The organism is Mesobacterium hydrothermale, from assembly GCF_035818635.1.
Lineage (GTDB): Bacteria > Pseudomonadota > Alphaproteobacteria > Rhodobacterales > Rhodobacteraceae > Mesobacterium_A > Mesobacterium_A hydrothermale.
This window is the reverse complement of sequence record NZ_JAYLLH010000021.1, coordinates 1-41977: the sequence shown is the minus strand read 5'-3', so window position 1 is coordinate 41977 and position 41977 is coordinate 1. Positions and strand designations below refer to the sequence as shown.

Here is a 41977-nt window from a genome sequence, read left to right as displayed (position 1 = left end):
CAGTCGTCGCCTTCGCCGCCCAGCATCAGGTCATTGCCGGCTTCGCCATCCATGGTGTCGTCGTCCAGGCCGCCTTCAAGCGTGTCATTGCCTTCGCCGCCCAGCAGAAGATCCTTGCCGTCCTCACCCTTCATCCAGTCGTCGTCGAGGCCGCCTTCGATGGTGTCATTTCCGGCTTCACCATCCATGGTGTCCTTGCCGTCTTCACCTTTCATCCAGTCGTCGCCTTCGCCGCCCAGCATCAGGTCATTGCCGGCTTCGCCATCCATGGTGTCGTCGTCCAGGCCGCCTTCGAGCGTGTCATCGCCTTCGCCGCCCAGCAGAAGGTCACGGCCTTCTTCGCCTTTGATCCAGTCGTCGCCCAAGTCACCGCTGACGGTGTCATCACCCGCCTGGCCATCCAGGGTGTCGTTGCCCTCCAGCCCGTTGACCACGTCGTTGCCTTCCAACGCTTCGATCACATCACCCACAGGCGTGCCGACCAGCGTGTCGTTTCCAAGTGTCGCAGCCATTAAAATTACTCCAGCGCGTTGCAAAACCCATCGGGCCCGATGACCCGCATACGAAACCGTTAACACAACTTGGCGAAACTTGACGAAAATGCGGCAAGTCGGGCTGAAATAAGGCAAAATCTGGCGTTTCGGGGGTTTGATTGTCTTCAAAAGGTTAACGACGCCTCGCGCGGAGGGCCATTGTTCCTGTCGTGCCCAGTGGGCGTTGTATTGTGGGTGCGGCGTTCCCGCAGCGCTGATGGCCGATTCTCAGGAGCCGCGAACTGCACAGGCTTTCACCTTATGCTGTGCGAAACGGTCGGAACGGGCGTCGGAACCTTGCCCTTGCCGGTTTGCCGGAACACAATGGACGCGGGGATGATAAACACCAGCCACCATAACCGTAGCCCGAACCGGCCCCGGGCAACCCTGACAGACGGGGCTGCCGAATGACCATTGTGGTGTTTACCGATCTCGATGGAACATTGCTGGACCACGACACGTACTCTTATGCTGCTGCTGCACCGGCGTTGAACGCCCTGCGGGTGCAGCGCATTCCGCTGATCCTGACAACCAGCAAGACAGCGGCAGAGGTCGCGCCGTTGCACACGGAACTGGGCCTTGGCGCGACCCCGGCAATCGTCGAAAACGGCGCAGGCGTTTTTCGTCCCGGCGCAAAGGATGGCGACAGCGATGCCGCATATCGCCGGATCAGGGCCGTTCTGAACAGCATACCGCGCAGTGTGTCCGAGCCATTTCGCGGCTTCGGCGACATGGACGCATCAGAGCTCTCGCAGATCACCGGCCTTCCGGCGCGGGCGGCAACGCTTGCCCGCCAGCGTTGCCATTCCGAACCGGGCCTTTGGACCGGCACCGACGATCAGGAACGCGCGTTCGTCGCGGCCCTTGCTGCGCACGGGATTGCCGCCCGGTGGGGCGGGCGGTTCCTGACACTCTCGTTTGGACGGACCAAGGCAGATGCGATGCAAGACATCGCCACGGAACTGGCGGCAACGGTGACCATCGCGCTGGGCGACGCGCCCAATGATCGGGAAATGCTGGAGAGCGCCGATCTTGGGATCATCGTTCGCAACGACCATGCCCCGCCACTGCCCCCGCTGAGTGGCGAGGCAGATGGGCGGATTTTGCGCACCGACGCCCCCGGCCCCGAAGGCTGGAATATCGCGGTTCTGGATGCTGTATCCAGGGTCGCGGCCCCGGAATGAACAAAAGGACAGGCACGCATGACCGACTTTCATCAGAACGGCAATATCGCCCAGTTTCACAACTTGCGCTGTCGTCCGCTGGAAGAGCTGGAATACGAACTTGAAAGCTATGCCCAGACGCGAAAGATCAGCCTGCTCTTGCCCGCGCTCTATTCCGAGCTGGAAGGTCCGGCGCTGCGGAACATATTGAAAGAACTGTCGAAGGTCCGCTATCTGCACCGTATCATCATCGGGTTGGACCGTGCGAGCGAAGACCAGTTTCGCATGGCGCAGGATTTCTTTTCGGTTCTGCCGCAGGATCACGTCGTCATCTGGAACGACTCCCCGCGGATGCAGGCCCTGGATGCCAAGCTGGAGGCACTGGGCCTTGGACCGCATGAACTGGGCAAGGGCAAGAACGTCTGGACCGCGATCGGTTATCTGATCGCGTGCGCCGACACCTCGGTCATGGCGCTGCACGATTGCGATATCCTGACCTATGATCGCGAAATGCTGGCGCGGCTGTTGTATCCGGTGGCCAACCCCAGCTTTTCCTACCAACTGTCCAAGGGCTTCTATGCCCGCATCGGCGAAGGAAAACTGAACGGGCGGGTGTCGCGTCTGCTGGTCAGCCCGCTGTTGATCGCGTTGAAGAAAGTGGTGGGGGACCACGACTATCTCGATTACCTGCGCAGCTTCCGTTACCCATTGTCGGGCGAGGTGGCGCTGCGCACCACCATGCTGCCGGATCTGCGCATGCCGTCGGATTGGGGTCTGGAAATCGGAGTCTTGTCAGAGGCATGGCGCAACCTTGGCCGGCACCAAGTGTGCCAGGTCGAAGTCGCGGACGTCTATGACCACAAACACCAGCAAGTCAGCCAAGAGGATGCCAGGACCGGGCTCAACCGGATGTCGACCGATATCTGCAAGGCGCTCTTCCGCAAGATGGCGGCCGAGGGAACGGTGTTCACGCCGAACACCTTCCGCACGCTCAAGGCAACCTACTATCGCCGGGCGCTGGACCTGTTGGAGGTTTATGCCAACGACGCAACAATGAATGGCCTGATTCTGGATCGCCATGCCGAAGAGCGCACGATCGAGATGTTTGCCGAGAACATCATGAACGCGGGTCAGACCTTTCTGGAAAACCCGCACGAAAGCCCGTTCATCCCGAACTGGAACCGTGTTCACGCCGCCGATCCGACTGTCTTTTCAGACCTCCGTTCGGCCGTATCGCAGGACGCGGCCGAATTCGCCGCGAAACCCTTTGTCAGCTAGGCTTCGTGGGGCAGATTCGTCACCCAGCGGCACTGATACGGGTGCATCTGGATCGTGCCTGCGCTGGCGATGATGTCGCCGCTCAACAGGTCCGTCCAGTTTTCGTCAGCGATCAGGTTCAGGGTCTCGCAAGGAACCTCGACGCTGTCGGGGCTGACATTGTGCAGGGCAAAGATGGATTGCCGCCTGTCATGTGATTGCCGCCAGATGCCGAAGACACGTTCCTCAAGCGGCAGTGTGAACTGCGTAGCGTTGGGGTGGAACGCGGGTTGTTTCGCACGCACCCGCAACCGGTCCGACAGCGCGCCCAGCACCCGGGCGTGCTGGGTTGAAGGATCGTCCAGCAGCCTGGTCAGATCGGAATAGTCCCAACGGTGCCGGTTGATCGCCCGGTTCATGCCGCGCCGTTCGACGCCGTCGTGATCGTTGGGCGTGGCCAGCATCGAATGGATGTAGAACGCTGGCACACCTTCCAGGGACATCACGATTGTTTGCGATGCGATGAACCGTTCGACATGCAGGTCGGTTTCTCCACCAAAGGTGCGGGCCATAGCCGGAAAGAACCCGCAATTCAGTTCATAGACAGACTGGCCGCCATCGGGCAGCGATCGCATCGACACCAAGCCGCCCTGCGATTGCACGGTGTTGATCATCCGCACGATTTCGCTATCGGGCAGCAGGCCTTCGGCCGGGCGCATCCCGATACCGTCATGGCTGGCTGAAAAATTCAGATAGGCGCAGCCCGGCGGTGCGGGTGGCATCGCAGCCTGCCAGGTCCGCAAATAGCGCGACGACCCCGACAGCATCGCATGCAGGATCAGCGGCGGCAGCGGGAAATTATAGATAGAATGCGCTTCGTTCGACTGGCCGAAGTAGCTGAGGTTTTCGGCCTTGGGCACGTTGGTTTCGGTCAGCAATATTACCGTTTCGTGCGCGAAATCCGCCAGCAGGCGCATCAACTGGATGATGGCATGGGTCTGCGGCATGTGGATCGACGGCGTGCCGACCTCTTTCCACAGGAAAGCCACCGCATCCAGACGGATGATCCGAACACCCTTGTCGACGTGCAGGCGCACGATGCGCAGCATTTCCAGAAGTACGTCAGGGTTCGAGTAGTCCAGGTCGATCTGGTCATGGCTGAAGGTGCACCAGACATGGCGCTTGCCCATGCTGGTCTCGACCTCTTGCAGCAGCGGTGTGGTGCGCGGACGCACCACGGCGGACAGGTCATCGTCGGGCGAGGCTTCGAAAAAGAACTTGTCGTACGGTTCCTGCCCTTGTCTGTATGCGTTGAACCACGTGCCCTGGCTGGACACGTGGTTCAGGACGAGATCGGACATCAGGTGAAAATCGTTGCCGATCCGTTCGATATCGGGCCAGTCCCCCAACGCGGGATCGACCTTGCGGAAATCGGTGACGGCAAACCCATCGTCAGAGGTGTAGGGAAAGAATGGCAGGATATGGACGCCGTTGACCACGCCCTTCAGCCGTCGCAGCAGGAAATCGTGCAGCAGGTCCAGCGGCTTGTGCACCCCGTCCAGCAGCGAATTGCCATAGGTGATCAGCACCGCGTCACGCTGGGACCACAGGTTGTTGCTGGGTTGGCGCTGACGTTTGCGCGGGGCGGTTCCCCAGGGCCAGAATGCGTCGATCACCGCGTCTGTCAGGGCATCGCAGTCCAGACTGGGATAGACCCGGTACAGGATCGCTCGGACCTGATCTTTCAGTTTCTTGGTCATTTTTCGCGTGACCCTTTTAGCCGGCTTTCCCCCAATTGGTATTCCAAAACCGGTTTCGGATCTACGCATCACACAGAAATGGCTTGTTTATTGTGGGGTTACGCCGAAAAAAACCGCAGAGGGGAAGATTCTCAGACACCCGCTTTGCGGGGGTCGGGGATCAGCAGATAGGTCAGCACTGCCGCGCACAGGCAGGCCAACATCGCGGCAAAGGACCACCAGCCACCAAATACCTGCGTCGCCCAGGCGAAAGCAAAGGGCGCAGAGGCATTGACCGCCATCGACACGAAGGCGATCCAGCCCAGACGCGTGCCATAGCCTTTGGCCCCGAACAGGGCCAGCGGCAGTGTGCCGCGTGCGATCGTCTTGATCCCGTCGCCCATGCCATAAAGCGCCGCAGCGGTCACCATGCCTGCAAAGCTGAACCCAAAGGTCAGGATGACCACCAGCCCCGAACCCATCAGCCCAAGGCTGAGAACATAGGTCACCATCGGGTACATGTTGCGGCTGACCAGCATCTCGAAAAATCGGCCGACGGTCTTGAAAGGCCCGATCACCGCCCCGGCAAAGGCTGCCGCGGCGGCGGTGTGGCCCAGGTCCTGAACGTTGGTCACCCACAGCGCCATGATGGCGCCGGGGACATAGCCGGACCAGATAAACGATACCATCATCCAAAGCATGCCCTGTCGTCGGGCTTTGCCGGTCAGCTCGGGCCAGTCATTGCTTTTTCCGGTGCGCCCCACTCCGATGTCCTGGGCCGGGCCGCGCAGAACCAGAAAATGGATCGGCACGCAGATCAGCAGCACCATCGCGCCCAGCACCAGCCAACTGTCGCGCCAGCCCAGCCAGCCGTCCAGCGTCAGTGTCAGCGGCCAGAAGATCGTCGATGCGACGCCACCGAAGAGCGTGACAATGGAAATCGCGCGCGGGGCGGGCACGTCGCTGTCCAACCGCGTCAGGGACGCGAACGCGACGTTGTAAAGTACGAACATCCCTGCGCCTTCGGCAAACAGGATCGCTGCGAACAGCCCCTTTGGCCCGGTGACCTGCGATAGCAGCATCAGCGCGGCCGCTGCCGCGACAGACCCCAGCGTCATCACCCAGCGCCCGCTATAGCGGTCGACCAATGTGCCCGATATCGGCGACAGCAGCCCGCCGAAAAACAGGCCCAGAGACAGGATGCCAAACACCGTCGAAAGCGACATCGACAGATCGTCCGCCATGTGCGGAAGCAGCACTGCATAGGCATACATCAACGCGCCATATCCGACGATCTGTGTGATCCCCAGACCGATCGCGGGGACATATGGCACAAGCCGGGCGGTCATCGGTGCGACGCGCGTGTGGCAGGAAAGGCTTGGGTGTGCGGCACGTGACGCTCTCTGACCGTGGGGGCGTTGATGCGACAGGCGCACGACAGTCACGGTGCGTCAAGCGTGAACGGTTGCAAACGGGGTGAGGGCCGGGTGCATGATTCCCGGGCATTCACCTATTGGGGTGTTTGGAGAATTAACAGCACGCATAAGTTGAAAGCCACCAGCCGCTGCTTGTTCGCTGCCCAACTCTTACCGCGGTTGCTTTGGAAAACCCGCAAATATCCACAGCGCCTTATTCTGGGGTATCAATGATGCCGAGTTTCGCATACCATTTCCACATTTCTACCCACGCCTTTCACGTTTCTGGAGTTTACGTCTTGCCGAATGACATCCCGAGAAAGAGACAATTCCGCTTTCTGATTCTGCCCGTTCCGTTCCTGCCGACCGAACTTTCTGCTTTTCCGACCAAGTTCGTTGCAGTCGAAGACCCGGAAGACGAGATGGCAGTTCTGCCATCGGAAGACGAAGAAACCGGCGAAGGCAGCGCAGAGCAGGCGGACGCTGCCAAAGCGCAAACCGATCAGGGTGAGCAAGGCGATCAAGCCGAAACCAAATCCGAAACCGAATCCGAAACCGAAGATGCGGCGGCAGACCCGGCACCTGCCAAGCCATCGGTTCCGCAGACAGTGGCGGTTCAGAAAGACGTGGATACCGTCGATGATGGTCAGGCGGACATGGCGCAGCCCTTGCGCGCCGCAGCCAACGCCACATCGCTGCAGCAGGTCCAGGATACGCACCAATCCGGCGATGCCGTGGCGGCCCTTTCCGCGCAGGTCACGACACACGCGGCCGCCTACGCCCAGGCTGACAGCCCGGAAGTCTGGCACATCAGCTTTTCCGAAACCGCATCGGCAGCGGTTCTGGAAGAACAACAGGTGGCCAGCGCGCAGGCATTGATGGCCGCAGTGGGCGATTCCGCCGAGTCACAGCCGCTGGACGAAATTGCCGGCTGTTGCTGCTATTACTGCTATTCGGGCGCTTCCGACGGCGGTTCGGACATCTACGGAGACTCTGCCACACAGGCCAACCCGTCGCCGGGAAATACCCTGATTGCTGGCATCGTGGGCCCGAACAAGTGGGATGAATCCTCGACACCCAGTCTGACCTGGGCAATGTCTGATGGCAGCGCCGCTGAATGGACCCACTTCACCGCGAATGGCGTGTCGTTTACGAACAAGGGATCTTCTGCAACACACCAGAACCTTGAAAGCGGCACCGGTGACGGCAACAACCTCGTCGAACTGCGCGCTGACATCCGCTATGCGTTCAACCTGTACGAAGACATCTCTGGTCTGCTTTTCTCGGAATCGTCCGGGTTCACCGATAATGCGACCGACATCAAGCTGATGGCGTTCAGCGACTACGACGCTTTCGGCCGAGGCGAATTTCCCGGCAACAACCCCAAGGCAACCCAGACCGCGAGCGAGATCTTCGAAACCTTCGTGCATCTGGGTACGCTGGAAAATTCCAATGGCACGAGCGGCAATGAACTTGCCATGTCGACGGATCCCGAAGTGGGCGGTGGCTCGAACCGGTTGCACACCACGATGCACGAGATCATGCACGCGCTTGGCTTTGGCCATCCGCATGATGGCGGCAACGGTACCGGGACCTGGACAACGGACAACAACACAGGTGCAGGGGAAAACGTTCTGGACAATGATCGTTACACGATCATGTCCTATGAACGCGCGGGCCTGGAGATCAACAACAACAGCAGCGCCTTTGGCCTTGCCGTCACACCGATGGTGCTGGATTTTGCCGGGTTCTTCTATCTTTACGGATCGTCGGGGCACAATTCCACCAACACCACCTACACCCTGACCGATCCGGGGGCCACAGCACTGGACCGTGACGGCAGCAATGGTACGGTGTCGATCGGTCGGGCGTTCTATGCCATCCATGACACCGGCGGCACGGACGAGATCAAGTATTCCGGCAGCAAGCATGCCCTGATCAACCTGAACAACGCTACGCTGAATCAGAGCAGCGATCCCGCGCATGTGACGTCGATCATCAACACTTTGAACAGCTCGACCTATTTCAACACGCTGTTGCCTTTGGCCACGGCCAGCGAGTTGCGCAACGATCTGTTGCTGGATGACTGGCACGCCGGCGGGTTCGGCAGCCGCGTATTCAACAACTTCGGCGTCGCCGATATTGGCGGATATTACATCGTTGCGGATCTGTATGCCACTGCGGCGCACCAAACCAATATCGAGGTCGGCACCGGCAGCAGCCTTGGCGACATCCTGATCGGGAACGAAAACAACAACACTCTGAACGGCAATGCCGGGGATGACCTGTTGATCGGGTCGGACGGCGGCGACCGTTTGAACGCCGGAACCGGCGACGACGAGCTTTACGGCGGGACCGGCGGCGACACGCTGGAAGGTGACGAAGGTCGGGATACGTTGCGTGGCGAGGCCGGGAATGACTGGCTGCAAATCTACAATTCCGGCAGCAACGACGTCGTATCCGGAGAGATTTATGACGGCGGCGCCAACTATGACGTGTTGCAGATTTTCCCGAGTGGCAGCGGCACGTTCAATTTCCGCAACACAACGGTCAGCGGGCTGGAGCGGCTGTATTATGACACGCAGTACACCGGCACCGCGGTTGTGTCGGCCCAGTTTACCGGTTCTCAGTGGGCGTTCGACAACGTCACCGCCGAAACCCACACCGGTGCGTTCATCACCGAGATCTTCCTGAGTTCGGGTCAGGATATCGACCTGTCCGGGCTGACGATCAGCGGCTTGAGCGGGATCAACGATGGGTTCCGCATCTACGGTTCAGGCGGCTACGAAGAGATCATCGGTTCCAGCGTCCGCGACACCATCGAGGGCGGCTTGTCCACCGACACGATCAACGGCGGCGGCGGCGCTGACCGGATCTATGGCAACACACAAGCCGACCCGAGCGGATCGACCTATGCCGACATCCTGTCCGGTGGATCGGGCAATGACACGATCCTTGGTGCCAACGGCAACGACACGATCGAAGGCGGTACAGGGTCGGATTCGCTGAATGGCGGCGGCGGCACCCATGATGTTCTGAGCTATGAAAACTCAATTGCCGGCGTGGTTGTCAATCTTGAAAACAACACCGCCGGCGGCGGTGATGCGACCGGCGACTCGATCAGCAATTTTGAAGACTTCCTTGGCTCTAGCAACAACGACACCGTCTATGGTGGCGACCTCGACAGCTCCATCGACGGGGCGAATGGCAACGACAGCCTTGTCGGGGACGGCGGGCAGGACACGCTGCGCGGCGGCATCGGCAACGACACGCTGCGCCCCGGCAACTCCTCAGATCACATCGTTGCAGGTGAAATCTATGACGGCGGATCGGGCGTCGATACCCTGTGGGTGAACGGCTCTGCGCCTCACACCAAGGATTTCCGGAACGTCACCCTGACGTCTTTGGAACAGATCGTGTTCCGGGAGAACGGAACGCCCGCGTCTGGTGACCTGATCGCGCAGATGAACGTCAACCAGTGGACGGGGTCTGGCTTTAGCGAGATCTTTGGCTATGGCCACACCACGCTGGACTATATCCTGCAGCTCTATATGGACACTGCGACGACGGTGGACCTGAGTGGCGTTGCGATTTCTGGCTTCGATACTTCGGGCAGCGACGACTACATTTATATCATCGGGGACGGAAGCGCCGAAACCTTTACCGGCTCTTCGATCCAGGATTCGATCGAGGGCAACGACGGCAACGACACGTTTGTCGTGGCCGGGTCTGGTTCCGCCTTTGATACGTTGCGTGGCGGCGCAGGTGACGACAAGATCCTTGTTTCGAATACCACGGATATGAGCTCGACCCGCGTGCAGCTGGGATCGATCGAAGAGATCGAGTTCGACTACTATTCCGGGCTGGCCGCTGGGTCTGTCTTGAAACTGAGCCTGAGCGTCCAGGAAACCGACTCTTCAACTGAGTTGTCATCGACATTGTTGATCGACGGGGCGAACGGGGCCGGGCGCACGCAGGACGTGCTGGAAATCGTGATGGATAATGCCGTCTCCTCGCTTGATATGTCGGGCTATGGCTTCAATGACTGGGGATTGGAGAACGACTACGTCTCTGTCATCGGGGGTACCATTTTCGAAACGATCATCGGTTCTGTCGACCGCGACAGCATCCTGGGCAATGGCGGGAATGATCTCATCGAAGGCGGTTTGGGCGACGACACCCTTGACGGTGGCACGGACGGCCAAGACACCGTCAGTTATGTGAACGCCAGCGGTGCGGTGACTGTCAACCTTCAGTCCGGTGTGGCGACGGGTGCAGACGGGACCGATTCGATTTCGGACTTCGAAGTGGTTCTTGGCAGTGATCACGACGATACGTTCACCAGCGAAACCGGTTCCACGATCCACGCAGGTATCGGTGCCGACACGATGTTTGCCATCGGGTTGGCGGGTCAAACCCTGTCGGAGGGCGGCTCGGGCAACGATACGATTCTTGCGGTCAACGGTTACTTCGTCGGCGACGTTGACGGGGGCGACAACCACGACCTGTTCGATGCCCGCGCGCAGACAGCCTATGGTATGCGACTTGACCTTGCTGGTGGCGAGCACGAAGTGCTGGGCGCTGGCGGGCCACAGGTGTCGTCGCTGCTGAACTTCGAAGATGTCGCCGGTACACAGCTTGGCGATTCCATCACCGGCAATGGCTTGGCCAACGTCATCGATGGAGATGGAGGCAACGACACCATCTCGGGCGGCGGCGGCGCTGATGCGATCTTTGGTGGTTCCGGCGAGGACCTGATCATCTGGAATGATGGTGACGGCGACGACGCGATCAATGGCGGCCTGAACGACGACACTTTGCGGGTAAACCTGAACAACGGCGGTGACGACGTTGTGTCGCTTCAATCCAACGGGTCCGGCATGGATGTGGAGCGGTTCAACGGTAGCTTGTTCACCCTTCAGACGACCCAGATTGAATTCTTCCAGCTGTATGGTCTTGGCGGCAACGACCAGCTGACCGGCAGCAGCCTTGACGATTATATTGACGGCGGGGCCGACGATGACCTGATCGAAGGTGGTCTTGGCGACGACACGTTGATTGGCGGGTTTGGCTTAAACACGCTGAGCTATGCCAACGCGATCGGTCCCGTGAACGTCGACCTTTGGGACGGCACCGTCTCAGGCGCTGACGGCTCGGATTCCATTAATGGTTTCAATGTGGTTTGGGGCAGCAGCAATTCCGACACCTTCCTGCACGGCAATTTTCCAGCGACGGTGTCGGCGGGGCTTGGTGATGACCTGATCCAACTCATGAGCGTCGCAGGCGGCGTGGGGACGCGCTCTGCAGGTGACGAAGGCAATGACACGATTGCCGTTTTCGGTGGTAGCGACGCAATCGGAGAGGTCGATGGCGGCGCCGAAACCGATACGTTCGACGCAAGTGGTTTCGCTTACTTCGGTATGGCGATCGACTTTGCTTCTGGGCAAGTTCGCAATTTGCTCGGGGGGTACTTGATCGGTTCCATAAACGAAATCGAAAACGTGATCGGCACGACGCTTGCCGATTCGATCACCGGCGACGGCGAAGACAACCTTCTGGAAGGTCGGGGGGGTGACGATACGATCACTGGTGGCCTTGGCATCGACACGATGCGTGGCGAGGGCGGCAACGATCTGCTGATCTGGAGCGATGGCGACGGCACGGAAACCATCGACGGTGGGGCAGACACCGATACCTTTCGTGCGAATCTTGCGGACGGGTCTGGCGACAACGTTTCAGTCAGCGAAACCGTTGGAAAGGTGATTGAGCGCAGCAATCTTGCTCCGCTCCAGCTGACTCTGCTTGGCGTGGAAAACATCGAACTCAATGGGCTTGGCGGTGATGATACGCTTCGGGGTCATTCGCTGCGGGATCGAATTGATGGAGGTGCAGATCACGACTCTCTGATGGGTTTTGGTGGCAACGATACCCTGATTGGCGGCGCAGGTAACGACACGCTGATTGGCGGCAGGGGCGTTGACAGCCTGGTTGGCGACGCGGGTGACGACCTTGCCATCTGGACCAATGGCGACGGATCGGATTCGTTCGACGGTGGCACTCAGGAAGATACGTTGCGTGCGACCCTGACCGACGGGTTCGGGGATGACGTTTCGTTCGATGAAACCTCGGGCCTGATTTTCCAGCGCAACAACAGCGGCACGTTCCAGATTGCGCTGACCGATGTAGAGGTGGTCGAGATCAATGCTCTTGGCGGGAATGACACAGTCATTGGCCATTCCGGTCGCGACAGCATTGATGGCGGCATTGGAAGCGACTCGATCAGTGGTGGGGGTGGCCACGACACCCTGCTTGGCGGATCTTCCAGCGATACGATTCTTGGTGGTGCTGGGAACGATCTAGCGATCTGGAACAACGGTGATGGTTGGGACACGTTTGTCGGCGGCGACAACAACGATACCCTGCGCGCCAACCTTGATGCGGTGAACGGCGACAATGTCGGTTTCGATGAAACCGGCGGCCTGACCCTGCGACGGTTCAACCTGGGCAATTTCAGGATCGAACTGTCCGAAGTCGAAATCGTCGAACTGAATGGCCTGGGCGGGGATGATACGCTGTTCGGTCATGCCGGGATCGACGTGATCGATGGCGGTGACAACAATGACCTGATCCGGGGCAACGGCGGCGCAGACTCCTTGAACGGTGGCGATGGCGATGACACCATCTTTGGCGGCTTTGGTGGGGCAAATATCGACGGTGGGAGCGGCTTGCGCGATGTTGTCGACTTTTCCGACGCGGCAGACAGCATCGATCTCAATAGCCTATACTCTCTTACCGCCCGCATCGGCAGTAGCGGCAGCAATTGGGATACCATCCGAAACATCGAGGACATTATCGGTTCGGATCACAACGACACGCTGCGAGGCGATTGGCGCAGCAACTCGATCGAAGGCGGTCAGGGCGACGATCTCCTCAGTGGCGATATTCTCAGCGACTCCTTGGCCGGTACCGGTGTGGATACGGTTCGCGGCGGTGCTGGCAACGATACGATCGATGTCGGACCCACGACCAGCGTGCTGAACGCCGGTGACGTTTTTGATGGCGGGGCGGATGTCGATACACTGCTGCTGGCCGACGGATACTTTTACAGAGGCGTGCCGCGCGATTTCCGACCTGTCAGCCTGACCGACTTCGAGTTGTTCGAACTGCAACAGTCTTCGACAGTCAGTGCCTATACTGATCGGCTGATCGCACAGTTCAATGTCAACCAGTTCTTCAACGCCGGTTTCACAGAAATCGTCGGTGGGGCACGACTGAATATCAAATACGCGGTCGAACTTTTTGCCGATGCGCTGGCCACGGTCGATCTTGGTGCGCTTACCGTGACCGGGTTCACGGATCCGGCCGACGAAATCAGCCTGATCGGCGACGGCGACGACGAACATCTGACCGGCACCGACTTCAACGATACGATCCGCGGTAACGGCGGTAATGACACGCTGATCGGCGGGCTGGGTGACGACTGGCTGGACGGTGGTGCCGGGGCAGGTGAGGTGAACGTGGTTGACTACTCGGGCTCTACCGGCCCGATCACTGTCACGCTCGATGAATACTCCGTGCCGGGGGATGGGGAGGTGGAGGGCCCAGACGGGACCGATACAATTGAAAACATTGATGTTCTTATTGCGACGGACTTTGACGATGACATCAGAAAGATATCTTCTGATGTCGAAACCGTGCGCGGGGGGGAAGGTGACGATCACATCGCCGCAGTTGGCGTTTCCACAGTATACCTGACTGCGGGCGATGCAGGGAATGACACCATCTATGCGGTTGACGGTTTTTACATTGGCGATGTCGATGGCGGCGCAGATGTCGATACTTTCGACGTCAGCCGGGCGGAAGCCGCAATGCGGATCGACATGGCCGCACAAGAACATCAATTGTATCAGGATATCGCTCAGTTGCTAAATTTCGAGCACATCATCGGCACCGAGTATTCCGATACAATTGTTGGTGACGCGGGTGACAACGACCTGGAAGGCCGCGGCGGTGACGATACGTTCACCGGCGGCAGCGGCGCGGATCGGTTTGTCTATAACCTGAGCAGCGGCGGCGATGATGTGATCACCGATTTCGAAGTCGGTCGCGACAAGATTCACATCGACTATTTCGGTGCCATGCCGTCTGTTGGAGAACGCAATGGGAATGCGCTGATTTCACTTGGCGGTACCATGATCGAGCTGCAGGGCATCAACCGTGACCAGGTGAGTGAAGATTTCTTCAGCTACGATATTGCGCAATCCGGCTCGGTTCAGGTGTCGCATCTGGAGACTCTCGTATCGCTTGACCGGACATTCATGGACCCGGTCGTTTTTGCCAAGACGACGAGCACCTCAGGTGCTGCACCGGTTATCGTCCGGATCAGCGATATCCAGAACAACCAGTTCTCGATCGCGCTGCAGGAACCCAATTCTGACAATGGTATTCACGCTTTCGAAGAGGTGTCTTGGCTCGCCATCGAAGCCGGTCAATGGGAACTGGAGGACGGCACCCGGATCGAGGTCGGCAATTATGACAGTGACCTGATGAGCACGGCTGGTTTTGAAGACGTGCTTTTTACCGAGGGCATGTTTAACCAGACCCCGGCCGTGCTGAGCCAGGTGCAGACCGACAACGATAGCGATTGGGTGATAACCCGCCAGCGCGATGCCAATGATGATGGTGTGCAGATCACCATGCAGGAAGAGCAGGCGCTGATCGCCGGGTCTCATGGTGTGGAAAGCATTGGCTGGATGGCGATGGAACGCGCCAGCGGCACCTGGAACGGTCGTCAATACCAAAGTGGTGCAACCGGTGATACCGTGAACCACGTTGGCGTAACGAGCAGTTTTGCTGATCCGTTTGCCGAGGCGCCTGAGCTTCTCACCTCGCTGTCGCGCTATGACGGGGCCGACCCAACCTATGCACGGGCGGACAATGTTACCGGGACTGGTTTTGACGTGTTTGCGCAAGAGGAAACCTCGGCCGATGCTGAGATTAACCACACACCAGAAGATGTTGATTTCCTCGCACTTGCCGGAAGTGGGCTGCTGTCGGCACGCAAGTCACAACCGGTTATTGCCGAATATGGCACGGTTTCCGCAAGACACCTGACCACGATCGTCAATCTGGAAAATGATTTCCTCAACCCGGTGGTTCTGGCAAGTGTGATGACGGAAAACGAGGCTGAACCTGTCGCCGTCCGCATCTCTGCCGTCGAGGGGGACTACTTTGAACTGCGCTTGCAGGAGCCGTCGAATACGCCCTCGTCGCATACCCCTGAAACGGTGTCGTGGATGGTGGTCGAGGCCGGGCGCTGGCAGTTGTCGGATGGCACCGTGTTCGAAGCCGGTATGCTGGAAAGCAGCAAGCTCAGCCCGCAGGGCGTTGAGCAGGTCAGCTTTGGCCGCGGTCAGTTCGACACGACTCCGGCGATCCTTAGCCAGGTTCAGACACTAAACGGCACAGATTGGGTGACCACGCGCCAGACCAACGCCAGCACCACTGGCTTTGAACTGACGATGCAGGAAGAAGAAAACCTGCTGGCAACGCCACACGCGTCGGAACGGATTGGCTGGCTAGCCTGGGAATCGGGTGACAGCGCCGTTCAGGATGAGCTGTTCGATGTCGGAAACACCGGACGGGTTGTCAGCAACGCCAACCATACGGAAACGTTCAGCCAAAGCTTCGCCAGTGCGCCAACGGTTCTGACACAGTTGTCCACGCTTTTCGGCCAAGATCCGACCAGCGCGCGTACCAAGAGCGTCACCGCAACCGACTTTACCGTCGCGGCGGAAGAAGAAACCTCGTTCGATCCAGAGCTTTCGCACACGACCGAAATCGTTGACTTCATTGCGCTGACAGGCGACGGCAGGATCGAGGGCAGCGCCTTTGCCCCGGTGATTGCCGCAATCGGTCAGGCCACGCTGAACGACGCTTCGGGCACGATCAGCCTTGGGCATGACTTCATCAACCCGGTGATCTTTGCGTTGCCTGCGTCTCAGGTCGGTTCGCAACCCGCGATCGTGCGGATTACTGACGTCACATCGAACGCCTTCACCGCCTACATCCAGGAACCCAACAACGAAGACGGCACGCACATCGCCGAAACCTTCTCATGGATGGCAATCGAAGCCGGGACCTGGATGCTGGAAGACGGCACCCGCCTGGCCGCGGGCGAAATGGACACCGCCCTCCTGACCAGCGCAGGCTTTGAAAGTCTGACCTTCGGCGCGGCTTTCGATAGCGCTCCGGTGGTGATGAGCCAGGTCCAGACGAACAACGGCGCGGACTATGTCGTGACGCGTCAGGACAACATCACTGGGACCGGCATGAACATCGCGCTTCAGGAGGAAGAGGCCCTGAACGGTGGTGGACATGCGGTTGAAACCGTTGGCTGGTTCGCCATCGAAGGCGGAAATGGCAGCTGGAACGGCAACCCGTTCGAGGCTCGGATGCTAGACGATGCCGTGGACGAGGATTTCGACACGTTCCAGTTCACGCAGAGCTTCGGCAGCGCGCCGAATATGCTGGCAGGCCTGGCATCCTACAACGGGGAAGATCCGGCGTCGCTGCGGTATCAGAACCTGACCAACACGGGCGTCGACCTTCGCGTCATGGAAGATACGTCCTTGGATGCCGAAACCCTCCACATCTATGAGGACGCGGCGCTGTTCGCATTGGAAGGCTCTGGTTTGTTGACTGGCTTCGAATGGGCAATCTGACGGGGTCATAGCGGCATCTGCAGAACTGGAATCACAAGGCGCGCACAGGGGCTTTGATCCCTGTGCGCGGCGATTTTTCCATGACGGCGGTGCGGCGGTTTCCCCCGGATCAAAAAAGTCCGAGAAACGACTTGGGCGGAAGCAGAATCATCGCAAACCCATACCGACGAATTGGCTGCCTGGCGTGCTCGAAGACGGTGTTGAGGTGCCGGTGTCGCGGGGTGCGTACAAACGTCAGGGTTTGCAATTGAAAATGTCACGCACAGCGCGACAGTTCATGGCCAAAACCTACAGGTTTTCAAAAAACCTATAAAAATCAAAATTTTGTTTGGGGGGTTTTTGGTGCCCAGGAGAGGACTCGAACCTCCACTTCCGTACAGAAACTAGCACCTGAAGCTAGCGCGTCTACCAATTCCGCCACCTGGGCACAGGTGATGGAGCGCGATGTAAACTTGGGCGCTGGGACTGTCAACGGGCATTTCGCAGAAAGTTCACAGAAATCTTGCGCGGCAATCCATGCCTTGTTCCGGAGCCCCGGCATGGCTATTCATCCATTGTATACAGATGGAGACAATCGGATGTCCAAGCTTGTCACGATCTTCGGTGGATCGGGTTTTGTTGGCCGCTACATTGCCCGCCGGATGGCCCGCGAAGGGTGGCGCGTACGCGTTGCCGTGCGCCGTCCGAACGAGGCGCTGTTTGTGCGCCCCTATGGCGTTGTCGGGCAGGTAGAGCCCGTTCAGTGCAACATTCGCGATGACGCCAGCGTGCGCGCCGCGCTGCGCGGGGCGGACGCGGTGGTGAACTGTGTCGGCATTCTGAACGCCGTGGGCAAGAACAGCTTTGACGCCGTCCAGGCCGAAGGCGCGGGGCGCGTCGCTCGGATTGCGGCGGAACAGGGCGTTGGCCGACTGGTTCACATCTCTGCCATTGGCGCCGATGCAAAGGCTGCCAGCGACTATGCCCGCAGCAAGGCAGCGGGCGAAGCTGCGGTGTTGGGCGCGTTCCCCGGTGCCGTGATCCTGCGTCCGTCGGTGGTTTTCGGGCCTGAAGACGAGTTCTTCAATCGCTTCGCATCGATGTCCCGCTTTGGTCTGGTGCTGCCTGTGGTGGGCGCGGGAACAAAGTTCCAGCCGGTTTATGTGGATGATGTGGCGCAGGCTGCGGTGGCTGGTGCCTTGGGCAAGGCCAACGCGGGTGTCTATGAACTTGGCGGGCCAGAGGTTGCCACGTTCCGCGACCTGATGGCCGACATGCTGCACGTCATCCGGCGCCGGCGCCTTGTGTTGAACCTGCCGTTCTGGGTCGCCCGGATCATGGCCTTTGGCTTTGACATGGTGCAGGGTATCACGCTTGGCTTGATCGAAAACAAGATGCTGACCCGCGACCAGGTGAAGAACCTGAAACTGGACAATGTGGTCTCCGATGGCGCCCACGGCTTTGCCGAGCTGGGTATTCAGCCGGTGTCGATGGACGCGGTGCTGCCGGAATATCTGTGGCGCTTCCGCCCGTCGGGTCAGTACGAGTCACTGAAAGAATCGGCGCGCAACCTGGGTACGCGTTAAGCTTTCCCCGGACTGAAGCGGGTTCTGCCGCGTCGATACGAACCGCGGGACGCTGTCGCAGATGCTGTGTCTGTCGGGCGATCAGCGGCAGCGACTGGCGCAGTTCTGCCTTGGTACCGTGTTGCACCCCGAAGCGTACGATTCCACGGTCCAACCGTCCAAAATCGAACGGTCCCCGCGCGCTGCGCGGGGGCACCGCCGTGCGAATGACGCAGGGCCACGGCTTGCAGTGCTGGGTGTGGTTCAGGACGGGGACGCGACAGCCGAACACCGGGTTCCGCGATGCGATGGGTGTCTGCCCGGGTGAATCGCGGACTCCCAAGGCCGTGCGTGGGGCAAAGGAAAAGGCCGGGCGCTGGCCCGGCCTTTGTCATTGTCACTTGCTGTCAGGCACCAGCGCCGACAGTCCGCGCAGGATATCGATGGCATAGGCCAACTGGTAATCCTCTTCGCGCAGCTTGGCGGCCTCTTCGGCTTTGGCGCGGTCGGCTTCGATCTGGCGAATCTCGTCTTCGCTGAGCGAGTCATTCCGCAGCGATCCACGCAGATCCGCCTCGGACCGCAGCTTGGGCGTGGTATCTTCCTCGCCGGTGTCGGGCGCGCGGCGCGGCTGTTGCACGACGATGTCGGGCGACACGCCCAGGTTCTGGATCGACCGGCCCGACGGGGTGTAGTAGCGCGCGGTGGTCAGGCGCATTGCACCATCGCCCCGCAGCGGCATCACCGTCTGCACAGACCCTTTGCCAAAGCTCTTTGTACCGACGACAATCGCGCGGCGGTGATCCTGCAAGGCACCGGCAACGATCTCCGAGGCCGAGGCCGAGCCACCGTTGATCAGTACCACCAGCGGCTTACCTTCGGCCAGGTCGCCCGGTTCGGCGTTGTAACGATCACCGTCTTCGGGGTTGCGGCCACGGGTCGAAACGATCTCGCCCTTTTCAAGGAAGGCATCGGACACCTTGATCGCCTGGCTCAGCAACCCGCCAGGGTTGTTGCGAAGGTCCAGCACGATGCCGTTGACATTGTCCATTCCGCCGGCTTCTTCGATCTGTTTGGCCAGGCCTTCGGCCATTTGCGGATAGGTCTGGTCATTGAACGTGGTCAGGCGCAGCACAACAGTGTCATTTTCCAGCCGCGACCGGGCTGCGGTCAGCTTGATCTTGTCGCGGATGATCGACACGTCGAACGGCTCTTCTTCGCCTTCGCGGACCACGGTGATCAGGATTTCCGACCCGACCGGGCCGCGCATCAGGTCAACCGCTTCGTCCAACGTCAGGCCCAGCAGGGATTCGCCGTTCACATGGGTGATGAAATCGCCCGACTCGATCCCGGCCTCGTAGGCCGGGGTGCCATCCATCGGCGACACGACCTTGACGAAACCGTCTTCCTGCGTGACTTCGATCCCCAGCCCGCCGAATTCGCCACGGGTTTGTACCCGCATCGCGGCGGCATCGTCCGGCGAAAGATAGCTGGAATGCGGATCGAGCGATGTCAGCATCCCGTCGATCGCCGCTTCGACAAGGTCCTTGGGGTCGACTTCCTCGACATATTGCGCACGGATGCGCTCAAAGATGTCGCCGAACAGGTCAAGCTGTTCATAGACGCTGCTGCTGCGTTCGTTTTCCTGTGCCAGCAACGGGCCCACGAACTGCGTGGTGGCCACAACACCGGCCAGTGTGCCGCCAAGCGCGGCCATCACGAACTTCTTCATACTGTTATCCCTTGTCGGTGGTGAACCAATCCATCGGATCAACGGGCCCATCGCCCTGTCTGACCTCTATATAGAGCGTTTCCGGGCGCGCAGTTCCAGCCCTTTCACCAGACTGTGACACCGCCGCTTGCAAGTTGGGGGGCTCCCCCCCCATCAGACCGACGGGGCTGCCTTCCGGCAGGACCTCGCCGATCTCGCCGAATACGGTGTCGAGCCCGGCCAAAACGATCAACATGTCGGGCTGCGGTTCCAGAATCGCGACCAGCCCGTAGTCAAGCAGCGGACCCCGATACCGGATCGTCGCTGCCGTGGGCGTAGTCACAAGCGCCTGCGGTCGCGTGGCCACGACGATGCCGGGGCGTTCCACGCCCGCAGCGTCCGCTTCGCCCGCGCGGCGCAGGATCTGACCTTGGACCGGCAGCGTCAGACGGCCCTTGCGCGATTCGATTGACGCATCGTTGGGGCTGATCGGCGTATCGGACAGCTCGCTCAGTCCGCTTGCGAATCCTTCCAGCGTTTCGGTGGCCGCGATCAACAGCGCCGTGCGCACCGGATCGGCGGTAAAGCGGCGCGGCAGGTCGGTGCGGTCGGCCATCGCCTGGCTGAGTTCGGTGCGCGCCTGCTGCACCCCTTGCAGGCCCTTGGCCAATCTGTCCACCGCGTCCTGCTGCAAGTGGCGCAGCGTGCTGACCTCGGTCAGGTCCGCCTTCAGCGCCTCGGTCCTGGCTGTCAGCGCCGGGGTCAGGGACGCAACCAGCATCCCCGCCCGTGCGCTGGCCAAAGCGCCCGCAGGGTGGATCAGCGTTTCGGTGTCCGCGCTGGTGCCGATGGATTGCAGCGCGCCCAGCAATTGCGCCACCTCGGCCTCCTGGGCGTGCAGCTTGCGGCTCAGTTCCAGTTCCCGGATCGTGACATTGCGCAGCCCGTCGCGCATCGCCGCCAACCCGGATTCGAAGGCCTGCACCGTCTGGGTCAGCGCTGCCACGCGGTCGCGCGCATCTTCTGCCGCGTCCAGCTGAATCGCCGCGGCCTCCAGGTCGGCCGCCGCCGCGCGCGCTGTGGCCCCGGCATCCTGCGCAGCCGCAGACCCCGCAAGACAAAGCGAAAGCAGCGCTGCCCGGATCATCGGACGATCAGGCTTTCGCCGGTCATTTCATCGGGTTTGGGCAGGTCCATCAATTCCAGCACAGTGGGCGCCAGATCGGCCAGTCGCCCGTCGCGCAGGCTGACGCCTTCGGGCCCGCCGAACAGGATCACCGGCACAAGGTTGGTGGTGTGCGCGGTATGCGGCCCGCCGGTTTCCGGGTCGACCATGGTTTCGCAATTGCCGTGATCGGCTGTTACAATCATCGCGCCGCCCACCTTTTCCAGCGCCTCGACGACCTGTCCCAGACCATGATCCACGGCCTCGCAAGCCTTGATCGCTGCACTCAGGTCACCGGTGTGGCCGACCATATCGGGGTTGGCAAAGTTGGTGACGATCAGGTCATACCCCTTGGCAATGGCCTCAAGGAATTTTTCGGTCACTTCGACCGAGGACATTTCCGGTTGCAAGTCATAGGTCGCGACCTTGGGCGATTTCGGCATGAACCGGTCTTCGTGCGCTTCTGGCACCTCTTGCCCGCCGTTCAGGAAAAAGGTGACGTGCGGGTATTTCTCGGTCTCGGCCAGCCGAAACTGGCTTTTGCCATGAATCGCCACCCAATGGCCCAGCGTGTTCACGATCTCTCGCTTTGGATAGGCGGTGGTCATGTAGGAGTTATGGGCATCGGAATATTCCACCATTCCCAGCATTGCCGACAGCGCGACCTTGTCACGGGCGAACCCGTCGAAGTCAGGCGCGCCGATGGCGGCCAGGAGTTCGCGCGCGCGATCCGCCCGGAAGTTCATGAAAAATAGCCCGTCACCCGCCCGCATCCCGTCATAGCCGGTGACGACATAGGGGTCGATGAATTCATCGGTCTGGTTCAGGTCATAGCAGGTGGCGATGGTTTCGACCGGGTCGTCGAACGCCTCGGCCTTGGCTTCGACCATGGCGCGATAGGCCTTTTCCACCCGTTCCCAGCGATTGTCGCGGTCCATCGCGAAATACCGCCCGCAGACCGACACGATCCGCGCCCCTTCGGGCAGCGCAAGACCAAAGGCAGTGACCTGCTGAAACGCCGATGTGGGCGGCACGTCGCGCCCGTCGGTGATGACATGCACAAGAACCTCAAGCCCCTGGTCGGTCAGCATCTTTGCCGCCGCCAGAATGTGATCGGAATGCGCATGCACCCCGCCGTCGGAGGTCAGCCCCATCAGGTGTGCCCGCCCGCCCGCAGCCTTCACCGTGGCGGCAAAGTCCAGAATCGCGGCGTTGTCAAAGAAACTGCCATCCTCGATCGCAAGGTCGATTTGGCCCAGGTCCATCGCCACCACGCGACCTGCACCGATATTCGTATGCCCGACCTCGGAATTGCCCATCTGCCCGGTGGGCAGGCCGACGTCCGGCCCGAAGGTGATCAGCGTCGCATGGGGACAGGTCGCCATCAGCCGGTCCATCGTCGGCGTCTTCGCCAGGTAGGGCGCGTTGGCCGTGGTGTCGTCGGAAAGGCCCCAACCGTCTAGAATGGTCAGGACAACGGGCTTTGGGGTGGTCATGGTACTGCGCCTCTCAGACGGGATTTGAGAGGGGGTTTAGCAGAGGGGGCAGGGGATGTGGAGTAACAAACCTGACGATGCTTCAACACAAAGCCAGCCGTGCTGCCAGACGCCGCACTCGGGCCCGTCTGGTACGAAAAGGGAGCGCGCGCAGGTTCGAACGCTCCCTGTCCGGAACTTACGCCTGCAACGATTTCACCACCAGTTCACCTTCTTCCCGGGCCTTGATGGCCAATGCCGCGGCGTGGGCGCCGGCCGCGGTGGTGAAGTAGGGGATCTTGTCATAAAGCGCGACAGACCGGATTTCGCGGGAATCCTCTACCGCGGCGGCGCCTTCGGTGGTGTTCAGAACCAGTTGCACGCCCCCGTCCTTCATCAGGTCGACCACATTGGGGCGGCCTTCGTAGACCTTCTTGACCACATCGCAGGGGATGCCATTTGCTTCCAGGAAGGCGGCGGTTCCGCCGGTGGCGACGATCTTGAAGCCGATGCCGGACAGAACGCTGGCGGCCTCGACCATCATCGCGGTCTTGTCCGCATCCTTGATCGAGATGAACACCGCGCCGTCATGCGGCAGGTGGGTCCCCGCGCCCAGCTGCGCCTTGAGGAAGGCGCGCGGGAAGCTGCGGTCCCAGCCCATGACTTCACCGGTCGAGCGCATTTCCGGGCCAAGGATCGTGTCCACGCCGGGGAAACGGGCAAAGGGCAAAACCGCTTCCTTCACCGAGAACCACGGCATGTTCGGATCGGCCAGCGTCATCGGATCGGCCAGCGGCAAAACCGTGTCGTAGTCGGCATCGGCAGGGTAGGGCGCGCGCATCGGGAAGGCCGAAAGCTTTTCGCCCGCCATGACCCGCGCCGCGATCGACGCGATGGCGCTGTCGGTGGCCTTTGCGACAAAGGGCACGGTGCGGGACGCGCGCGGGTTGACCTCGATCAGGTAGATCTCGCCATCCTTGATCGCGAACTGCACGTTCATCAGGCCGACGACGTTCAGCGCCAGCGCAAGTGCCACGGTCTGGTCCTTGATCTGCGCGATGATTTCGTCAGACAGCGAATAGGGCGGCAGCGAACAGGCGCTGTCGCCCGAATGCACGCCCGCCTCTTCGATATGCTGCATGATACCGGCGACGTGCACGGCCTCGCCATCGCACAGCGCGTCTACGTCAAGCTCGGTCGCGCCGGAAAGATAGCTGTCGAGCAGTACGGGGCTGTCCCCCGACACCACGACCGCGTCGCGGATGTAGCGGCGCAGCTGATCCATGTCGCGCACGATTTCCATCGCACGGCCGCCCAGAACGTAAGACGGTCGGATCACCAGCGGAAAGCCGATTTCCTCGGCGATTTCGAGCGCCTGTGCGTCGGTTGCGGCAATGCCGTTCTTGGGCTGCTTCAGGCCATGCTGGTTGACCAGCGCCTGGAACCGCTCGCGGTCCTCGGCAAGGTCGATGGCATCCGGCGTGGTGCCAAGAATCGGAATGCCTTCCTCTTCCAAGTCATTGGCAAGCTTCAGCGGGGTCTGGCCCCCGAACTGCACGATCACGCCGTGCAGCGTACCGTTCTGCTGCTCGACCCGCAGGATTTCCATCACGTGTTCGAAGGTCAGCGGTTCGAAATACAGCCGGTCCGACGTGTCATAATCGGTCGACACGGTTTCCGGGTTGCAGTTGACCATGATGGTTTCATAGCCGACGTCGCTCAGCGCAAAACAGGCGTGGCAGCAGCAATAGTCGAACTCGATCCCCTGGCCGATCCGGTTCGGACCGCCGCCCAGGATCACCACCTTTTTCTTGCCCGATGGCCGCGCCTCGCATTCCACCTCGCCCATCATCGGCTCTTCGTAGGTGGAATACATGTAGGGGGTCTGCGCCTCGAACTCGGCGGCGCAGGTGTCGATCCGTTTGAACACGGCTGTGACGCCAAGGTTGTGGCGGGCGCGGCGCACGTTGGCTTCGTCCCGGCCCGACAGCTTGGCCAGGCGGGCATCGGTAAAGCCCAGCATCTTCAGCTTGCGCAGGCCCTGTTCGGTCATCGGCAGGCCGGTCTTGCGAACCTCTTCCTCGGCCTCGACAATTTCGCGGATGCGGGCCAGGAACCACGGGTCAAACGCGGTCACGCCGATGATTTCATCGTTGGTCAGGCCATGGCGCATCGCTTGCGCGATGGTACGCAGACGGTCAGGGGTGGCCACCGACAGCGCCTTGATGATCGCAGACTTCTCGGGTGCGCCGGGGATCTCGACCTCGTCGAACCCGGTCAGGCCGGATTCCATCGACGCCAATGCCTTTTGCATCGATTCATGGATCGTGCGGCCAATCGACATCGCCTCGCCCACCGATTTCATCGCGGTGGTAAGATAAGGTTCCGCGCCCGGGAATTTCTCGAACGCGAATTTCGGGATCTTGGTGACGACATAGTCGATGGTGGGCTCGAACGATGCCGGGGTCACCTTGGTGATGTCGTTGTCCAGCTCGTCCAGCGTATAGCCCACGGCCAGTTTCGCCGCGATCTTGGCAATCGGGAAACCGGTGGCCTTGGACGCCAGCGCCGACGACCGCGACACCCGCGGGTTCATCTCGATCACGACCATGCGGCCGGTTTCCGGGTTGACCGCCCATTGCACATTGGACCCGCCGGTTTCCACCCCGATCTCGCGCAGCACGGCGATGCTGCCGTTCCGCATGATCTGGTATTCCTTGTCGGTCAGGGTCAGCGCCGGGGCCACGGTGATGGAATCGCCGGTGTGCACGCCCATCGGGTCGACGTTTTCGATGGAACAGACGATGATCGCATTGTCCGCCTTGTCGCGGACGACCTCCATCTCGTATTCCTTCCAGCCCAGCAGGCTTTCATCCACAAGGATCTGACCCACCGGCGACGCATCCATGCCCGAGCGGCAGAAATGGATATAGTCCTCGCGGTTATAGGCCACGCCGCCGCCGGTGCCGCCCAGGGTAAAGGCAGGGCGGATGATCGCGGGCAGGCCAATCTCTTCAAGCGCGTCCAACGCGATCTGCACCCCGGCTTCCAGGTCGAACTTGCCCTTGGCGGTCTTCGGAGCGGTAACGATTGTTGCCTTTGGGTTTTCCAGACCGATGCGGTCCATCGCTTCGCGGAACAGCTTGCGGTCTTCGGCCATCTCGATGGCGTCGCGCTTGGCGCCGATCATCTCGACCCCGAATTTTTCCAGCACGCCCATCTCTTCCAGTGCCAGCGATGTGTTCAGGCCAGTCTGTCCGCCCATCGTCGGCAACAGCGCGTCGGGGCGTTCCTGCTCGATGATCTTGGCGACGACTTCGGGGGTTATCGGCTCGATATATGTGGCGTCGGCCAGTTCCGGATCGGTCATGATCGTCGCCGGGTTAGAGTTGACCAGGATCACCCGGTAGCCTTCTTCGCGCAGCGCCTTGCAGGCCTGTGCCCCGGAATAGTCGAACTCGCAAGCCTGCCCGATGACGATGGGCCCGGCGCCGATGATCATGATGGACTTGATATCGGTTCTCTTGGGCATGGCAGACCTCTTGTCAAACGGGTGGAGTCGTCGCGGGCGGCAAATTGTCGTGCGTTATAGACATCCGCCGGACCCGCGCAACCCCCAAGCAGGGGCAGAGCCACGCGCACGGCAACGCAGCCCGCGACATAGTCGCCGCGCGCGCCCTGAGTTTTGCCTATTCGCTGCGATTTTTGGGCGCTTCCCTTGACTTCTGCCTGCATCAAAGGTGTATCGGCGCCTGACTTCCCCGCACATCGAAGGGACCACGGAAATGCACGCATATCGTAGCCAGACCTGCGCCGAACTGAACAAGGCCCATGTGGGCGAAACCGTCCGCCTGTCGGGTTGGGTCCACCGCATCCGCGATCACGGCGGCGTGCTGTTCATCGACCTGCGCGACCATTTCGGTGTGACGCAGGTTCTGTGCGACCCCGACAGCCCGGTCTTCAACGAGGTCGAAAAGGTGCGCAGCGAATGGTGCATCCGTATCGACGGTACGGTCAAGGCGCGCGACGCGTCGCTGATCAACCCGAAATTGCCGACCGGTGAGATCGAGGTGTTCATCCGCGACATGGAAGTGCTGGGCGCGGCCGATGAATTGCCCCTGATGGTGTTCGGCGATCAGGAATACCCGGAAGAAACCCGCCTGCGCTATCGCTACCTGGACCTGCGCCGGGAGGCGATGCAGCGCAACATGTCGTTGCGGTCCGACGTGGTGTCGTCGATCCGTCGCCGGATGTGGGACAAGGGGTTCCGCGAATACCAGACCCCGATCATCACCGCCTCGTCGCCCGAAGGCGCACGCGATTTCCTGGTGCCCTCGCGCCTGCATCCGGGCAAGTTCTATGCCCTTCCGCAGGCACCGCAGCAGTTCAAGCAGCTGATCATGGTCTCGGGCTTCGACAAGTATTTCCAGATCGCGCCCTGCTTCCGCGACGAAGACCCGCGCGCCGACCGGTCGCCCACCGATTTCTACCAGCTCGACATGGAAATGTCCTTCGTCGAACAGCAGGACATTTTTGACACCATCCAGCCGGTGATCGAAGGTGTGTTCGAGGAATTCGGCGGTGGCAAGGTGGTCGACAAGCACTGGCCGCAGATTTCCTATGCCGATGCCGCGCTGCACTACGGCACCGACAAGCCCGACCTGCGCAACCCGATCAAGATGCAGGACGTGTCTGAACATTTCCGTGGCTCCGGCTTTGCCATCTTCGCCAAGCTGCTGGAACAGGACGGAACGCAGGTCCGCGCCATTCCCGCGCCCACCGGCGGCAGCCGCAAGTTCTGCGACCGCATGAACGTCTTTGCCCAGAAAGAGGGCCTGCCGGGCATGGGCTATATCTTCTGGCGCGACGGTGAAAACGGCATGGAAGCCGCCGGCCCCCTGGCAAAGAACATCGGCCCGGAACGGACCGAGGCGATTCGCCAGCAGCTGGGCCTGGGTAAGGGCGATGCCGCCTTCTTCCTGGGTGGCAAACCTGCCGCCTTTGAACGTGTCGCCGGCAAGGCCCGCAACGTCATTGGCGAAGAACTGGGCCTGACCGATCAGAACCGCTTTGCCTTTGCCTGGATCGTCGATTTCCCGATGTACGAGGCCGACGAGGAAACCGGCAAGATCGACTTCAGCCACAACCCGTTCTCGATGCCGCAGGGTGGTCTGGACGCGCTGAACGGCGATCCTCTCAGCGTCAATGGCTTCCAGTACGATCTGGCCTGCAACGGCTATGAACTGGTGTCGGGCGCGATCCGTAACCACAAGCCGGAAATCATGTTCAAGGCGTTCGAACTGGCCGGCTATGGCGAAGACGAGGTGCGCAAGCGGTTCGGCGGCATGGTCAACGCCTTCAAGTTCGGTGCCCCGCCGCACGGGGGTTGTGCCGCCGGGATCGACCGGATCGTGATGCTGCTGGCGGGCACATCGAACATCCGCGAAGTCATCATGTTCCCGATGAACCAGCGCGCCGAAGATCTGATGATGAACGCCCCGTCGGATCCGACCAGCGATCAGCTGATGGAACTGCGCCTGCGCGTAATCCCGGAAGACAACTGATCCGCGCGGTGCCGAAAGGCGACAGCGCTCAATTCGAAAGCCCCGGCAGTTCGTCGGGGCTTTCTGTTGTGTAGTCGGTCACATTGCCCGGCAGGATCCCGAAGACCAGCACCGGGCAGCCACCGCTGCGCCCCGCCGCGATCCGGCTGATAAGCTTGTGCGTCCCCGTGGTGCTGGCGCCGAATTTCGCCGCCACCGTGTTGCCAGTTTCGCGCCCGTGCTTGTCCAGGCAATAGCCCAGCGACAGGAAGAAGTCATTCGACAGCGCCCGCGTCACGATTACGCCGACGTCGATCACCCCCGCTTCGAAGAAACTGCGAAACGCGTACAGATCGCGATCGTAGGTCTGGTCCTTGCTGTTCCATTCATAGTCGAACGCCACCCGCCCGCGCCAGAAATCGACAAGGTGATTGTGGATGTAATCCTCGCGCAGGATGCGGTCGACCTCGCGCGCGTGCTCGCCCTTGCCCGCGCGCAGCCTGACGGTCAGGTCGGCTTCGATCCGCACCTCTTGGTGAAAGCCTTCGGCCGCCGTCAGATCGGCAAAGCGGGTGGTCGCCGACATGCGGTTGCCGCCGGGTGACCGGATTTCGGACGCAGAAATGGTGAACCGGTCAAGGATCCGCAAGATCGCCGCCAGTTCTTCCGGCGCGCGCTGCGCCAGAACCGCCGCCGCGCTGCGATAGCTGGTTACGGAATATCGTCCCTCAAGCGTCCAGCCCAGCTGCGCCTTGACGCTATCGACGTTGTCAAAGACCGCATCGGCGATGCTGCGCGCCATGTTATTCAGCCGCGACACCGGAGTTGTAGGAATAGGTTTTCCAGCTGGGTTTGTAGTCGGCGTCTGCCTGGTTGCCCCAGACGGTCCAGCCGTCCCGCACCCCGCGCCCGAACAGTTCCAGATAAGGCCCCCAGGAACAGCTTTCGATCAGTTCGTACTGTTCATCAGGCTTGCGCGAATGTTCGCGCTTGCGGGTCTGCAACATGTTCACCTGCCGCCGCCCCGGTGCAAGCGTGCGCGCGTTTTTTCCCCGGGTCCCGAACAACAGGATTTCGGTCACGTTGCGGAAATAGAACCCCACGCCGCGGCCGTCTGACCCGCCGTCCTTGCGGATCTTGTGCCAGATGATGTTCGATTTGTATTCGAAGCCCCAAGCATTCAGCACCTGCAACCCTTCGGGCAAAAGCGCGTTGGGCACCCACATGTAGCAATGCGCCCGGTCCTCGAGGTGATCGGCCACCGGCAGCGCACAGATGTCATCCAGCGTCATCGTCGGGTAGCGTGCCAACCGCTTGTGCTCCGGCGCAACCTTGCCGGTGCGATTGGTAAACCGCCATGGCGGGTCCGCCATCACGCAGGCAAAGCGGTCTTCGCCCAGGAATTTGGCAAGGTCTTGTGCGGCGGTTTGTGTCATATCCAACATAGTGCTGAAACGGCGCTGTCTTGTCATGCGAACATTTTGGCAACATTGCCGCAAAAGCCGGCTTGGCGCAATCCCGCGCAAGGCCTTCCCCGGGTCCTTGCCAAATTTGTGCCCTGAATGTGCTATAGGAACATGTGAAACGTCCCTTTTCGCAAAAGGTCCTGCCACGTGACTTTTCAGCCAGAGCTTGCCGCGATCCGGTTCGGTTGCGGGTTGTCACCCGTTATTGCGCCGCCGTCTTCGCCCCAGGTCATCCTGCGCAGCCTTGATCTGCCGGACGACATCGCCACCCGTTTTCCTGTCGAACCGTTCGAGCTCTACCTGAAGCGGCTCCAATACCAAAACCGGCTGCGCGAGCTGCAACGCAAGGCCAAAAGCGATGCAGATCGCAAGGAGGCCCGCGAAGCGCTGCAAAAGCTTCGGCGCACTACCAGAGATGAGTCCACGCTTTGGTTTGTCAGTACACTGGGTCGACGGGCATGGACACAGGTGCCGTTTCGGGAACGCCTGACCCAGTTCTGGGCGGATCATTTCACCGCGACCGGGAAGGGCGGTGTGATGATGACGGCGATGGCTTCTTACATCGAAAGCGCGATCCGGCCGAACGTTTCGGGGCGATTCGAAAACTTGCTGGCGGCGGCGGTCAGTCACCCGGTCATGCTGCACTACCTTGATCAGGACAATTCTGCCGGGCCGAACAGCGCGCGCGCCAAGAAAAGCAATGGCAAGGTCGGGCTGAACGAAAACCTCGCGCGCGAGGTGATCGAACTTCACACGCTGGGCGTGAGCGCGAACTATTCCCAGACCGACGTGCGCGAACTGGCACGGCTGTTCGCGGGCATGTCGTTCGAGCCAGCCAGAGGGTTTGTGTTCCGCGAAAACCTTGCCGAACCCGGGACCAAGACGGTTCTGGGCAAGACCTATGGCAAAGGGCCGGCGGAAACAGGTGATATTTCTGCCGTCCTGCGCGATCTGGCGCGGCATCCGTCGACCGCACGGCATCTCTCGACAAAACTGGCGCGCCATTTCATTTCCGACACGCCAGATCCCGGGCTGGTTGCCGACATGACCGACCGTTATCTTGAAACCAAGGGTGATCTGGCGGCTGTGTACGAGGTCATGCTGACCCATCCCACCGCCTGGTCTGAAGAAGCGCCAAACGTAAAACAGCCGCTTGACTGGATGGGGTCGGCCCTGCGTGCGCTGGCGGTTCCGCCGGCGCAGCTCAAGGCGATAAAACCCGGCAAGGTGCGCCAGATGTTCCTGCAACCGCTGGCGCTGATGGGGCACAATTGGGGGCGCCCCGACGGGCCCAACGGCCTGCCCGAAGACGACAGCGCCTGGGTCAGCCCGCAGGGACTGGCTGCGCGGCTGCAATGGGCGGTCAGCGTGCCCACGCTGCTGATGCCTGACCTGCCGGACCCGCGCGATTTTGTCACCACCGCGCTGGGCAGCCGCGCGACCGATAACACCCGCTTTGCCGCCAAAGCCGCCGAAACACGCTGGGAAGGGGTCGGGCTGGTGCTGGCCTCGCCCGCGTTCCAGTGCCTGTAGGGGACTTGCAGATGACCCAACCTGACCTGACCCGCCGTGGTTTCCTTGCTCGCTCTGCCCTGATCGGGTGCAGCCTTGCCGCCAGCCCGCTGCTGACCCCGGTCAGCTTTGCCGCAACGCCGTGGGACAACCGGCTTGTGGTGATTATCCTGCGCGGTGGCATGGATGGTCTGGACGTGATCCAGCCCGTTGGCGATCCGGCCTTTGCCGCACTGTCGCAGTCCGGTCGAGCGCGCAAGCCTCTGCCGCTGGACGGCTATTTCGCGCTGCACCCGGCGCTGGCGCCGCTTGTGCCGCTCTGGACCGCGGGTGAGCTTCAGGCCGTGCACGCGGTGTCCACCCCCTATCGCAACAAGCGCAGCCACTTCGACGGGCAAGACCTGCTCGAAGCCGGAACGGTCGACCTTGCGGCGGGGACGGGGCGGGATGGCTGGTTGAACCGGCTGCTTCAGACTGTTCCGGGGGCCGAGGCGGAAACAGCCTATGCCATCGGCACTGACAATGGCATGATCCTCAGCGGCGATGCCCCGGTGTCGCGCTGGACCCCCGAAAGCGACCTGACCCTTTCGCCGCAGGCGGTGCGTCTGGCGCGGCGGGTGATGCAGGATGATCCGCGCTTTGCCGCGGCGCTGGATCAGGCGTTCTTGCTGGCCGATTCCGACGGCGACCCTCTGGCCGTGACCGGCGGTCAACGCGAAATGATGAGCGAGATGATGCAGGACATGAAGGCCGCCCGCACCGGCAGTGCGGCACAGCGGGTGGCGGACTTCACCGCTGGTCGGTTGCGCGCTGACAGCCGGATCGCGGCCTTTTCGATCACCGGGTGGGACACCCATGACAATCAGCAGGCCGGCATTGGCCGTGCCTTGGCAGAGCTGTCGCGCACCATTCTTGCGCTGCGCGACGGGCTGGGCCCGGTCTGGGCCAAGACCACGGTGCTGACGATGACCGAATTCGGCCGCACCGCGCGGGTGAACGGTACCGGTGGCACCGATCATGGCACCGGCGGCGCGATGTTGCTGGCGGGCGGGGCGCTGAACCGCGCCCGTGTGGTATCGCGTTGGCCCGGCGTGGACGAGGCGGCGCTGTTTGATCGTCGCGACCTGATGCCGACGCGCGACATCCGTGCCCACGCCGGATGGGTGATGCGCGGACTGTTCGGGTTGGAGCGTTCGGTTCTTGAAAACAGCATTTTCCCTGGCCTTGAACTGGGCGACGACCCGGGTCATCTGGCCTGATCGCGATTGACAATGCGCAAGGGCTCCGCCCTTCTGTCGGCATGAAAACGCCGCCTGTTTCAGATCGTCCGCTGGGCCCGCGTGTGCCGGGCTGGTCGCCACCTGTCACGCCACACGGGATCCGCCTGATCGAAGGCCGTTATGCCGTGCTGGAGCCGCTCAGCGCCGACCGCCATGCCGCGTCGCTGTTTACCGCCTATTCCGGGCATGACCATATCTGGGATTACATGCCTTACGGCCCCTTCCATTCCTCGGCGCAGTATCATCGCTGGGTCAAGGACATCGTGGCCGACGCGTCGCATGTGTTCTTGGCCCTGCGCGACCGGCAGGCCCGCGCCTATATCGGTGCGGCGGCGTTCCTGCGGATCAAACCGCAGGCAGGCAGCATCGAACTGGGCCACATCTGCCTTGCGCCGTCGGGCCAGCGCAGCCGCGCCGCGACCGAGGCGTTTTTCCTGATGATGACATGGGCGTTCGAGGCGGGCTATCGCCGGTTCGAATGGAAATGCGACGCGTTGAACCTGCCATCCCGCCGGGCTGCGCAGCGCCTGGGCCTCAGCTACGAAGGCGTTTTTCGGCAAGCGACCGTGGTCAAGGGCCGCAACCGCGATACCGCATGGTTCGCGGCCATCGACACCGAATGGCCCGCGCTGAAAGCCGCCTTTGACAGCTGGCTGTCGCCTGCGAATTTCGATGCCAAGGGGCGGCAGATCGAACGCTTGAGCGATCTGACCCGGCTTGTGCGCGCTGCGTCGGACCCCGCGCTTTAGATCGCGACCCGCTGGGACAGCCGCGCCTGCACCAGCGCCGAAAGTCGGGTCATCGCGCTGTTGACAGAGGCGCCCGATTGCCGCGCATCGGCGAGTGCATCCGCCGCCAGCGCCAGGGCCGCATCCCCTGCGCTGTGCGCCACGCTGGACAGGAATTGCGCCAGATAGTCCTGGGTATCCCCGCCACTGTTCGGCGCGATCAATTCCGCCGCGTGTGCCATGTCGTCGAAATAGGCTGTCTGGTCAGGGTGCACCGTGTCGCCACTGACCGCCCGCAGCCCCGAAGGACGCATCGCGTCGGGCAAGTGGTTGAGGATGACGCGCTGGAAAGCCGCCACGCTTTGAACCGGTTTCATCAGGAAGCCGTCGGCACCGGCGGCAATGGCTACGCCTTCGGCAAAGTCGTCGCCGCTGGTTCCAATGATCACGGGTACACGCGGGCTGGCTTGCGACAGGTCTGCGATCAGGCTCGCCCCGCTGCCATCGGGCAGACCCTGGTCGACGATCACCACCGACGGGCGGTAAACCTGCAAATGCCGATGCGCCGACTTCAGGCTGTCGGCCCGGCGGATCCGCGCGCCGCTGCGAATGCAAAGCAGGCGCAGCGCCTCGCACGCGAAACGGCTGTCTTCGACCACCAGTACGGTCAGCCCCAGCAAGGGCCGCCCCATGGTTGGCCGGTTGATAACGGATACGTTGTGTTGGTCGTTCATGGTGCCCTCCTGTGCCCGAGTCACCTGTGATGATTGCGTGGCTTACCTAACGGGCGGTTAATGGCCGCAACCCTCTTGCGCGGGGGCCCCCGCCCCGGTCATAAGCGCGCCAAGCAAACCGCAGGAGACAGACCATGATCGGACGCCTCAACCACGTTGCCATCGCCGTGCCAGACCTTGACGCCGCCGCCGCGCAATACCGCACCGCGCTGGGCGCCACGGTCGGCGCGCCGCAGGACGAACCCGATCATGGCGTGACCGTGATCTTCATCGAACTGCCGAACACCAAGATCGAACTGTTGTACCCGCTGGGCGAAAACAGCCCGATCCAGGGCTTCCTGGACAAGAACCCCTCGGGTGGGATTCATCACGTCTGCTACGAGGTCGATGACATCATCGCCGCGCGTGACCACCTGAAATCCACCGGCGCCCGCGTGCTGGGAACCGGGGAACCCAAGATCGGCGCCCATGGCAAGCCTGTGCTGTTCCTGCATCCCAAGGATTTCAACGGCACGCTGATCGAACTGGAACAGGTGTGATCGCACCCCATATCAAGCGGTAACCCGACAGGAGAGACCCATGTCCATCACCTCTGCCCTCGTTCTGTTCGCCGTGATCTGGTTCATGGTGTTCTTCATCGCGATCCCGATCCGCCTGGAAACCCAGGGCGATGTCGGCAGCGTGGTCGAAGGCACCCACGCCAGTGCTCCGGAAAACCACCACCTGAAGAAAAAGGCGATCATCACCACGATCGTGGCATTGGTGCTGTGGGTGATCATCGCGGGCATCATCATTTCCGGCCTGATCACGGTTCGGGACCTGGACTGGTTCAACCGGATGGCGCCGCGGCCGGAATAACCGGGGATCCGTGGCCTTGCAGGCGCGCCCGCCTAGCGGCGCGCCTGTACCATGTGAAAGATGTGGGTGAATGTTGCCGCCCCAAGGATCGGAATCACCAGGTTCAGCAACGGCACCGACAGCGGCATCGCCATCAGAACGCCCGCGGCCCAGATCGTCCCGATATGGCGTTTGCGCAGCGCCTTGGCTCCGTCGCGGCCAACCCGGCGCATCGCGGCCAGGGTGAAATATTCCCGACCAAGCAAGAACCCGTTCAGCCCCCAGAAGATGAACAGCGCCGCCGGCGCGAACAACGCATATAGGACCAGCGCCAGGACGTTCGCCCCGATCAGCACCCCGAGAAAGTTGATCGTGTCGCGCACCGCATCGCCAAACGGCACCTTGGTCGCGGGTGGCAGGCCGGGGTAGTGCCGGTCCTCCACTGCCTGCGCGACCTCTTCGAGGAACATAGAGGTGATGGCCGACGCAACCGGGATCATCAGGAAGGTCGACAGGACCAGCAAAAGCACCAGCGACGACCAGCCCAGCAGATCGTCGATCCACGTCACCTCTCCGATGATCGGCAGCGTGGTGGCGTCGGGCGTCCCAACCTGCAACAGCCACAGGAAAGCCGCATAGAACGCCACCAACAGCGCCAACGTCAGGCCGATGCCGATGAACAACACGCGCCGGAATCGCGGGTCGCCAATCTGCCCCAGCGCCTTGAAAAATGCGGTCAGGATCATGCGTCCACCCATCTCACGATCTTGTCCAGGTCCGGGCGCGGGCGTTCCGGCGGGGCCGAGGTCTCGGTTCCGATGTGAATGAACCCGGCGATCCGTTCATGCGGTTCCAGCCCCAACGCCGAGCCGCACAGCTTGCTGTCATGCGACGCCCAGCCGCTCAGCCAGTTCGCCCCCCAACCCGACGCCAGCGCCGCGTTCAGCAGCGCCAGGCACACCGCGCCGGCGGAATAGGTCTGTTCGACCGCGGGAATCTTTTCCGACGGTTTCGGCGATTCCACCACCGCCACGCAAAGCGGGCTGTTCGCGAACTGGCTGCGCGCCTTTTCGATCTTGTCCGCGTCCATGCCCAGCGATGACCCGAATTCGACGACGGTTGCCGCCAGCCGGTCCAGCGCGCCTCGTTCCAGCACGATAAAGCGCCACGGCTCCAGCTTGCCATGATCGGGGGTGCGCGCGGCGGCGGTCAGCAATGGCATCAGTGCGTCGCGGTCCGGCCCGGGTGCGGTCAACGTCTTGGCCGGGCGTGACCGGCGGGTCAGCAGAAACTCTATCGCGTGCGGGTTTGGTGCGGGCATCGGGTCATCCTCTCTCGGTCCGGGCCTTATGTCAGCGTCCGCGCCCCCGGTTTCAAGCGGAAAACGCCGTGGCCCCTGCACCGCCGCTGTGTTAGGCCCGCTTCATGGCCGATCCCGATCTGTCCCGTCTTGCCCAGCCCGGCAGCGAAATCGCCCTGCGCGTGACGCCCAGGGCCTCGCGCAACCGCGTGACGGTCGAAGACGGGCAAGTCCGCGTCTATGTCACCGTGGTGCCCGAGGACGGCAAGGCGAATGCCGCCGTACAGAAACTGCTGGCCAAGCAGCTCGGCGTGGCCAAGTCCCGGCTGACGCTGCTGCGTGGGGCGACATCGCGGGATAAGGTTTTTCGCATCGACTGAAACCCCTACACAAAGCGCTTTGATCGCGGTATCCGACGGTATGCGAACGCTGCCAGAGATCTATGCCGAAAAGATTGCCGCGGGCGATCTGCACGCCGACCCGGCGCAAGAATCCGTACTGCCAGAGTTCGAACGCATCCGCGCGGAACTCGCCCAACCGGTGAAACGCGGCCTATTCCGCAAAGCGCCGGAACCGCCCAAGGGGCTCTACCTTTGGGGCGGGGTCGGGCGCGGCAAATCCATGCTGATGGATCTGTTCACCGACAGCGTGACCGTGCCCAAACGCCGGGTGCATTTCCACGCGTTCATGCAGGAAATCCACGCCGGCCTGCACGAAGCGCGCAAGACCAATGCCGCCGATGCGCTGGCCCCGGTCGCGAAACGCGTCAGCGACAGCGTGCGCCTGCTGGCCTTTGACGAAATGCAGATCAGCGACATCACCGACGCGATGATCGTGGGCCGCCTGTTCCAGGCCTTGTTCCAGGCCGGTGTCGTGGTGGTCACCACCTCGAACCGGGTGCCCGACGACCTCTACAAGAACGGCCTGAACCGCCAGATCTTCCTGCCCTTCATCGACCTGATCAAGGATCGGCTGGTGGTGCGCGAACTGACCTCGCCCACCGATTACCGACAGGGCCGGCTGGAAGGCGAACAGGTCTATTTCACCCCTGTCGGCCCCGCCTCCCATGCACAGATCGACAGCATCTGGCAAAACCTGACCGGTGGCCGCGAAGAACCTCTGGTCCTGCATGTCCAGGGCCGCCGGGTGGAATTGCCGCGCTACTGGAACGGCGTCGCGCGCGCCTCGTTCTATGACCTGTGCGGCCGCATGCTGGGCCCGGCCGACTACCTGCGCCTTGCCGACAGTATCCGCGTCCTCGTGCTCGACGACATCCCGCGCCTCAGTCGCCAGAATTTCAACGAGGCCCGCCGCTTCGTCACCCTGATCGACGCGTTGTACGAGGCCCGTGTTCGGTTGATCTGCTCTGCCGCCGCCGCGCCGGAAATGCTCTACGTCGAAGGCGAAGGCATCTTCGAATTCGAACGCACCGCCAGCCGCCTGCGCGAAATGCAGGCCGCCGACTGGGGCCGGGACATGGCCTGATCAAAGGGCCCGAACACCCCCATCATCTTGCCGAAAATATCCCGGGGGGTGCGGGGGGCAGCGCCCCCCGCCCGGATCGGATCGGCGCAGCCGGTCCGAAACCCCTCACACCCGGCGCAACCCGCCCTTCACGAACTCGGTCGCCAGCGCCGCATAGGCGCCGCGATCCAGCCCCTTGCCGGGCCGGTGCCACATGTAGAACCAGTTGAGGATCCCGAAGACGGTCATCACCAGCGCGCGCAGCCGGTCGCCTTCCAGCCCGGGCCGTTCGGCCCGCAGCGCGTCGGCCATCACCTGCACCAGCCGCCTTTGTGCCGCGATCAGCGGGGCCTGCATCTCGGGCGGGAGTGCCGCCAGCGCTTCCAGTTGCAGCTTGTGCTCGGCATCCGCGTCTTCATAGGCGGCCAGGATCGCGCCGATCAGCCCCCCAAGACCCTGGTCCGCCGCCGCCTCGACCACCGTCACCAGATGTGACAGATGCGCCTCCAGGATGTCGAACAGCAGGGCCTCCTTGCTGTCGTGATAATGATAGATCAGCGCCTTCGAGATCCCGCAATGCCGCGCCGCGCCGGTCATCGACGCGCGGTCAAAGCCATGGCGGGCGAAATACTCCGCCGCGCCCTTGCGCAGGGCGGTGCGTTTCTCGGCATGGTCGCGTGCGATCCCCCGGGGCATCGGCCGCGCGTCACTCTTTCGGGCGGTTGTCGACGATCCGCACCGCCTTGCCCTGGCTGCGGGCGACGCCGCCGGGGCCGGACACGTCGACCTTGACCGTCACGCCCACCGCCTGCTTGACCCGGCTGGCCAGCGCGCGGCCCGCTTCGTCGCCCAGTTCGACCGTGTCGGGCAGGGTTTCGACCTTGACCCGCATTTCGTCCTTGTGGCCGACCCGGTTCAGTTCCAGCTGGAAATGCGGCGCAAGGGCCGAGATCTCCATCAACTGTTCCTCGATCTGGGTCGGGAAAACGTTGACGCCGCGCAGAATGATCATGTCGTCGCTGCGCCCGGTCACCTTTTCCATCCGCCGCATAGACCGCGCGGTGCCCGGCAGCAGCCGGGTCAGGTCACGGGTGCGGTAGCGGATGATGGGGAAGGCCTCTTTGGTCAGAGAGGTGAAGACAAGCTCCCCCAAGGCGCCATCGGGCAGGACCTGCCCGGTGTCCGGGTCGATGATCTCGGGATAGAAATGATCCTCCCAGATGTGCAGCCCGTCCTTGGCTTCCACGCATTCGTTGGCGACGCCGGGGCCGACGACCTCGGACAGGCCATAGATGTCGACCGCGTGCATGTCGAAGGCGTCCTCGATCTCGCGCCGCATGGCGTTGGTCCAGGGTTCGGCGCCAAAGATGCCCACCTGCAACGGCGACTTGCGCGGGTCCAGCCCCTGCGCTGCGTATTCATCCAGGATCGACAGCGCATAGGACGGCGTCACCGTGATCCCCTTGGCGCCGAAATCCTCGATCAGGCGCACCTGTCGCTGGGTCATCCCGCCGGAAATCGGTACCGTCGTCAGCCCCAGCTTGTCGGCGCCCAGGTGAATGCCAAGACCCCCGGTGAACAGCCCGTAGCCATAGGCGTTGTGCAGCAGGTCGCCCGGCCGCAGGCCAGACGCCCGCAGCGACCGCGCCACCACCGTGCCCCACATGTCCAGATCGTTCTTCGTATAGCCCACCACCGTCGGCTGCCCCGTGGTCCCCGAAGACGCGTGGACCCGCGCCACCTGGTCGCGCGGCACGGCAAACATCCCAAACGGATAGTTCGCGCGCAAGTCCTGCTTGGTGGTGAAGGGGAATTTCGCCAGGTCGTCCAGGCTGGTCAGATCGTCGGGATGCACCCCCGCCGCGTCAAAGCTGGCCTTGTAATGCGCGACGTTGTCGTAGGCATGGCGCAGCGACGCTTTCATCCGCTGCAACTGCAACGCCGAAATCTCATCGCGTGAGGCGATCTCGATCGGATCGAGGTCCTCCTTGCGTGGTGTCAGATCCTGCATGTCCGTCCTCCCTCAGACCCGTTCCATGACAAGGGCGATGCCCTGCCCAACCCCGATGCACATGGTGCAAAGCGCATAGCGCCCGCCGATATCGCCCAGCGTTATGCCCGCCGTCAGTGCCAGCCGCGCCCCAGACATGCCCAGCGGATGTCCCAGCGCGATGGCTCCGCCATGCGGGTTCACATGGCCGGCATCTTCGGGCAGGCCCAGGTCGCGCGTCACCGCCAGTGCCTGCGCGGCAAAGGCTTCGTTCAGCTCGATCACGTCCATGTCGCCGATGCCCAGCCCCAGCCGGTCCAGCAGCTTGCGCGTCGCGGGCGCGGGGCCAAAGCCCATGATCCGGGGGGCCACTCCCGCCGTCGCCGCGCCCAGGATACGGGCGCGGGGCGTCAGCCCGTATTTTTCCACCGCGTCGGCGGATGCCACGATCAGGGCACAGGCCCCGTCATTCACGCCGCTTGCATTGCCCGCTGTCACGCTGCCCCCAGGCCGAAACGGCGCTTTCAGTGCCGCCAGCTTGTCCAGCGACGTCAGGCGCGGATGTTCATCGGTGTCCACGACCACCGGGTCACCTTTGCGCTGCGGGATCGTCACCGGGGTGATTTCCCGCGCCAGCCGCCCGCTGGCAATCGCCGCCGCCGCCCGTTCCTGCGACCTGTACGCAAACGCGTCCTGATCCGTACGGGAGACGCTGAAGTCCTCTGCCACGTTCTCGGCGGTCTCTGGCATGGAGTCGATGCCGAACTGAGCCTTCATCTTCGGATTGACGAACCGCCAGCCGATGGTTGTGTCGAATACCTCGGCTTGCCGCGAAAAGGCGCTGTCGGCCTTGCCCATCACGAATGGCGCGCGCGACATGGATTCGACACCGCCCGCAACGATCACCTCGGCCTCGCCGCACTTGATCTGACGCGCCGCCATCGCCAGCGCATCCAGGCCGGAACCGCACAGCCGGTTCACCGTCGTCCCCGGCACGCCGTCGCCCAGACCAGCCAGCAGCGCCGACATGCGCGCCACGTTGCGGTTGTCTTCGCCCGCCTGGTTGGCGCACCCGGCGATGACCTCTTCCACCGGCAGGCCCTTGGGCACGACCGACGCGATCACATGCGCCAGAAGATCATCGGGGCGCACCCCGGACAGGGCGCCGCCATAGCGGCCGATGGGGGTGCGGGTGCCCTCGCAAAGATACGCGTCACGCATTGTGATCCTCCGGGAAAAGCTGGCCATTGATCGTGCGCGACAGGCCACGGAACAGCGCCACCTGCCGCCCGTCCGCGCCGGTCACGGTGATGTCGTAGACGCCAGACCGGCCGGTGCGCGATGCCTCGACCGCCGTCGCGGTCAGCCGTTCGTCCGGTTTGCCGGGGGTCAGATAGGTGATCTGGTTCTGCTGCGCGACCGTCACCGCGTTATAGCTGTTGCAGGCAAAGGCAAAGGCGGTATCGGCCAGCGTGAAGATGTACCCGCCATGACAGATGCCATGCCCGTTCAGGTGATGCGGCTTGACCTGCAACGCCATCACGGCCCGGCCCGGCGCGATCTGTTCCAGCGTGATTCCCAGCCATCTCGACGCGGCATCGTTTTCCCACATCGCCGCGGCCGAGCGCTCGGCCCGTTCCTGAGGTGTCATTGCGCCTCTCCTCCCTGATCGCTGTGACGATGCACAAAGCCGACCATTCGGTCAAGAGTGTTGATTTCCGCGCCAAGCCGCGCCACTCTGGGCGCGGGAGGAACGTTCATGCTGTCACCGTCAAGCTTTGCCTGCGGCCAATGGGTCGCGCCCGGCGCCGATGCCACCACCATCCTCAGCCCGGTCACCGGCGCGCAGGTCGCCCGTGCGGGCGGTGCCGCGCTGGATGTCGCGGGCATGGCCGACTACGCGCGCAAAGTGGGCGGCCCCGCCCTGCGCGCCATGGGGTTCCACGACCGCGCCCGCATGCTCAAGGCCCTGGGTCAACATATCGACGCCCGCAAGGAAGAGCTCTACGCGCTCAACCCGTTGACCGGCGCCACGCGCAAGGACGGCTGGATCGACATCGACGGCGGCATCGTCACGCTGCTGTGCATCGCGTCGAAGGGGCGGCGCGAAATGCCCGACGGGCAGGTCTATGTCGACGGCGGAGTCGAGCGGCTGTCGCGCAAGGGCACCTTCCTGGGTCAGCACATCGCCGTGCCGCTGCGCGGTGTCGCGGTGCATATCAACGCGTTCAACTTCCCGGTCTGGGGCATGCTGGAAAAGCTGGCACCGGCCCTGCTGGCCGGGGTGCCCGCCATCGTCAAGCCGGCCACCCAGACCAGTTTCCTAGTGGATTGATCGCGACAAACGAGTCCGAATTGGGATTCCCATTTGGTGCTGGCCGTGCGAGTCATGCTGAT

General features: G+C 62.1%; 28 protein-coding genes, 1 tRNA gene and 1 pseudogene. 13 read left to right on the top strand and 17 right to left on the bottom strand.

Annotation, left to right across the window (positions count from 1 at the left end):
- Positions 1-512 (bottom strand): calcium-binding protein (locus VK792_RS14155; RefSeq protein ID WP_326298221.1); only part of this gene is annotated, 512 nt, incomplete at its 3' end.
- 428 nt (positions 513-940) lie between these two features.
- Between VK792_RS14155 and VK792_RS14150 the strand changes: the two genes are divergently transcribed.
- Both VK792_RS14150 and VK792_RS14145 read left to right on the top strand, forming a co-directional pair.
- Complete coding sequence (locus VK792_RS14150) at positions 941-1717, top strand: HAD-IIB family hydrolase (RefSeq protein WP_326298219.1); 777 nt, start codon at positions 941-943, stop codon at positions 1715-1717.
- An 18-nt stretch (positions 1718-1735) separates the two neighbouring features.
- Positions 1736-2974 carry a glycosyltransferase family protein gene (locus VK792_RS14145; RefSeq protein WP_326298218.1) on the top strand — a complete coding sequence of 413 codons (1239 nt, stop codon included), beginning with the start codon at positions 1736-1738 and terminating at the stop codon, positions 2972-2974.
- Here the strand turns inward: VK792_RS14145 and VK792_RS14140 are convergent.
- Both VK792_RS14140 and VK792_RS14135 read right to left on the bottom strand, forming a co-directional pair.
- Positions 2971-4713 (bottom strand): sugar phosphorylase, encoded by a 1743-nt coding sequence (locus tag VK792_RS14140; RefSeq protein WP_326298216.1) that lies wholly within the window; start codon positions 4711-4713, stop codon positions 2971-2973. The two genes, VK792_RS14145 and VK792_RS14140, sit on opposite strands and share 4 nt — an antisense overlap.
- A gap of 131 nt (positions 4714-4844) precedes the next feature.
- Positions 4845-6041, bottom strand: coding sequence for an MFS transporter (locus tag VK792_RS14135; RefSeq protein WP_326298215.1), 1197 nt, complete (start codon positions 6039-6041; stop codon positions 4845-4847).
- Between the two features lie 488 nt (positions 6042-6529).
- On the opposite strand from VK792_RS14135, the gene VK792_RS14130 reads away from it, so the two are divergent.
- Positions 6530-16831, top strand: coding sequence for a hypothetical protein (locus VK792_RS14130; protein ID WP_326298213.1), 10302 nt, complete (start codon positions 6530-6532; stop codon positions 16829-16831).
- A gap of 340 nt (positions 16832-17171) precedes the next feature.
- Here the strand turns inward: VK792_RS14130 and VK792_RS14125 are convergent.
- Positions 17172-17258, bottom strand: a tRNA-Leu gene (locus VK792_RS14125).
- A gap of 151 nt (positions 17259-17409) precedes the next feature.
- On the opposite strand from VK792_RS14125, the gene VK792_RS14120 reads away from it, so the two are divergent.
- Entirely contained in the window at positions 17410-18396 is a 987-nt protein-coding gene (locus VK792_RS14120) for a complex I NDUFA9 subunit family protein (RefSeq protein WP_326298212.1), read from the top strand.
- 376 nt (positions 18397-18772) lie between these two features.
- Here the strand turns inward: VK792_RS14120 and VK792_RS14115 are convergent, their stop codons facing one another.
- From VK792_RS14115 to carB, 4 genes are all read right to left on the bottom strand, one after another.
- The gene (locus VK792_RS14115; protein WP_326298210.1) at positions 18773-20107 is read right to left on the bottom strand and encodes a S41 family peptidase; all 1335 of its coding nucleotides are present in this window, start codon (positions 20105-20107) and stop codon (positions 18773-18775) included.
- A gap of 4 nt (positions 20108-20111) precedes the next feature.
- On the bottom strand, positions 20112-21233 hold the full coding sequence (locus VK792_RS14110; RefSeq protein WP_326298209.1) for a murein hydrolase activator EnvC family protein: 1122 nt from the start codon (positions 21231-21233) through the stop codon (positions 20112-20114).
- Positions 21230-22747, bottom strand: coding sequence for a 2,3-bisphosphoglycerate-independent phosphoglycerate mutase (gpmI, locus tag VK792_RS14105; protein ID WP_326298208.1), 1518 nt, complete (start codon positions 22745-22747; stop codon positions 21230-21232). The genes VK792_RS14110 and gpmI overlap by 4 nt, the downstream gene beginning before the upstream one ends.
- 178 nt (positions 22748-22925) lie before the next feature.
- Positions 22926-26258 carry a carbamoyl-phosphate synthase large subunit gene (carB, locus tag VK792_RS14100; RefSeq protein ID WP_326298207.1) on the bottom strand — a complete coding sequence of 1111 codons (3333 nt, stop codon included), beginning with the start codon at positions 26256-26258 and terminating at the stop codon, positions 22926-22928.
- 253 nt (positions 26259-26511) lie between these two features.
- On the opposite strand from carB, the gene aspS reads away from it, so the two are divergent.
- Positions 26512-28290, top strand: coding sequence for an aspartate--tRNA ligase (gene aspS / locus VK792_RS14095; protein WP_326298205.1), 1779 nt, complete (start codon positions 26512-26514; stop codon positions 28288-28290).
- A gap of 28 nt (positions 28291-28318) precedes the next feature.
- Here the strand turns inward: aspS and VK792_RS14090 are convergent, their stop codons facing one another.
- Together VK792_RS14090 and VK792_RS14085 are read right to left on the bottom strand one after the other, a co-directional pair.
- Entirely contained in the window at positions 28319-29071 is a 753-nt protein-coding gene (locus VK792_RS14090) for a BglII/BstYI family type II restriction endonuclease (RefSeq protein WP_326298203.1), read from the bottom strand.
- Position 29072: 1 nt separating this feature from the next.
- Entirely contained in the window at positions 29073-29705 is a 633-nt protein-coding gene (locus VK792_RS14085) for an MT-A70 family methyltransferase (RefSeq protein WP_326298201.1), read from the bottom strand.
- 177 nt (positions 29706-29882) lie between these two features.
- Between VK792_RS14085 and VK792_RS14080 the strand changes: the two genes are divergently transcribed.
- The 3 genes from VK792_RS14080 to VK792_RS14070 are packed head-to-tail and all read left to right on the top strand — an operon-like array spanning position 29883 to position 33276.
- Positions 29883-31268, top strand: a complete 1386-nt coding sequence (locus VK792_RS14080; RefSeq protein WP_326298199.1) for a DUF1800 domain-containing protein — start codon at positions 29883-29885, stop codon at positions 31266-31268.
- 11 nt (positions 31269-31279) lie between these two features.
- Complete coding sequence (locus VK792_RS14075; protein ID WP_326298198.1) at positions 31280-32506, top strand: DUF1501 domain-containing protein; 1227 nt, start codon at positions 31280-31282, stop codon at positions 32504-32506.
- 41 nt (positions 32507-32547) lie between these two features.
- Positions 32548-33276, top strand: coding sequence for a GNAT family N-acetyltransferase (locus tag VK792_RS14070; protein ID WP_326298196.1), 729 nt, complete (start codon positions 32548-32550; stop codon positions 33274-33276).
- On the opposite strand, the gene VK792_RS14065 is transcribed toward VK792_RS14070, so the two are convergent.
- On the bottom strand, positions 33273-33989 hold the full coding sequence (locus VK792_RS14065) for a response regulator (protein ID WP_326298195.1): 717 nt from the start codon (positions 33987-33989) through the stop codon (positions 33273-33275). The genes VK792_RS14070 and VK792_RS14065 overlap by 4 nt on opposite strands.
- 134 nt (positions 33990-34123) lie before the next feature.
- Between VK792_RS14065 and mce the strand changes: the two genes are divergently transcribed.
- Together mce and VK792_RS14055 are read left to right on the top strand one after the other, a co-directional pair.
- Positions 34124-34528: a methylmalonyl-CoA epimerase gene (gene mce / locus VK792_RS14060; RefSeq protein ID WP_326298193.1), complete on the top strand. Its 405-nt coding sequence runs from the start codon at positions 34124-34126 to the stop codon at positions 34526-34528.
- Between the two features lie 40 nt (positions 34529-34568).
- The gene (locus VK792_RS14055; protein ID WP_326298192.1) at positions 34569-34847 is read left to right on the top strand and encodes a DUF1467 family protein; all 279 of its coding nucleotides are present in this window, start codon (positions 34569-34571) and stop codon (positions 34845-34847) included.
- Between the two features lie 32 nt (positions 34848-34879).
- Here the strand turns inward: VK792_RS14055 and VK792_RS14050 are convergent, their stop codons facing one another.
- Both VK792_RS14050 and VK792_RS14045 read right to left on the bottom strand, forming a co-directional pair.
- Entirely contained in the window at positions 34880-35572 is a 693-nt protein-coding gene (locus VK792_RS14050; RefSeq protein ID WP_326298191.1) for an EI24 domain-containing protein, read from the bottom strand.
- Positions 35569-36147, bottom strand: coding sequence for a nitroreductase family protein (locus VK792_RS14045; protein ID WP_326298190.1), 579 nt, complete (start codon positions 36145-36147; stop codon positions 35569-35571). Before VK792_RS14045 ends, VK792_RS14050 begins: the two co-directional genes overlap by 4 nt.
- Before the next feature lie 104 nt (positions 36148-36251).
- On the opposite strand from VK792_RS14045, the gene VK792_RS14040 reads away from it, so the two are divergent.
- Complete coding sequence (locus tag VK792_RS14040; RefSeq protein ID WP_326298189.1) at positions 36252-36506, top strand: DUF167 domain-containing protein; 255 nt, start codon at positions 36252-36254, stop codon at positions 36504-36506.
- A gap of 40 nt (positions 36507-36546) precedes the next feature.
- Positions 36547-37611, top strand: a complete 1065-nt coding sequence (gene zapE / locus VK792_RS14035) for a cell division protein ZapE (RefSeq protein WP_326298187.1) — start codon at positions 36547-36549, stop codon at positions 37609-37611.
- A 105-nt stretch (positions 37612-37716) separates the two neighbouring features.
- Here zapE and VK792_RS14030 read toward each other — a convergent pair whose 3' ends face one another.
- The 4 genes from VK792_RS14030 to paaI are packed head-to-tail and all read right to left on the bottom strand — an operon-like array spanning position 37717 to position 41231.
- Entirely contained in the window at positions 37717-38286 is a 570-nt protein-coding gene (locus tag VK792_RS14030; protein ID WP_326298185.1) for a TetR/AcrR family transcriptional regulator, read from the bottom strand.
- Positions 38287-38296: 10 nt separating this feature from the next.
- Entirely contained in the window at positions 38297-39601 is a 1305-nt protein-coding gene (gene paaK, locus VK792_RS14025; RefSeq protein ID WP_326298183.1) for a phenylacetate--CoA ligase PaaK, read from the bottom strand.
- 12 nt (positions 39602-39613) lie between these two features.
- Positions 39614-40801, bottom strand: a complete 1188-nt coding sequence (gene pcaF, locus VK792_RS14020; protein ID WP_326298181.1) for a 3-oxoadipyl-CoA thiolase — start codon at positions 40799-40801, stop codon at positions 39614-39616.
- The gene (gene paaI, locus VK792_RS14015) at positions 40794-41231 is read right to left on the bottom strand and encodes a hydroxyphenylacetyl-CoA thioesterase PaaI (RefSeq protein ID WP_326298179.1); all 438 of its coding nucleotides are present in this window, start codon (positions 41229-41231) and stop codon (positions 40794-40796) included. The genes pcaF and paaI overlap by 8 nt, the downstream gene beginning before the upstream one ends.
- Before the next feature lie 108 nt (positions 41232-41339).
- Here paaI and VK792_RS14010 point away from each other — a divergent pair.
- Positions 41340-41912, top strand: a pseudogene (locus VK792_RS14010) (aldehyde dehydrogenase family protein); the annotation flags it as partial.
- Positions 41913-41977 lie beyond the last annotated feature (65 nt).

Coding starts and splice junctions, on each gene's coding strand:
- VK792_RS14120 (WP_326298212.1), top strand. CDS start 17,410: ATGTCCAAGCTTGTCACGATCTTCGGTGGATCGGGTTTTGTTGGCCGC.
- VK792_RS14030 (WP_326298185.1), bottom strand. CDS start 38,286: ATGCCCCGGGGGATCGCACGCGACCATGCCGAGAAACGCACCGCCCTG.
- aspS (WP_326298205.1), top strand. CDS start 26,512: ATGCACGCATATCGTAGCCAGACCTGCGCCGAACTGAACAAGGCCCAT.
- VK792_RS14070 (WP_326298196.1), top strand. CDS start 32,548: ATGAAAACGCCGCCTGTTTCAGATCGTCCGCTGGGCCCGCGTGTGCCG.
- mce (WP_326298193.1), top strand. CDS start 34,124: ATGATCGGACGCCTCAACCACGTTGCCATCGCCGTGCCAGACCTTGAC.
- VK792_RS14065 (WP_326298195.1), bottom strand. CDS start 33,989: ATGAACGACCAACACAACGTATCCGTTATCAACCGGCCAACCATGGGG.
- VK792_RS14150 (WP_326298219.1), top strand. CDS start 941: ATGACCATTGTGGTGTTTACCGATCTCGATGGAACATTGCTGGACCAC.
- VK792_RS14135 (WP_326298215.1), bottom strand. CDS start 6,041: ATGACCGCCCGGCTTGTGCCATATGTCCCCGCGATCGGTCTGGGGATC.
- VK792_RS14140 (WP_326298216.1), bottom strand. CDS start 4,713: ATGACCAAGAAACTGAAAGATCAGGTCCGAGCGATCCTGTACCGGGTC.
- VK792_RS14145 (WP_326298218.1), top strand. CDS start 1,736: ATGACCGACTTTCATCAGAACGGCAATATCGCCCAGTTTCACAACTTG.
- VK792_RS14040 (WP_326298189.1), top strand. CDS start 36,252: ATGGCCGATCCCGATCTGTCCCGTCTTGCCCAGCCCGGCAGCGAAATC.
- VK792_RS14050 (WP_326298191.1), bottom strand. CDS start 35,572: ATGATCCTGACCGCATTTTTCAAGGCGCTGGGGCAGATTGGCGACCCG.
- VK792_RS14110 (WP_326298209.1), bottom strand. CDS start 21,233: ATGATCCGGGCAGCGCTGCTTTCGCTTTGTCTTGCGGGGTCTGCGGCT.
- VK792_RS14115 (WP_326298210.1), bottom strand. CDS start 20,107: ATGAAGAAGTTCGTGATGGCCGCGCTTGGCGGCACACTGGCCGGTGTT.
- zapE (WP_326298187.1), top strand. CDS start 36,547: ATGCGAACGCTGCCAGAGATCTATGCCGAAAAGATTGCCGCGGGCGAT.
- VK792_RS14090 (WP_326298203.1), bottom strand. CDS start 29,071: ATGGCGCGCAGCATCGCCGATGCGGTCTTTGACAACGTCGATAGCGTC.
- gpmI (WP_326298208.1), bottom strand. CDS start 22,747: ATGACCACCCCAAAGCCCGTTGTCCTGACCATTCTAGACGGTTGGGGC.
- carB (WP_326298207.1), bottom strand. CDS start 26,258: ATGCCCAAGAGAACCGATATCAAGTCCATCATGATCATCGGCGCCGGG.
- VK792_RS14055 (WP_326298192.1), top strand. CDS start 34,569: ATGTCCATCACCTCTGCCCTCGTTCTGTTCGCCGTGATCTGGTTCATG.
- pcaF (WP_326298181.1), bottom strand. CDS start 40,801: ATGCGTGACGCGTATCTTTGCGAGGGCACCCGCACCCCCATCGGCCGC.
- paaK (WP_326298183.1), bottom strand. CDS start 39,601: ATGCAGGATCTGACACCACGCAAGGAGGACCTCGATCCGATCGAGATC.
- VK792_RS14075 (WP_326298198.1), top strand. CDS start 31,280: ATGACCCAACCTGACCTGACCCGCCGTGGTTTCCTTGCTCGCTCTGCC.
- VK792_RS14085 (WP_326298201.1), bottom strand. CDS start 29,705: ATGACACAAACCGCCGCACAAGACCTTGCCAAATTCCTGGGCGAAGAC.
- VK792_RS14045 (WP_326298190.1), bottom strand. CDS start 36,147: ATGCCCGCACCAAACCCGCACGCGATAGAGTTTCTGCTGACCCGCCGG.
- VK792_RS14130 (WP_326298213.1), top strand. CDS start 6,530: ATGGCAGTTCTGCCATCGGAAGACGAAGAAACCGGCGAAGGCAGCGCA.
- paaI (WP_326298179.1), bottom strand. CDS start 41,231: ATGACACCTCAGGAACGGGCCGAGCGCTCGGCCGCGGCGATGTGGGAA.